Annotated in this window: 57 protein-coding genes and 1 pseudogene (1 of these 58 cut by a window edge); 34 read left to right on the top strand and 24 right to left on the bottom strand. The window is 65.7% G+C overall.

What is annotated here, in order from left to right; translation table 11 throughout:
- The 3 genes from CSR00_RS08675 to CSR00_RS08665 form a co-directional block, all read right to left on the bottom strand.
- A protein-coding gene (locus CSR00_RS08675) for a serine hydrolase domain-containing protein (RefSeq protein ID WP_099021984.1) crosses the window boundary here: on the bottom strand, positions 1-308 show its beginning. Its footprint begins 901 nt before the window's first position; the window shows 308 of its 1,209 coding nt (coding positions 1-308); its start codon is at positions 306-308; its stop codon lies off the left edge, out of view.
- Positions 305-1,777 (bottom strand): biotin carboxylase, encoded by a 1,473-nt coding sequence (locus CSR00_RS08670; protein ID WP_099022012.1) that lies wholly within the window; start codon positions 1,775-1,777, stop codon positions 305-307. The genes CSR00_RS08675 and CSR00_RS08670 overlap by 4 nt, the downstream gene beginning before the upstream one ends.
- Before the next feature lie 294 nt (positions 1,778-2,071).
- Complete coding sequence (locus CSR00_RS08665) at positions 2,072-2,671, bottom strand: TetR/AcrR family transcriptional regulator (RefSeq protein ID WP_099021983.1); 600 nt, start codon at positions 2,669-2,671, stop codon at positions 2,072-2,074.
- Positions 2,672-2,754: 83 nt separating this feature from the next.
- Here CSR00_RS08665 and CSR00_RS08660 point away from each other — a divergent pair, with 83 nt between their 5' ends.
- Positions 2,755-3,510 carry an SDR family NAD(P)-dependent oxidoreductase gene (locus CSR00_RS08660; RefSeq protein ID WP_099021982.1) on the top strand — a complete coding sequence of 252 codons (756 nt, stop codon included), beginning with the start codon at positions 2,755-2,757 and terminating at the stop codon, positions 3,508-3,510.
- A 54-nt stretch (positions 3,511-3,564) separates the two neighbouring features.
- Here CSR00_RS08660 and CSR00_RS08655 read toward each other — a convergent pair whose 3' ends face one another.
- From CSR00_RS08655 to CSR00_RS08645, 3 genes are all read right to left on the bottom strand, one after another.
- Positions 3,565-4,863: an NtaA/DmoA family FMN-dependent monooxygenase gene (locus tag CSR00_RS08655; RefSeq protein WP_099021981.1), complete on the bottom strand. Its 1,299-nt coding sequence runs from the start codon at positions 4,861-4,863 to the stop codon at positions 3,565-3,567.
- Between the two features lie 69 nt (positions 4,864-4,932).
- Positions 4,933-5,520, bottom strand: coding sequence for a TetR/AcrR family transcriptional regulator (locus CSR00_RS08650; RefSeq protein WP_099021980.1), 588 nt, complete (start codon positions 5,518-5,520; stop codon positions 4,933-4,935).
- Position 5,521: 1 nt separating this feature from the next.
- On the bottom strand, positions 5,522-7,348 hold the full coding sequence (locus tag CSR00_RS08645) for a flavin-containing monooxygenase (protein WP_099021979.1): 1,827 nt from the start codon (positions 7,346-7,348) through the stop codon (positions 5,522-5,524).
- A gap of 133 nt (positions 7,349-7,481) precedes the next feature.
- Here CSR00_RS08645 and CSR00_RS08640 point away from each other — a divergent pair, with 133 nt between their 5' ends.
- The 3 genes from CSR00_RS08640 to CSR00_RS08630 all read left to right on the top strand — a co-directional run bounded on the left by CSR00_RS08640 (position 7,482) and on the right by CSR00_RS08630 (position 12,158).
- Entirely contained in the window at positions 7,482-8,438 is a 957-nt protein-coding gene (locus CSR00_RS08640; RefSeq protein WP_099021978.1) for an enoyl-CoA hydratase/isomerase family protein, read from the top strand.
- Between the two features lie 409 nt (positions 8,439-8,847).
- On the top strand, positions 8,848-9,282 hold the full coding sequence (locus CSR00_RS08635) for an MmpS family transport accessory protein (RefSeq protein WP_099021977.1): 435 nt from the start codon (positions 8,848-8,850) through the stop codon (positions 9,280-9,282).
- Positions 9,279-12,158 carry an MMPL/RND family transporter gene (locus CSR00_RS08630; protein ID WP_099021976.1) on the top strand — a complete coding sequence of 960 codons (2,880 nt, stop codon included), beginning with the start codon at positions 9,279-9,281 and terminating at the stop codon, positions 12,156-12,158. Before CSR00_RS08635 ends, CSR00_RS08630 begins: the two co-directional genes overlap by 4 nt.
- Positions 12,159-12,161: 3 nt before the next feature.
- Here the strand turns inward: CSR00_RS08630 and CSR00_RS08625 are convergent, their stop codons facing one another.
- Positions 12,162-12,902, bottom strand: a complete 741-nt coding sequence (locus tag CSR00_RS08625; RefSeq protein WP_099021975.1) for a 3-oxoacyl-ACP reductase family protein — start codon at positions 12,900-12,902, stop codon at positions 12,162-12,164.
- A 107-nt stretch (positions 12,903-13,009) separates the two neighbouring features.
- Between CSR00_RS08625 and CSR00_RS08620 the strand changes: the two genes are divergently transcribed.
- Positions 13,010-13,648 carry a TetR/AcrR family transcriptional regulator gene (locus CSR00_RS08620; RefSeq protein WP_099021974.1) on the top strand — a complete coding sequence of 213 codons (639 nt, stop codon included), beginning with the start codon at positions 13,010-13,012 and terminating at the stop codon, positions 13,646-13,648.
- A gap of 72 nt (positions 13,649-13,720) precedes the next feature.
- Positions 13,721-14,644, top strand: a complete 924-nt coding sequence (locus CSR00_RS08615) for a TIGR03564 family F420-dependent LLM class oxidoreductase (protein ID WP_099022011.1) — start codon at positions 13,721-13,723, stop codon at positions 14,642-14,644.
- A gap of 29 nt (positions 14,645-14,673) precedes the next feature.
- On the opposite strand, the gene CSR00_RS08610 is transcribed toward CSR00_RS08615, so the two are convergent.
- Genes CSR00_RS08610 through CSR00_RS08600 form a run of 3 tightly spaced genes read right to left on the bottom strand, consistent with a single transcriptional unit; the run spans position 14,674 to position 16,625 of the window.
- Entirely contained in the window at positions 14,674-15,135 is a 462-nt protein-coding gene (locus CSR00_RS08610; protein ID WP_099021973.1) for a nuclear transport factor 2 family protein, read from the bottom strand.
- Positions 15,128-16,069, bottom strand: a complete 942-nt coding sequence (locus CSR00_RS08605; RefSeq protein WP_099021972.1) for a pyridoxamine 5'-phosphate oxidase family protein — start codon at positions 16,067-16,069, stop codon at positions 15,128-15,130. Before CSR00_RS08605 ends, CSR00_RS08610 begins: the two co-directional genes overlap by 8 nt.
- Before the next feature lie 19 nt (positions 16,070-16,088).
- Positions 16,089-16,625: a carboxymuconolactone decarboxylase family protein gene (locus tag CSR00_RS08600; protein WP_099021971.1), complete on the bottom strand. Its 537-nt coding sequence runs from the start codon at positions 16,623-16,625 to the stop codon at positions 16,089-16,091.
- Between the two features lie 107 nt (positions 16,626-16,732).
- On the opposite strand from CSR00_RS08600, the gene CSR00_RS08595 reads away from it, so the two are divergent.
- Entirely contained in the window at positions 16,733-17,335 is a 603-nt protein-coding gene (locus CSR00_RS08595) for a CGNR zinc finger domain-containing protein (protein WP_245905905.1), read from the top strand.
- A gap of 17 nt (positions 17,336-17,352) precedes the next feature.
- Here the strand turns inward: CSR00_RS08595 and CSR00_RS08590 are convergent, their stop codons facing one another.
- The gene (locus tag CSR00_RS08590) at positions 17,353-18,195 is read right to left on the bottom strand and encodes an AraC family transcriptional regulator (protein ID WP_099021970.1); all 843 of its coding nucleotides are present in this window, start codon (positions 18,193-18,195) and stop codon (positions 17,353-17,355) included.
- A gap of 55 nt (positions 18,196-18,250) precedes the next feature.
- Between CSR00_RS08590 and CSR00_RS08585 the strand changes: the two genes are divergently transcribed.
- Complete coding sequence (locus CSR00_RS08585) at positions 18,251-18,847, top strand: class I SAM-dependent methyltransferase (RefSeq protein WP_099021969.1); 597 nt, start codon at positions 18,251-18,253, stop codon at positions 18,845-18,847.
- Positions 18,848-18,864: 17 nt separating this feature from the next.
- On the opposite strand, the gene CSR00_RS08580 is transcribed toward CSR00_RS08585, so the two are convergent.
- The 4 genes from CSR00_RS08580 to CSR00_RS08565 form a co-directional block, all read right to left on the bottom strand.
- Positions 18,865-19,584, bottom strand: a complete 720-nt coding sequence (locus CSR00_RS08580) for a type II toxin-antitoxin system VapC family toxin (RefSeq protein WP_099021968.1) — start codon at positions 19,582-19,584, stop codon at positions 18,865-18,867.
- Positions 19,585-19,631: 47 nt separating this feature from the next.
- Complete coding sequence (locus CSR00_RS08575; RefSeq protein WP_099021967.1) at positions 19,632-20,300, bottom strand: sterol desaturase family protein; 669 nt, start codon at positions 20,298-20,300, stop codon at positions 19,632-19,634.
- Positions 20,297-21,049, bottom strand: coding sequence for a FadR/GntR family transcriptional regulator (locus CSR00_RS08570; protein ID WP_099021966.1), 753 nt, complete (start codon positions 21,047-21,049; stop codon positions 20,297-20,299). Before CSR00_RS08570 ends, CSR00_RS08575 begins: the two co-directional genes overlap by 4 nt.
- 98 nt (positions 21,050-21,147) lie before the next feature.
- A complete protein-coding gene (locus CSR00_RS08565) occupies positions 21,148-21,756 on the bottom strand; it encodes a TetR/AcrR family transcriptional regulator (protein ID WP_099021965.1) in 609 nt (202 codons plus the stop codon).
- 117 nt (positions 21,757-21,873) lie between these two features.
- Between CSR00_RS08565 and CSR00_RS08560 the strand changes: the two genes are divergently transcribed.
- The gene (locus CSR00_RS08560; protein ID WP_099021964.1) at positions 21,874-22,788 is read left to right on the top strand and encodes an NAD-dependent epimerase/dehydratase family protein; all 915 of its coding nucleotides are present in this window, start codon (positions 21,874-21,876) and stop codon (positions 22,786-22,788) included.
- Positions 22,789-22,838: 50 nt separating this feature from the next.
- Here the strand turns inward: CSR00_RS08560 and CSR00_RS08555 are convergent, their stop codons facing one another.
- The 3 genes from CSR00_RS08555 to CSR00_RS08545 all read right to left on the bottom strand — a co-directional run bounded on the left by CSR00_RS08555 (position 22,839) and on the right by CSR00_RS08545 (position 27,532).
- Positions 22,839-24,524 (bottom strand): GMC family oxidoreductase, encoded by a 1,686-nt coding sequence (locus CSR00_RS08555; protein ID WP_099021963.1) that lies wholly within the window; start codon positions 24,522-24,524, stop codon positions 22,839-22,841.
- 426 nt (positions 24,525-24,950) lie between these two features.
- Positions 24,951-26,069, bottom strand: coding sequence for an NDMA-dependent alcohol dehydrogenase (locus CSR00_RS08550; RefSeq protein ID WP_099021962.1), 1,119 nt, complete (start codon positions 26,067-26,069; stop codon positions 24,951-24,953).
- 173 nt (positions 26,070-26,242) lie between these two features.
- Positions 26,243-27,532: a cytochrome P450 gene (locus tag CSR00_RS08545; protein ID WP_099021961.1), complete on the bottom strand. Its 1,290-nt coding sequence runs from the start codon at positions 27,530-27,532 to the stop codon at positions 26,243-26,245.
- A 324-nt stretch (positions 27,533-27,856) separates the two neighbouring features.
- Between CSR00_RS08545 and CSR00_RS08540 the strand changes: the two genes are divergently transcribed.
- The gene (locus tag CSR00_RS08540; RefSeq protein ID WP_099021960.1) at positions 27,857-28,327 is read left to right on the top strand and encodes a DUF3237 domain-containing protein; all 471 of its coding nucleotides are present in this window, start codon (positions 27,857-27,859) and stop codon (positions 28,325-28,327) included.
- A gap of 253 nt (positions 28,328-28,580) precedes the next feature.
- Here CSR00_RS08540 and CSR00_RS08535 read toward each other — a convergent pair whose 3' ends face one another.
- A complete protein-coding gene (locus CSR00_RS08535) occupies positions 28,581-29,189 on the bottom strand; it encodes a TetR/AcrR family transcriptional regulator (RefSeq protein WP_099021959.1) in 609 nt (202 codons plus the stop codon).
- Positions 29,190-29,267: 78 nt separating this feature from the next.
- Here CSR00_RS08535 and CSR00_RS08530 point away from each other — a divergent pair, with 78 nt between their 5' ends.
- From CSR00_RS08530 to CSR00_RS08515, 4 genes are all read left to right on the top strand, one after another.
- The gene (locus tag CSR00_RS08530; RefSeq protein ID WP_141564317.1) at positions 29,268-30,233 is read left to right on the top strand and encodes an SMP-30/gluconolactonase/LRE family protein; all 966 of its coding nucleotides are present in this window, start codon (positions 29,268-29,270) and stop codon (positions 30,231-30,233) included.
- Positions 30,234-30,311: 78 nt separating this feature from the next.
- On the top strand, positions 30,312-31,256 hold the full coding sequence (locus tag CSR00_RS08525) for a S66 peptidase family protein (RefSeq protein WP_218014448.1): 945 nt from the start codon (positions 30,312-30,314) through the stop codon (positions 31,254-31,256).
- A gap of 207 nt (positions 31,257-31,463) precedes the next feature.
- Positions 31,464-32,267, top strand: a complete 804-nt coding sequence (locus CSR00_RS08520) for a maleylpyruvate isomerase N-terminal domain-containing protein (protein ID WP_245905904.1) — start codon at positions 31,464-31,466, stop codon at positions 32,265-32,267.
- Positions 32,268-32,312: 45 nt separating this feature from the next.
- Positions 32,313-33,824, top strand: a complete 1,512-nt coding sequence (locus tag CSR00_RS08515) for a GMC family oxidoreductase (RefSeq protein ID WP_099021956.1) — start codon at positions 32,313-32,315, stop codon at positions 33,822-33,824.
- A gap of 64 nt (positions 33,825-33,888) precedes the next feature.
- Here CSR00_RS08515 and CSR00_RS08510 read toward each other — a convergent pair whose 3' ends face one another.
- From CSR00_RS08510 to CSR00_RS08495, 3 genes are all read right to left on the bottom strand, one after another.
- Positions 33,889-34,737: a mycofactocin-coupled SDR family oxidoreductase gene (locus CSR00_RS08510; protein ID WP_099021955.1), complete on the bottom strand. Its 849-nt coding sequence runs from the start codon at positions 34,735-34,737 to the stop codon at positions 33,889-33,891.
- 294 nt (positions 34,738-35,031) lie between these two features.
- Positions 35,032-35,241, bottom strand: coding sequence for a hypothetical protein (locus CSR00_RS08505; protein ID WP_099021954.1), 210 nt, complete (start codon positions 35,239-35,241; stop codon positions 35,032-35,034).
- Positions 35,242-35,575: 334 nt separating this feature from the next.
- Entirely contained in the window at positions 35,576-36,232 is a 657-nt protein-coding gene (locus CSR00_RS08495) for a TetR/AcrR family transcriptional regulator (protein WP_099022008.1), read from the bottom strand.
- Between the two features lie 104 nt (positions 36,233-36,336).
- Between CSR00_RS08495 and CSR00_RS08490 the strand changes: the two genes are divergently transcribed.
- The 9 genes from CSR00_RS08490 (at position 36,337) to CSR00_RS08460 (ending at position 41,897) form a co-directional block, all read left to right on the top strand.
- Positions 36,337-37,221: an SDR family NAD(P)-dependent oxidoreductase gene (locus CSR00_RS08490; protein WP_099021953.1), complete on the top strand. Its 885-nt coding sequence runs from the start codon at positions 36,337-36,339 to the stop codon at positions 37,219-37,221.
- Positions 37,222-37,508: 287 nt separating this feature from the next.
- Entirely contained in the window at positions 37,509-37,754 is a 246-nt protein-coding gene (locus CSR00_RS31775) for a FitA-like ribbon-helix-helix domain-containing protein (protein ID WP_099021952.1), read from the top strand.
- On the top strand, positions 37,751-38,176 hold the full coding sequence (locus CSR00_RS08480; RefSeq protein ID WP_099021951.1) for a type II toxin-antitoxin system VapC family toxin: 426 nt from the start codon (positions 37,751-37,753) through the stop codon (positions 38,174-38,176). The genes CSR00_RS31775 and CSR00_RS08480 overlap by 4 nt, the downstream gene beginning before the upstream one ends.
- Before the next feature lie 279 nt (positions 38,177-38,455).
- Entirely contained in the window at positions 38,456-38,662 is a 207-nt protein-coding gene (locus CSR00_RS08475; RefSeq protein ID WP_099021950.1) for an antitoxin MazE-like protein, read from the top strand.
- Positions 38,659-38,991: a type II toxin-antitoxin system PemK/MazF family toxin gene (locus tag CSR00_RS08470; protein WP_099021949.1), complete on the top strand. Its 333-nt coding sequence runs from the start codon at positions 38,659-38,661 to the stop codon at positions 38,989-38,991. The genes CSR00_RS08475 and CSR00_RS08470 overlap by 4 nt, the downstream gene beginning before the upstream one ends.
- A gap of 267 nt (positions 38,992-39,258) precedes the next feature.
- Entirely contained in the window at positions 39,259-39,387 is a 129-nt protein-coding gene (locus CSR00_RS31545; RefSeq protein WP_281259690.1) for a hypothetical protein, read from the top strand.
- A complete protein-coding gene (locus CSR00_RS08465; protein ID WP_245905903.1) occupies positions 39,384-39,770 on the top strand; it encodes a type II toxin-antitoxin system VapC family toxin in 387 nt (128 codons plus the stop codon). Before CSR00_RS31545 ends, CSR00_RS08465 begins: the two co-directional genes overlap by 4 nt.
- 459 nt (positions 39,771-40,229) lie before the next feature.
- Positions 40,230-40,424, top strand: coding sequence for a hypothetical protein (locus CSR00_RS30075; protein WP_141564316.1), 195 nt, complete (start codon positions 40,230-40,232; stop codon positions 40,422-40,424).
- Positions 40,425-41,291: 867 nt separating this feature from the next.
- Positions 41,292-41,897, top strand: coding sequence for a hypothetical protein (locus CSR00_RS08460; RefSeq protein ID WP_099021947.1), 606 nt, complete (start codon positions 41,292-41,294; stop codon positions 41,895-41,897).
- Between the two features lie 51 nt (positions 41,898-41,948).
- On the opposite strand, the gene CSR00_RS08455 is transcribed toward CSR00_RS08460, so the two are convergent.
- Positions 41,949-42,800, bottom strand: a complete 852-nt coding sequence (locus CSR00_RS08455) for a GIY-YIG nuclease family protein (protein ID WP_245905902.1) — start codon at positions 42,798-42,800, stop codon at positions 41,949-41,951.
- A 398-nt stretch (positions 42,801-43,198) separates the two neighbouring features.
- On the opposite strand from CSR00_RS08455, the gene CSR00_RS08450 reads away from it, so the two are divergent.
- The 7 genes from CSR00_RS08450 (at position 43,199) to CSR00_RS08430 (ending at position 51,905) form a co-directional block, all read left to right on the top strand.
- Entirely contained in the window at positions 43,199-46,921 is a 3,723-nt protein-coding gene (locus CSR00_RS08450; protein WP_099021946.1) for a P-loop NTPase family protein, read from the top strand.
- 342 nt (positions 46,922-47,263) lie between these two features.
- Complete coding sequence (locus tag CSR00_RS31540; RefSeq protein WP_281259689.1) at positions 47,264-47,392, top strand: hypothetical protein; 129 nt, start codon at positions 47,264-47,266, stop codon at positions 47,390-47,392.
- A gap of 42 nt (positions 47,393-47,434) precedes the next feature.
- Positions 47,435-48,337, top strand: coding sequence for a nucleotidyltransferase family protein (locus CSR00_RS08445; RefSeq protein ID WP_218014447.1), 903 nt, complete (start codon positions 47,435-47,437; stop codon positions 48,335-48,337).
- 8 nt (positions 48,338-48,345) lie between these two features.
- On the top strand, positions 48,346-48,612 hold the full coding sequence (locus CSR00_RS31005; RefSeq protein WP_218014445.1) for a hypothetical protein: 267 nt from the start codon (positions 48,346-48,348) through the stop codon (positions 48,610-48,612).
- Positions 48,613-48,891: 279 nt separating this feature from the next.
- The gene (locus CSR00_RS08440; RefSeq protein WP_218014443.1) at positions 48,892-49,917 is read left to right on the top strand and encodes a HesA/MoeB/ThiF family protein; all 1,026 of its coding nucleotides are present in this window, start codon (positions 48,892-48,894) and stop codon (positions 49,915-49,917) included.
- Positions 49,918-49,920: 3 nt separating this feature from the next.
- On the top strand, positions 49,921-50,466 hold the full coding sequence (locus tag CSR00_RS08435; RefSeq protein ID WP_099021945.1) for a Mov34/MPN/PAD-1 family protein: 546 nt from the start codon (positions 49,921-49,923) through the stop codon (positions 50,464-50,466).
- Positions 50,463-51,905 carry an SAVED domain-containing protein gene (locus CSR00_RS08430; RefSeq protein ID WP_099021944.1) on the top strand — a complete coding sequence of 481 codons (1,443 nt, stop codon included), beginning with the start codon at positions 50,463-50,465 and terminating at the stop codon, positions 51,903-51,905. The genes CSR00_RS08435 and CSR00_RS08430 overlap by 4 nt, the downstream gene beginning before the upstream one ends.
- A 168-nt stretch (positions 51,906-52,073) precedes the next feature.
- Here CSR00_RS08430 and CSR00_RS08425 read toward each other — a convergent pair whose 3' ends face one another.
- Complete coding sequence (locus CSR00_RS08425) at positions 52,074-52,568, bottom strand: GNAT family N-acetyltransferase (RefSeq protein WP_176561965.1); 495 nt, start codon at positions 52,566-52,568, stop codon at positions 52,074-52,076.
- A gap of 420 nt (positions 52,569-52,988) precedes the next feature.
- On the opposite strand from CSR00_RS08425, the gene CSR00_RS08420 reads away from it, so the two are divergent.
- The 4 genes and pseudogenes from CSR00_RS08420 to CSR00_RS30620 form a co-directional block, all read left to right on the top strand.
- Positions 52,989-53,582, top strand: coding sequence for a KwaA family protein (locus CSR00_RS08420; protein WP_141564314.1), 594 nt, complete (start codon positions 52,989-52,991; stop codon positions 53,580-53,582).
- Positions 53,583-53,626: 44 nt separating this feature from the next.
- Positions 53,627-54,520: a Kiwa anti-phage protein KwaB-like domain-containing protein gene (locus CSR00_RS08415; protein ID WP_176561964.1), complete on the top strand. Its 894-nt coding sequence runs from the start codon at positions 53,627-53,629 to the stop codon at positions 54,518-54,520.
- 27 nt (positions 54,521-54,547) lie between these two features.
- Positions 54,548-55,081, top strand: coding sequence for a hypothetical protein (locus CSR00_RS08410; RefSeq protein WP_141564313.1), 534 nt, complete (start codon positions 54,548-54,550; stop codon positions 55,079-55,081).
- A 773-nt stretch (positions 55,082-55,854) separates the two neighbouring features.
- Positions 55,855-56,752, top strand: a pseudogene (locus tag CSR00_RS30620) (hypothetical protein); the annotation flags it as partial.

Here is a 56,752-nt window from a genome sequence, read left to right as displayed (position 1 = left end):
GCGCCCATGCCGTCGCGGTAGTGTTCGGCCACCATCGACCCGCGGTGGGCCACGGCCCACCCGTCGGTGCCGGTGGCGGTCATCACCGCGCCGACGGAGGTGGGCACTCCGCCGACGGTGGTCAGGGCGATCCCGGCGATCGGGACAGCGGCGGCGGGCAGGGCCGCGACCGGCCCGCTCCCGCGGGAGATCACCGCGGTCGGCACGAAGTCCTCGACGTGCTGGAACGACCAGTGCGCATACGGCGCCGACTGCCAGTTGCCCAGCGAGATGCCGGGCGGAACGCGGTCGCGTTCGCCGCCGCTCACGCTCGTGCGACGAGCCGCGAGACGATCGGGGTGGCCGGCGCCAAGGGGGTGGAGGCGAACTTCGCCTTGATGCCGTTGACCCAGCGCCGACAGTGCTCGGTGAGCTGGTAGTCGGCGGTCTGCAGATGACCGCGGGTGACGAGTACGCCGAGTTGCGCTCCCTCACAGCGGATGTCGCCCGGCGCGGCGACCCGCATGAAGAAGGCCTCCGATTCGTCGATCACCGAATCCCAGTCGTTGGCGGGGCGCGCAAAGCTGATGTGCCCGGCCTCGTCGAGGCGCCACACGCCCGTCTCGGGCGCCGAGGTGAAGAGCTCGATGTCCGGTGAGGTCTCGCTGATGACCACCTGACCCCAGACCTCATCCTCGCCGTAGCCCCGCTCCCAGCGGGAATTGACCTCGGCGATGTCGAGCTCGTACTCCACGTCCATGTACTCCAGCAGGTGGAACAGGAACAGCGGCATGTCGGCGTAGGCCTCGGTGGTCAGGTTCGTCATGGGGCTGGCGCCGCTCAACCGTGGGTTCACCTCGCCGAGGTAGAGCTCGTCGGAGTCCAGGTCGTGGAGGAGGTCCACCTCGAAGTAGCCGCGGTACCCCTCGCGGCCCATGATGTCGCCCAGCTTTCGCACCATCTCCCGCGCAGTGTGCGTCTGCGCGGGCGGCAGCACCTCGCGCCAGATGTCGTTACCGCACCAGCTGCCCCTGCCCGGTGTCAGCTCGGGGTACCCGACCAGACTCGTCATGGCGGGGCCGATGACCGTGCCGTGGCGGGTCACCACACCCTCCAGGCACACCTCGACATTGCGGATGCGCTTCATGACCTTGACCTCGGGCTGCCTGACGAGGTCGGCGCCGCACAGGTCCCAGTCACGCTCGCCGCGCACGAAGAACGTCCCGCTTCCGGCATCGCCGTAGGCGTCCTGGATCACCAGGTCGTCTCCCAGCCCGGCGCCCTGCGCCAGCGCCATCAGCTCCTCGTAGGATCCGGCGCGCCCCATCACGTGCGGCACGCTCGGCACGCCCGCCTCGTCGGCCAGGCGCGTCATGACGGTCTTGGAGTCCAGGCGGCGGAGCAGTTCGGGCGGGGGATGCATGACCTGAAGGCCCGCCTGGTCGGCCAGGGCGTGGGTCTGCTCGTCGCACATCACGAAGCAGGCCTTACCGCCCGGCCCCCGGTCCGCGATGAACTCGAGTGTCTCGGGATCGCACAGCAGGTGGTTGCACACGTCCTTCATGGACGTGAAATCCCTCTGGTCGCGCCGCCGGGGTACGAACACCCGTGGATGGACGCCCTCGAAGGAGTCAAAGTAGTTCAGGTAGAAGAAATTCCGCACCCACTGATCGGTGCCCAGCAGGTTGAACGGGGTCGGCGAGATGAAGTACAGCGGCACGGCGTTGGTGTGAAAGAACGCGCGCGCATCCGAGAGTCCGTTGAGCGGGCGGCGCGGATCGGGGCCCTGCCCCGGCATGCGGGGGGTCACGCCGGCCACCGCGACATCGACCTCGTGGTCCAACCCGGGAACGACCTCGCGACGGCGGTGACATGACATGCCTGCATTCCATGATTGTCTACGCTGCGCGCGGCCGTGTCCAAGGATTGCGCTCCGGCGGGCCACGGAGAACCACGGCGACGCCGGTGGGATCACCCCAGCGGAGCACCCGGAGCGGTGACGGGCCACCGAGGCGATCGTCACCGCTTCTTCCGCGAAACCCCTTGCAGCACTGCATGAGAGCAGTGGTAGCCGCGTTCGTGGCCGAACCGATCAGGGCCCTGGACTCAGCGTCAGCTGCGCGATGCTCTCGGCCGCGTCGGCGAGGACGGCCCGGTCGACCCCCGCGGCGGCCAGTGCCTCCATTCCGCGCAGGCCGACGAGGATGTGACGGGCCGTCGAGCGGCAATCGCGCGAGGCCGACACGGCGCCCGCGCGCTGGGCGGCGGACAGGGTCGACGCCAGAACGTCTTCGATCTGCCGGAAGGCCCGTTGGGCGATGCCCGCCACTTCCGGGTCACGCGCGGCGAGTTCGGCCGTCGCCTTCGACAGGAAGCACGACACCGGCGGCTCCGCGGCCGTGCCGGTCGTGTCGGCCATGTGCCGTATGAGGTGCCGCAGGCGTTCCGCTGCAGTCTCGTCGGGCCCGCCGAGTTCGGCGCCCAGCGCCTCGACCGCCTCGGTGCAGTAGTTGTCGAACGCGCGGATGTAGAGCGCGTGTTTGTCACCGAAGGCGTTGTAGATGCTGGCCTTGGCCAGTCCGGTCACCTTGACCAGGTCGTCGAGGCTGGTGCCCGAGTAGCCGCACCTGCGGAACTGGTCGCGGGCAGCCCTGACCACCGTGTCCTCGTCGAAGGTTCTCGGTCGCGCCATGCCGTCAGGATACCCGTTTTAGACCGAATGGTGTATAACTAGTTTTTGACCGTTCAGACTACAATTGGCACAAGGAGAAGATCATGGGACAACTTGAGGGCAAAACCGCACTGATCACCGGCGCGAGCACGGGAATCGGACTGGCCTCGGCACGGCGCTTCATCGCCGAGGGGGCCCGGGTGTACCTCACCGGACGCCGTCAGGCCGAACTGGATGCCGCGGCTCGCGAGCTGGGCCCGGCAGCGGTCCCGGTGCGCAGCGACGTCTCCGACCCGCAGGATCTGGATCGGCTGTTCGAGGCCGTGGCGGCCGGGGGCGCCGGCCTGGACGTGGTGTTCGCGAACGCCGGGGGCGGCGATCTGGCCACCCTCGACGAGCTCACGCCGGAGGGATTCGACCGTACGTTCGGGATCAACGTGCGGGGAACGGTGTTCACCGTGCAGAAGGCGCTGCCGCTGCTCAATCCCGGCGCGGCCGTCGTGGTGACCGGGTCGACGTCGGCACATCGCGGAAATCCCGGATTCGGCGTGTACTCCGCGTCGAAGGCCGCACTGCGCCAGTTCGCCCGGGTGTGGGCGGCCGAGCTGGCACCGCGGGGGATCAGGGTCAACACCATCGTTCCCGGTCCGGTCGACACCCCGGGGCTACGCGGCATCGCGACCGACGAGGCGTCGGTGCCGGCACTCCTCGAGCAGATGGCCGGCAGCACCACGCTGGCACGCGTGGCGAACCCGGACGAGATCGCCGCCGCGGTGCTGTTTCTGGCCACCGGCCAGTCCAGTTTCGTGACCGGCAGCGAGCTCTTCGCCGACGGCGGGGAGGTCCAGACATACCCGTGAGACCGACGCCGGCAACCCACGGACAGGGAAGCGGGACCATGCCGCCGTGGATCCTCAGAAGCGCTCGCGCAGCGGACGGTCCTCGGCCGTGCCGCGGTAGATCCCGCGGTCGATCAACCGGGGAACGACCTCGTCGATGAACTCCCGAATGGACGTGGCCCCCGCGGAGAACATCAGGTTGAAGCCGCCGACATTGCCGTCGGCGAACCAGGCGGCGAAGTCGTCGGCGATGTCGTCGTAGGAACCCACGAACTTGCGGTGGGTCGCACCACCGCGGCCGACGGCCTGGGCGACGACGTCGCGCATCGTCACACCCGGGTGCTGACGAATCCAGGTGTAGAGGCTGACGTAGTTGGAGAACGCGCTCGAGATCGTCGCCTCGACGTCCTCGGGACGGGGGAGTAGATCGCTCGGGAACGGATCGTTGATGTCGTCATAGGCAACGTCGATACCGAACTGGCCCAGGGCAAACGGCGCGATCTGCTCCCACTGCACGTAATTGTCCAGGTCGCGCATGGTGTCCTCGGCCTCCTTGGCGGTGCGGCCGAGGTAGGGGATGAGGCCGGGTATCGCCGGGACCGAGCCGGGCGCGCGGCCGGCCTCCACGAGCGCCTTGTCCAGCATGTCCCGGTACTCGGCCGCCCCTTCGCGGGTGGAGCTGTTGGTGAACACCATCTCGGCATATTTCGCGGCGAGCCTGATTCCCGGGCCCGACCCGCCGGCCTGCGCGATGAGTGGCCGACCCTGCCGGCTGGGAGCCACGTTGAGCGGCCCGGTGACCTGAAAGAGTGCGCCGCGGTGGTCGATCGGGTCGGCGTAGAACCGCGTCAGGCCATCGGGGTCTTGACGCAGTTCCCGGTTCTCCCAGAGCGCGCGCACGACATGGAGGAATTCGTCGGCCCGCTGATAGCGCGCCTCACGGTCCAGATGCTGGGTGAGGCTGTAGTTCAGCGCGAACTTGTCGCCGACGGAGGTGACCGCGTTGAACCCGGCACGTCCATCACAGACCTGGTCGAGCGAGGCGAGCAGCCGGGCCAGATTGTAGGGGTCGTAGAACGTCGTCGACGCCGTGGCGATGAGTCCGACATGGCGGGTGTGCTGTGCCATCGCCGCCAGCGCCGTGATGGGCTCGGCGGGCCCGCCGTCGAATCCCGGGGAACTCTGCATGCCCGGGATGTCGCCGATGAACAGCGCGGTGAACAAACCCTCGTCGCCGAACCTCGCGTACTCCAGGAGGCGCTCGAACGCGCCACGATCCGGGATGGCGTGCGCCTGCTCGTAGCCGCGCGCGCCCTGGTGCAGGTTGATGTCGTTGGCTACCAGGTTCAGATGCAGATACCGTCTCTCGGGCATCTGTCCTCCTTGTCCTCAGGTGTGGGGTCCTCAGGTGGGGTCCTCAGGTGGGCCCTCGGGGGTGCACAGCTAGCGCATCGTGGCGTACAGGGCGTCGGTCATCGCGTCGATCGCGGCATCGCGTTCCAGCGGCCAGCCGTCGATCAGCCACAGGTGCATGAAGGAGTCGACCATGGTGTACATCATGGCGATGGCCAGGCGGAGTTCGGCATCGCCGGCGCCCTCCATGACGCCTCGTTGCCTCCACTCTTCGAGGTCGGCTTCCATCGTCTCCCGGTGCGCGGCGGCGAATTCCGGATCGACCGCGCGCGCCTGGTGCAGAACCTTGTAGAGCTCGGGAGCCGATGTGTAGAAGTCGACCACCTTCTCGAAAAAGGCTCGGACCGAGGGTCTTCCGTGCCTGCCGCCCCGTGGGGCGTCCTGCTCGGACCATGTCATCATCCGGGTGTTGCGGAGCTCGCGCAGGACCGCGGCCTTGCTTTCGAAATGCAGGTAGAACGTCGCCCTGCCGATTCCGGCGCGCCGCGCGATGTCGTCGATGGTCACCGCAACGTAGCCGCGCTCGGCGAACACCTCCAGCGAGGCCGCCAGGATGTGTTCGCGGGTGAGGATCCGGTGACGGTCCCGCATGGTGAGTTTGGGGGCGGTGTCGACCATGTCAGGTGATCGTCACCCCCTCCAGCCGGCCGTCGGCGCGCCACTGACTCAGCATGTCGAAGAACTCGACGGGTTTGCCACCGAAGTTGGTCGACAGCATGCCGTGCGGGTTGTCGCGGTCGCCCTCGGAGCTCAGGTAGCTCGGTGTGCAGTCGTCGAAGAACGCCTTCGCGTCCACCGAGGCTTCGTTCATCTTGCACAGCCACTCTTCCTCGGCCTCCTGGGTCGCCTCGATCGTCGTGGCGTGCCGCTGGGCCCATTGGCCGATCAGGTAGGCCAGATGGTCTGCGCGCTCCTCGGCGGTGTGGGTGTAGTTCGGTGAGACACCGGACTGGGTGTAGCCGAGGAAGAAGCAGTTGGGGAAGCCGTGGGTCTGCAGCCCGTGCAGGGTGCGCATCCCCTTGGCCCATTTGTCGCTGAGGCGCACGCCCTCCCTGCCGACGATCTCGAATCCGAGGCGTCGGGTGTAGGAGGTGCCGACCTCGAAACCCGTCGCGAAGACCAGCGCGTCCAGCTCATAGTGCACGCCGTTGACGACCGCGCCGTTGTCGGTGAAGCGTTCCACCCCGCGACCGTCGGTGTCGACGAGCTCGACGTTGTCACGGTTGAACGTCTCCAGGTACTCGTCGTGAAAGCCGGTCCGCTTGCAGTTCAGCTTGTACCAGGGCTTCAGCGATTCCGCGGTCCTGGGATCGGTGACGGTGTCGTCGATGCGCGCGCGCAGCCGTTCCATCACCTCGTAGTCGGTCTCGTAGAGGAACTCCTCGATCTCCTCGGGCGTCATCTCCCGACCGCGACGAGCCGTTTCGCGGGCCACCGCGGGATCGTTCAACGCCAGGGCGTTGTGGGTCCAACCGTCGTCGACCAGGTCGAGTTCGGTCTCGACGCCCGCGGTGACCCGGGTGAAGTTCTCCATGCGCTCGCGCTGCCATCCCGGCTTCAGGCCGGCCGCCCACGCGGGGTCGGTGGGCCGATTGCCGCGTTCACCGACGGTGCTCGGGGTGCGCTGGAAGACGTAGAGTTTCTGCGCCCAGCGGCCCAGGTGCGGGACGCACTGCAGGCTCGTGGCGCCGGTGCCGATGATGCCGACCCGCTTGTCCGCGAGCCGGGTCAGTCCGCCGGTCTCGTCCCCACCGGTGTAGTCGTAGTCCCACCTGCTGGTGTGGAAGGTGTGCCCGCGGAAGTCGTTGATGCCCGGGATCCCGGGGAGCTTGGGCCGGGTCAGTGAGCCGGGGGAGACCGCGACGAGGTTCGCGGTGATCGAGTCACCGCGGTCGGTGGTCACCGTCCACTGCTTGGCGTCCTCGTCCCAGGTCATGCCCGTGACGGTGGTCTGCAGCAACGCGTTGCGGTAGAGCCCGAAATGGCGTGCGGCGGCCTGCAGGTGCTCGCGGATCTCCTTGCCGTGGGCGTAGCGCTCGGTGGGCATGTAGTTCAGTTCTTCGAGCAGCGGCATGTAGATGTAGGACTCGATATCGCACTGCACGCCCGGATAGCGGTTCCAGTACCAGGTGCCGCCGAAATCGCCGGCGGTGTCGACGATTCTGATGTCGTCGACACCGATCTGCTGAAGGCGCACCGCGGCGATCAGGCTGCCCAGCCCGGCGCCGATGATCAGCACCTGGACGTGATCGTCGACGGGGTCGCGCTCGACCCGCTCGACGTAGGGGTCGTCGGCGTAGTGCGAGAAGTCGGCGGTCACCTCGACGAACTGCTCGACCGCCTCGGGGCGGATGCGCTTGTCGCGTTCCAGCCGGTACTTGGCTCGTACCCACTCGGCGTCGTACGTCGGCGGCTTCGGGCCCAGGGTTCCTGCCGTGTCAGACACCTCGGTCGCGCTCCTCCGTCATGCCATTTCGCTAGACAGTGTGTCTGTCGAGAAGATACTGCGTCATCTTGCCAGACACACGGTATGTTGTGCCAGTCACATTTCCACCGGATGCAGCGGCCGAAGGAGAAGCATGTCGGAGCCACCCCCAGCGGAAGAGATCGTCCGCTACGACAAGGATCCGAAGACGAAGATCGCGACCATCACGCTGGCGCGGCCCGACCGGCTCAATGCTCCGACCGTCGCCGCGCGGCTGCGGTACGCCGAGCTTCTCCATCGCGCGAACATCGACGACGACGTGAAGGTCCTGATCGTGCGGGGGATCGGCGACGACTTCGGCAGCGGGGTCGATCTGCCGGACTTCATGGCCGGCCTCCAGGGGTCACCCGAAGACCGGTTGCGCGAGTTCAAGCTCGAGGACGCCGCCGACGAGATCACCTACCCGCCGAAGGGGACGTTCCGTCACGGCGGATCCCTGGGCCCCTGGTTCGCCAACGCACAGTCGGGTTGTCGCAGCCTGCGGGAGTTCCAGAAGATCAGCATCCTCGAGGTCAAGGGCTACTGCTACGGGTGGCACTTCTACCAGGCCGCCGACGCCGACCTGGTCATCGCCTCCGACGACGCGCTGTTCGGACACGCGGCGTTTCGCTACGCCGGATGGGGACCGCGGATGTGGTCCTGGGCGCTGACGATGGGAACCCGCCGGTTCAAGGAGATGCTGTTCACCGGCCGGCCGTTCACCGCGCAGGAGATGTACGAGTGCGACTTCGTCAACAAGGTGGTCCCACGCGACCAGCTCGAAGCCGAGGTGGCCACCTACGCCGCGGTGTGCGCGCGCACCCGACCGACCGATTCGGTGCACATCCAGAAGACGTTCTTCCACGTCCTCGAACAGTTTCAGGGTGAATACATGGGGTCGCTGATCACCGGCCTGATCGAGTCGCTCGGAGCCCAGGTGCGGCCCGATCCGGAGGATTTCGAACTCGACGCGTCCGTGCTCGACAAGGGTCTCACCGATTCGGTCAAGAGCAATGACGAGCAGTTCCCACCCGCCTTCCGGCTCAGCAAGAAGGGCCGGGCGCAGCCGTGAGGCACCGGCCCGCACCGCGTCCGGCATAGCCGTCGGCCGCCCGAGCCCAGCACCTCGGGCGGCGCCGGCCACTGCCCAACTCTCCGACGGGCGAACCGTGCGCCCGTGCCGTCTCCACGAATTGCTTTGGAAAAAACGGTAGTTCGTCCTGTCGTCGACCCTCAAACCAATATCCGCCCCGCCGTATTCCCGGCTCGGGTGGGTCGTCGATCACTCGCCGTGGGGCGTCGTGATAACCGCCATAACCGGATTGTTTTTGTCCGCTTAAGTCGTTTAGGTTGTCTAGCCAGACTGAGTCGTTCGGCGGCCGGTGTGAAAATCTCGTGGAGAGGCCTGGTTTGACTTCCGCATCCGCGTGCCCGCTTCTGGGCTCCGAACCGACTGCCCGCCAACACTGTTCGATTCCACGATGACCGTCTTCATCTCGGTGCTCAAACGCGCATGGGTGCCCGTCCTGGTGGTGGCGGCCGTCACGGTGGGCGCGTTCACCGTGGCACACCTGCGCTCGGTGTTCGGTTCCAACGGGGCCATCGTGACACCGATCGGCACCGACACCGCGGAGAACTTCAACCCCAAGGTCGTCACCTACGAGGTTTTCGGGACGGGTAGCACCGCGATCATCAACTACACCGACCTCGACGGTCTGCCGCAACGAACCGGCGAGGTGAATCTGCCGTGGTCGCTGACCCTGGAGACCACCATTCCGTCGGTCATGCCGAATCTCGTCGCCCAGGGGGACGGGCAGTCGATCGGCTGCCGGGTCACCGTCGACGACGAAGTGAAGGACGAAAGGACGGCCCACGGCGTGGACCCTGCGACCTACTGTCTGGTGAAGGCGGCATGAGCACTTCCGTCGAGGACGCCCCGACCGCCCCGGTGCCGCCCACCCATCACGCCGTCCGCCCCCTGCTGCCGCGTTTCATCCGCACCTTCGCGGTCCCGATCGTGTTGGCCTGGATAGCGATCATCGCGATCCTCAACGTCTCGGTTCCCCAGCTCGAAGTGGTCAGCAAGACCCGCGCTGTGTCGATGAGCCCCAACGATGCTCCGTCGATGATCGCGACCAAGCGCGTCGGCGAGGTGTTCCAGGAGTACGACACCAGCAGCTCGGTGATGATCGTGCTTGAGGGTCAGCAGGAGCTGGGTGCCGACGCGCACGCGTTCTACGACGACATGGTCCGTGAGCTGGAAGCGGACACCGCCCATGTGCAGCATGTGCAGGACTTCTGGGGCGACACGCTGACTGCGGCCGGCGCCCAGAGCATGGACGGCAAGGCGGCCTACGTCCAGGTCTACATCGCCGGCGACCAGGGCGAGGCCCTGGCCAACGAGTCGGTGCAGGCCGTTCGAGACATCATCGCCGGCATCGAGCCGCCCGCGGGTGTGAAGGCCTACGTCACCGGCCCGGCGGCCACCACGACCGACCAGAACGAGGTCGGCGATGCCAGCATGAAGACCATCGAGGCGTTGACCTTCGGGGTCATCACGGTGATGCTTCTGCTGGTCTACCGGTCCATCGTCACCACGGTGATCACGCTGTTCATGGTGATCATCGGGCTGCTCTCGGCTCGCGGGATCGTCGCTTTCCTCGGCTATCACGAGGTGATCGGACTCACCACCTTCGCGACCAACATGGTGGTGACGTTGGCGATCGCCGCGGCAACCGACTACGCGATCTTCCTGATAGGCCGCTACCAGGAAGCTCGACGGTCGGGTAAGAGCCGGGAACTGGCGTACTACGACATGTTTCACGGCACGGCGCACGTCGTGCTGGCCTCGGGGATGACCATCGCCGGCGCAACGCTCTGCCTGTATTTCACCCGGCTGCCGTACTTCCAGACCATGGGTGTGCCATTGGCGATCGGCATGACCATCGTCGTGCTCGCCGCGCTCACGCTTGGCCCTGCGGTCATCTCGATCGTCACCCGCTTCGGCCGCGTGCTCGAACCCAAGCGGATGGGACGCTCGCGCGGGTGGCGGCGCATCGGCGCGGCGACCGTGCGGTGGCCCGGGGCGGTGCTGGTCATGGCGGTCGTGCTGGCCCTGGTCGGGTTGCTGACGCTGCCCGGCTATCACACCACCTACAACGACCGCATCTATCTTCCTGCCGACGTTCCCGCCAACGTCGGCTATGAGGCCGCCGACCGGCACTTCTCGGACGCCAAGATGAACCCCGAGCTGATCATGGTCGAAGCCGATCATGATCTGCGCAACCCGGCGGACTTCCTGGTCATCGACAAGATCGCCAAGGCACTGGTTCGCGTCCACGGCATCGCACAGGTGCAGACCATCACCCGCCCGGACGGCAAGCCGGTCAAGCACGCCTCGCTCGCCTACACGATCGGCCAGAGCGGCACCGGGTCGCTGATGAACAACGACTACCAGCAGAAGGTGCTGGAGAACACGCTCAAGCAGGCCGACGAGATGCAGGTGACCATCGACTCCATGGAGAAGATGCACGGCATCACGCTCCAGTTGGCCGACGTCACCCGGCGCATGGCCGACAAGATGGACACGACCTCGGTGCACATCTCCGAGGTTCGTGACAGTCTGGCCGACTTCGACGATTTCTTCCGGCCGCTTCGGAACTACTTCTACTGGGAGCCGCACTGTTTCGACATTCCGGTGTGCTGGTCGCTGCGCTCGATCTTCGAGAGCCTCGACGGCATCAGCACGATGTCCGACGACTTCCAGGACATCGTGCCCGACCTCAAGGAGATGGCCGAGCTGACGCCGCAGATGGCGGCGCTGATGCCGGCGATGATCCAGACGATGAAGAACCAGAAGCAGATGATGCTCAACCAGTATCAGGCGCAGAAGGCGCAGCAGGATCAGAGCATGGCGATGCAGGAGGACGCCACGGCGATGGGCGAGGCGTTCGACGCGGCCCGCAACGACGATTCGTTCTACCTGCCGCCGGAGGCCTTCGAGACCGCCGACTTCCAGCGGGGGATCAAACTGTTCCTCTCGCCCGACGGCCATGCCGTGCGGATCACCGTGTTCCATCAGGGCGATCCGTTGACCGAGGAGGGCACATCGCACATCGAGCCACTGCGCATCGCCGCAGCCGACGCGATCAAGGGAACGCCGCTGGAGGGCTCCACGATCTATGTCGGCGGTAGCGCGGCGCTGTACAAGGACATGCAACAGGGTGCGGACTACGACCTGCTCATCGCGGCGGTCGCCGCGCTGATCCTGATCTTCCTCGTCATGGTGGTGCTCACCAGGGCCGTGGCCGCCGCGGCGGTGATCGTCGGAACCGTGGTGCTGAGTCTGGGGGCGTCCTTCGGCCTGTCGGTCCTGATCTGGCAGCACCTGATCGGGATCCCACTGCACTGGATGGTGTTGCCGATGGCGGTCATCGTTCTGCTGGCCGTCGGCGCCGACTACAACCTGCTGCTGGTGTCTCGGATGAAAGAGGAGATGCACGCGGGCCTGAAGACCGGCATCATCCGGTCGATGGCCGGAACCGGCTCGGTCGTCACGGCGGCGGGCCTGGTGTTCGCCTTCACCATGATCGGGATGGCCGTCAGCGACATGGTCACGATCGGCCAGGTCGGCACCACGATCGGGCTCGGCCTGCTGTTCGACACGTTGGTCGTCCGGTCGCTGATGACACCGTCGCTGGCGGCGCTGCTGGGCAGGTGGTTCTGGTGGCCGCAGCACGTGCGCCCGCGCCCGGTTCCCCGGCCGTGGCCGAGCCCGAACCACACGGGCTGAACGCTAGACCGTGATGCCGCCGTCGACGTTGACGCTCGCTCCGGTGACGAAGCCGGACTCGGGGCCCGCCAGAAAACTCACCATGGCGGCGATGTCACTGGTGTGGCCGTAGCGACCCAGTGCGACAAGCTGTTTGAGACTGTCGGCGAACTCCCCGTCGTCGGGGTTCATCTCGGTGTCGATCGGACCGGGCTGGACGTTGTTGACGGTGATGCCGCGCGGGCCCAGTTCCCGGGCCAGTGCGCGGGTGAAGGAGGACACCGCTCCCTTGGTCATCGCATAGACCGTCGCGCCGGGACCGGGCACCCGGTCGGCATTGATGCTGCCGATGTTGATGATCCGCGCGCCTTCACCCAGATGCGCGATCGCGGTGCGAGTGGCCCAGTACACGCCGCCGATGTTGATCGCCACCAGCCGGTCGAACTGCTCGGCGGCGAAGTCGTCGATCGGTTCGAGGTGAGCGGCTCCGGCATTGTTCACCAGCACGTCCAGCCCGCCCAGTTCGGCGACGGCCTCGCCGACCGCACTCGCGGTTCGTACCGGGTCGGCCGCGTCGGCCTGGATCGCCACCGCCTTGGCGCCGCGGGCCGTCACCTCGGCCACGAGCTCGTCGGCCCGGGCGGCCGAGTTGGCGTAGGTGAAGGCCACGGCGGCGCCGTCGGCGGCGAGCCGCCGCACGATTCCCGCGCCGATTCCGCGCGACCCTCCGGTGACCAGGGCTCTTTTTCCGTCGAGTACCGCCATGCCAGCTCCATTTCTGTAACGATCACTGCAAATATATGTGGGGCCCGTTCCGGCCGTCAAGGGATTTCTGTAGCATTCGATGCATAACCCCCGGAGGAAGGGCCCCGATGGCAGCGCGTGGCCGGCCACGGCAGTTCGACAGGACCAGCGCACTCGAGCGGGCCATGGCGGTCTTCTGGGAGCGGGGCTACGAGGGCGCCTCGATGACCGACCTGACGGCGGCGATGGGGATCGGGCCGACGAGCCTCTACGCCGCGTTCGGCTCCAAGGACGAACTCTTCCGGGAGGCCGTCGACCACTACGCCACGTGCGCGGGCACCGAGATCTGGGACGCCGTCGCTGCCGCCGACACCGCCCACGGCGCGGTCGAGGCCTTCCTGATGACGACGGCACACGCCTTCGCCCGCGCGGACCGCCCGACGGGGTGCCTGGTGGTGCTGTCGGCGTTGCACGCCAACGCCGCGACGGCGCCACTGCGCGCCGAGCTCACCGGCAAACGGGAGCAGAGCACCACCACCCTCGTCGAGGTGCTGGCACGTGGGGTGGACACGGGCGAGATACCCGCCGGCGCAGACCTCGACGCCATTGCCCGGTTCTACGTGACGGTGCAGCAGGGGATGTCGATCCAGGCGCGTGACGGGGCCGACCGTGCGACGCTCGAAGGCATTGCGCACTCGGCCATGGGGGCGTGGGCCTCGCTGACCGCCGTCGGGCCGACGCCCGACCACCGCCCAGCAGCGTTTTAGGAAGGATCCGGCCGGGCAGAGAATAATGGCAACCGTCCACCCCCGGGGGCTACGCAAAGGAGCGTGTTGGTCATGCAGGTCAGTATGTTCGGGCAACTCAGTGGACTGGGCGGTGATTCACCGATCGACGCGACGATCGCGAACCTGGCGACGCTGCGCGACGAAGGTTTCGAACGCGTGTGGATGAGCCAATTGCCTTATGAGCCAGACCTTCTCATGATTCTGGCAATCGCGCTGCGCGAGGTCGACACCATCGCTGCGGCCAGCGGTGTGGTGCCCATCCAGAATCAGCATCCGATGCAGATGGCCCAGCGCGCCCTCACGCTGAGCCTCGCCTCCGGTGGCCGGTTCACCCTCGGGCTCGGGATGACCCATCAGACGGTCACCGAGGGCATGTGGGGCATCCCGTGGGACAGGCCGGTGCGCAGGCTCAACGAATACCTCGACGGGCTGCTGCCGCTGTTGGCCGGTGAGCCCGCCGATGCGACGGGGGAGACCGTCAGCACCCGCGGTGCGCTGATGATCTCCGGGGCCCCGCGGCCCGACGTCTACGTCGCGGCGCTGGGTCCGCAGATGCTGAAGCTGGCGGGGCGCCGTACGTCGGGCACCTGTACCTGGATGACGGGACCCACGACGCTGGCCGAGCATGTGGGGCCGACGCTGCGGCAGGCGGCCGCCGACGCCGGACGCGAGGGCGCGGTGCGCGTCGTCGCGGCGCTGCCGGTCAGCGTCACCGACGACATCGAGGCCGCACGCAGGCTCGCCGCCGAACAGTTCGCCATCTACGGCCAGCTGCCCTCGTACCGCGCGATGCTCGACCGGGAGGGCTATGCCGGGCCGCAGGACGCGGCCATCATCGGCGACGAGGACACCGTCCGGGGCCGGCTCGACGAACTGCGGGCGGCAGGCGTCGACGAGTACGTCGCCGCGACGTTCGATCCGTCGCCGGAGGGGCGGGCCCGTACCCGGGCGCTGTTGCGGACGTACGCACGCTGACCCAGGGGAGCGGAGATCGGGGCTCGCGCCTACCGGAGCGGGATATCGACGCCGCGTTCGGCGGCCGGCCGGGGCCCGAAGTAGCGCCGCTGCCCCTCGGCGATGGTGACGTCGTTGATGCTGGCCTCGCGGCGGCGCATCAGGCCGCTCTCGTCGAATTCCCACAGCTCGTTGCCGTAGCTGCGGTACCACTGACCGGTGGCATCGTGCCATTCGTACTGGAAGCGCACGGCGATGCGATTGCCACGGAATCCCCACAGGCTCTTGCGCAGTGCGTAGTCGAGTTCGCGTTCCCATTTCGCGGTGAGGAATTCGACGATCGCTGCGCGCCCGGTGAGGAACTGGTCACGGTTACGCCAGGCGGAGTCGGGTGTGTAGGCCCGGCTGACGTGGTGGGGATCGCGGGTGTTCCAGGCGTCCTCGGCCGCCTGCACCTTCTGCAACGCGCTGTCCAGGTCGAAGGGCGGGACCGGCGGTCGGCGCTCAGACATGGTGTCTCCATCCGTTGTTGGTGATATTCGGTCGGTCATGAGTCGTTGGTCGGTCGGGCCGTTCGGGCACGGCGGTGGCCACGACCAGGTGGGGCGTGAACCGCACCCACCGTCCGGCGGGGGTGTCGTCGGCGATGTCGGCGTTCCAGCACACGGTGGCCTCCCCGGAAAGCTGCAGCGCGGCACCGGCCTCGAAGTCGAGGAACAGCAGGGCCGCGGTGGGGTCGACGGCGAGGTTGCCGAGGCTGTTGAACATGTTGTTGCCCGGATAGTCCGGCCACCACAGGTGTGCGGGACCGGTGCGGACGAACCCGGCGGGGCCGCCGCGGTGCGAGGCGTCGTTGCCCGATTCGGGGTGGGTGGTCCCCAGGATGAAGGTGTCGGCACTCTCCACGAATCGGGTGTCGCCGGGCCGCAACGCCTCGCCGCGATGGGTCCGCGCACGGGCGGTCCCGGATGTTGCGGTGGCGCGAACCTGGCGACGCCGGATGTACTGCGGGCAGTTGCCGTAGGCCTGCTCGACCTCCACGGTCAGCCCCTCGGGTGTCGCCCCGGTCAGCACACCGTTGATGCGCACCCGGCGTCGGGTAACGAAGTCGACGACGACGATGCCGGCCGGCTGCCCGGCAGGCAGCGCATGCAGCGGGTCCCCTTCGGGAAGGGCCGCACCCAGACCCAACGTGGTCGGCCCCACCGCGTGCAGGAATCCCGGAGGCCCCAGCAGTGGTGATGTCCACAACCGTCCCGCCCGGTCTCGGGCGGTGATCGCCGCGAACATCGCGCCGGCCACGAAAGCGGCTATCCCGGAACGCAATTGACCGGCGGCCACCATCGGGGCCAGCCTCGCGGCCTGAGCCTGAACCCCGGCACGTTGTTGGACGGTCAGCTCGCCGCCGTGGAATCCCCCGGCGGCGCGCCGGCCATCGTCGTTCATCGTCGGCACCGTCCGTGGCTCACAGGGACACGACGGGCCAGTCGTTGTCGACCCGGGCCATCACGTTGAAGTAGTTGGTCATCACGTTCAGCGCGAGGTTGGCCACGACCTCGCCGATCTCCTCCTCGGTGACCCCGGCCGCGCGGGCGGTCTTCAGTTCGACCTCGGTCACGTCGCCGGCGTTCTCGGCGATGGTGTTGGACAGCGTGAGCAGCGCCGCGACGTGTTCGTCCTCGGATCCGCCCCGGCGGGCGCCCGCGAGTTCGGCGTCGGTCACCTTGGCGATGTTGGCCCCGATGTAGGTGTGCGCCGACAGGCAGTACTCGCAACCGTTGAGCTGGGCGGTGGCGATCGCCAGGCGCTCCCGCACCGCGGGTCGCAGAACGCCGCCGGCCACCGCACCGGACAGGGCCAGGTAGCTCTGCAACAGAGCTGGGCTGTTGGCCATCACCTTGGTCATGTTGGGCGTCAGCCCCAACGATGCCTGCACCTGGGCGAGCAGCTCGGCGGCCTTGCCGGTCGCGGACTCGGGTTCGACGGGGGCGAAGTCGGTCATCGGAGGATCCTCTCGGTTCTAATGGTTGCAACACGACGTTGCCGTTAGAAGATGTACCACCTCTGCCTAACGGATGCAAGAGGATCTATCCGTGATAGTGTTGTGGTGTGACCACGGGAACACCCGCGTGGCTCCTGCCCGACGAGCCCGCCCCGGTACGGCTGATGAACACCATCTGGGCCGACACCGGCGGCGTGCACGACGAACTGACCAGCCCGGCCGCCCTGCGCGACTGGCTTTCCGACGTCACCGACTACGACCCCACCGAACTGGGCGAATCGACCGATGACGAATTCACCGACGCCCTGCTGCTGCGGGACAGCCTCCGCCGGCTGGCGGCCCACATCACCGACGACGCCCGCACCGCCGCGCACTCCGCCGTCGGCGAGGTCGACGAGGCCGTCGCCGCCGTGAACCGTCTGGTCGCCAGCCGCCCACACGCCGAACTCGCCCTCCGCGACGGACATCTGCACACCGTGACCAGCCGGCACGCCTCACCGACCCGCAGCGCACTGGCCGACCTCGGCAACGAGGCCATCGACCTGTTCACCGGTGCGCAGGCGGTCGACCTGCGCACCTGCAACGCACCCGGCTGTGTGCTCTACTTCGTCAAGTCACACCCGCGACGTCAGTGGTGTTCGGAAGCCTGCGGCAACCGCGTACGGGCGGCCCGCCACTACCACCGAACCCACCCCTCCAAGCAGTCCTGACGAGAGTCGATCGACCTCTACGAACTCATCGACCATCCGATGGCTTCTCGTCGGTGGAGGCCGGCTTCACCGTTGCGTTCACCGTTGCGTTCGCCGTTGCTGCGGAGGTACTGACCCGGCGTCTGGCCGACGATGAAGCTGAACGCCTCGATGAAACTTGTCGGGTTCGACCATCCACACCGCAGAGCGGTGTCGGTGACCGACCGGCCGTTGGCGAGGTGAACCAGTGCGTGATGGATGCGCAGCATGGTTCGCCAGCGGTGAAAGCTCATGTCGAACTCGGTCTGGAACAACCGGCTCAGGGTTCGGCCGCTCGCGCCCGCCGCCCGCCCGAGCTCGGCCAGCGTCGTGGTCTGGCCGGGATCGGCGTGCAGCGCGGCGGTGACGGCCCGCAACCGGTCGTCACGCGCTTCGGGCAGGTGCAGGTCCTGTTCGGGCGCCTCGACCAGTTCATCGATGACCACGGCCCGCAGGTGGTCGTGGGCCCCGCTGCGCTTCTCGCGCTCCGTCAGCGCCAAGAGAGCTTCCCGCAGCAGGGGGCTCACCGCGAAGACCGTGGGGTGTGCGGCAAGTGCGTCGCACATGTGTGCCGGAATGACGACCATGCGGACATCGGTCCTGCCGTAGAAGCGGTGGGAGTGGTCGAATCCCGGCGGCGTCCATGTCACGCGGTTGGCCGGGGCGACCCACGTGCCGCGCACGGTCGTCGTGGCCAGGGCGCCGCTGGCCGGATACACCAACTGCCCCTCGGAGTGGGAGTGGTCGCCGATGTGGAATCCATGCTCGAGCCAGCCCGCGCCATGAAACGCCGGCAGGTACGACGGTTCCAGCGGCCCGGCGGGTTGGCGGTTTTTCGGCATCAGCAGTCAATTTACCGGTAGCGCACCCGCCTCGGATTGGCCGAGGCTGAGCAGCATGAAACTCAACGCCGTCGAGCGCGCCGCGATGAACAATCCGATGCGTGCCGCACTTCAGCATCATGTCGAATCGAGCTGGTTCCGCAGGCTCGCGGGCGGGGCACTGACCGGCCAGCACGTGCTCGAGGTCGGCTGCGGCCGCGGTGTCGGGTCCGAGGTGCTTCTGGACCGTCTGGGCGCCGAGCAGGTGAGCGCGTTCGACCTCGACGAGTCCATGGTCGAACTCGCTCGACGACGATTGCACGGCCGGCCGGTGACGCTCTCGGTGGGCGACGTGTGTGCGATCGACCAGCCTTCGGGGAAGATGGACGCCGTCGTGGACTTCGGGATCATTCACCACGTCCCGGACTGGCAGAGCGGGATCGCCGAGATCGCCCGGGTGCTGCGCCCCGGGGGACTACTGCTGTTCGAGGAGCTTCCGCGCCACACACTGAACACCTGGCCGATGCGGCTGCTTACCGACCACCCCCGGGAAAACCGCTTCGAGGCAGACGAATTCGCTGCCGAACTGGCGCGGCACGGCCTGCACGGCACCGGCGAGATCGAGCACCGCTTCGGCGGGTCGCTGTTCGTCGGCGCGGCCAGGAAGTCCTAGAACGGCCCACCGCTGATTCAGGTCCGCAGAATATCGGCCATGGACGCGGTTCTGACGAATGCACGTGCCGCGGCTGCGAGTTCGTCGTCCACGGTGACCAGCGCGTCGGCTTGCAGCTGGGTCAGCGCAATCAACTCGACTTGATGGATGTCCGGCCAGTTCAGTTCGGTGGCCAGCCGCCACGCGTGGTCCTGCAGTGAGCGGTCGCCGAGAAACCGGATCCGGAGCCCCCGGATGTCGTCGAGAACCTTCCGACCCGCCCGCTCGTCGATCTCGCCGCGGCGCACCGATTCGTACACCAGCGCCAGGGCCTGTGAGCGCAGCAGCGTGGGAGCCACCAGGCTGTGCTGCGGCGGGATCGTCGCTCCACCGGAGGCGAGCTGGATGGCCACCGGTGCGTCGATGACGAACGTGGTCATCGCGTCGCCTCCGGACGGACCACCGGCATCCTGCCGGCCGACGTGCAGACGCATCCGCACGATGTCGCCGTCATCGATGCCCTCGGGTCGGCGCAGCGCCACCTTCAGCGGCACCAGATACACGTCGCCCCTGGGGATCAGTGACGTCGTCACCTCGGTGGCGCCCACTCCCACCCGTGCGGGGATGACCCCCCAGCCGTAGGTCAGCTCACCGAGGTGAGCATGCAGGAAGTCGTCGACATGGGCGGGCGTGGCGGCGAAGAAGTACGGTGCGGGGCCACGCCACTGGAACACCTCGGCCTCGAACTCCCAGTCCACGCCTCTACGCTAAGGCCACGGGATCGTGGGCGCCGGTGGAACCGCGGTCAGCGCGCCTGCCCGTGCAGGTTCTTCGCCGTCGGCGAGGTGGGGACCGTGGCCGGATCGGGGTAGGTACCCAGCACCCGGTCGGCCGTGCCCGCGCTGGTGACCGTGAACCAGTAGTGCTCGTTCTTGAAGTGGTGCTGACGGTGATTGCGCCAGACCGCCCGGTAGACAACGGTCTTGGGCTTGTAGTCGGTGTGGACGAGGTAGTGGCACCATTCGTAGCACAGGCCCAGCACCGTCAGGAAGGTCAGGAACGTCAGGCCGAGCGCCGTGCGCGGGAACGCCAGCAACGCGATCCCCAGCGCCACGGGCAGCACCCACAGCAGGGCCTGCCACGGGATGAAGATCAGGGCGACGTCCCGCGGCTCGACGTGGTGTTCCCGATGTTTGCGCGCCAGCAGCGGGTCGATGCGCAGCGGGCCGACCCGCCTGGGCCGCCAATGCAGGATGCACACGTGCACAAGCCATTCGAAGAACGGAAACAGCGCGAGCATGATCGCCGGCACGAGGGCGTCGGTGATCTGCCAGTCGCCGTAGGCGATCCGCGCGGTCGACGCCATGACGAACGTCGTGGCGATCATCCAGGGGGAGGGGTGTCGCCAGAACTCGCGTGCCGCGTCGATCAACGTGAACTGTCTGCGGGTGGGTCGGGACGGGGTGGTGGTCACCGGGGTTCCTCCAGGGCGTGCAGTGCATCCAGCAATGCGGTCGTCGCGGGTTCCAGAAGGCGGTGGGCGTTGTCGTGAGCCGCGGCCGAGTCGCCGGCCACCACCGCCTCGGCGATCGCACGGTAGGCATCCACACGTCCCACCTCGGCGGCCATCATCGTGGCCAGGGCGGGCAGCGCGGGCTCGTAGGTGGCGCGCAGCGTGTTGAACATGAGCCGGAACGCGATGGAGTCGGCGCCGTCGACGATGTGATCCCAGAAGTCCAGCGCATGTCGTTGCGCGGCAACAGGGTCGATGTCCTGCGCCTCGATGTCCTGCGCCTCGATGTCCTCGGCGAGGGCCGCGACGGCGGCGTCCAATTCGTTCGACAGTTCGGGGCCCCGGCGCAGCGCGGCGAGCTCGGCCACCTTGGGTCCGTTGTGCAGCCGGGTTTCGAGGATGCTGCGGACGACGCCGAGGTCGAGTTCGCCGTCCCGGATCAGCAGCCGGGGGAGCAGGTCGAGCCCGGCGGTGCGCCGGAAGTCGCGCACCGTGGTGGCATCGCCCTGACGAACCTCGATCAGACCGGCGGCGGCCAGCCGCTTGAGGGCCTCGCGGATCGCGGGCCGCGATACCCCCAGCACCTCGGCGAGCCGGCGCTCGCTCGGCAGCGCCTCGCCCGGGGCCATCTCACCGCTGAGGACATCGGTGATGATCTGCTCGAAGACGTCCTCGGGTACCGAGCGACGGTTCACCGGTCGTAGTGCCACACCTCCAGCATGCCAACCCACTGGTCATAGGTCAAGTGGTAAGACCACTGAATGGAGTTCGTCGCGCCGGCGGCGAACCAGGGCCCAGTAGCCGCGCCTCAGCCGCGCAGCGCGGCTTGGATCGCCTCCTCCACCTGGGCGTCGAAGCGCGCCTGCCGGTTGGTGATCGTGTAGCCGAGGGTCAGTTCGAGATGGACGTCGCCGAGCACGAGACTGATGAACGTCGCCGCGCGAACGGCCGCCGTGGCCTCGTCGTATACCGTCGCCAGAATACGGGCGGCGAGCACCCGTACCAGCTTGGCGCCGCTGTCGTAGAACAGCCGCCCCAGATCGGGGCGGCGTCCGGCTTCGGCGACCACCGCCCGGTAGAGCCGGATACTGCGGGCGGACCCCAGATTTCGTACCAGCTGCCCACCGAGTTCGCGCAGCCGCTCCTCCGGGGAGCGGGCATCGTCGCCGACGGTGGTGTCGACGTCGATGTCCGCGCCCTGCACGCACATCGACCTGATGAGGCTTTCGAACAGCACCTCCTTCGAGGCAAAGTGCCGGTAGACGGTCTGCTTACCCACCCCGGCCACGGCGGCAACGTCATCCATGGTCGTCGACCCGTAGCCGCGGTCGAGGAACACCTCCTCGGCGCCGGACAGGATCGCCGCCCGTTTGCGACGCTGCAGCGGGCTCAACTCGGGTTGCGCTGGCGAACTCATACCCGAAGACATAGCACCGGGAGCACACCTTCGACAAGACTGCCCAGTCTCGTTACAGTAACGGCATGACGAGACTGAATGGTCTTGTTTTCGTCGACAACGCGGAGGTCATCGATCATGCAGCTACTGCTCACCGGCGCGACGGGATTCATCGGCGGTGGAGTCGCCCGTGCCGCGGTCACCGCCGGCCACCAGGTGACCGCACTGGTGCGGTCGGCATCGACGGACGCCGCGGCGCGACTGGCCGACCTCGGCGTACACCTACGCGAAGGCGACCTCGCCGACACACCCCTGCTGGCCGAACTTGCCGGCTCGGCCGCGGGGGTCGTACATACCGCCTCCAGCAACGACGAGCACGCCGAATCGCTCGACGAGAACCTGGTCACCGCCACGCTGTCGGCGATGGCACCCGGTTCGGGATTCGTCTACACCTCCGGGGCATGGGTCTACGGCGACACCGGCGAACTCCCCGTCACCGAGGATGCGGAACTGCATCCGACACGACTGGTGGCCTGGCGCCCCGCCATGGAACGCCGGGCGCTGGCCCTGGCCGCACAGCGTTCGGTCGCCGCGGTGGTGCTGCGTCCGGCAATGGTGCACGGGCACGGCGGGGGAGTGTTCGCCATGCTGGCCCAGATGGGACGCCATTCCGGGGCCGTCAGGATCGTCGGCGAGGGCCGGAACCGTTGGCCCACCGTGCACGTCGATGACCTCGCCGTGGCATACCTCAGGGCTCTCGACGCCGCCGTCGCACGCAAGCCCGACGTCGATGGCCAGATCCTCAACGTCGTCGCCGAACAGGCCGTGAGCGTGGCCGAGATGGCCGAGGCCATCCGGCGCGCGATCGGCGCCGAGGCGGTGACACCGTGGCCGATCCGGGACGCACGCCAGGACCTGGGTCCGTTCGCCGACGCCCTGGCGCTGGACCAGTGCGTCGACGGTGACCGCGCGAAACACGCGCTGGGGTGGGCTCCGCGGCAACCCGACGTCATCACCGATCTTGCCGCCGCAATCGCGGCAGCCGCCTACTGAGTCGAGGCGAATAACCGGACGACGAGGTCCGCGGCCGACGGCCCCCCGAACTATCCCAGGATGGCCCGCGCTGCGCGCTCCGCGATGAGCATGACCGGCGCGTTGGTGTTGCCGGACGTGATGGTCGGCATCGCCGAAGCGTCGGCAACTCGAAGGCCGGCGACACCGTATACGCGGCAGTCGGTGTCGAGCACCGTGGCCGGCGACCGCGGGAGACCGCGCGCATCGAAGGCCCCCATCGTGCAGGTACCCACGGGGTGGAAGATGGTTGTTCCCAGTTCACCGGCCGCCCTCTGCAGCTGTTCATCGCTGTCCAGTTGTGGGCCGGGAAGCAGCTCCTGGGGTTTGTGGCGGGCCAGAGCCGGCGCGGCCATGATCTGACGGGTCATCCGCAGGCCGCGCACGGCGGCGCGAAGATCGGCCTCGGTCGACAGATAGTTGCAGGAAATCTTGGGGCTGGCCAGGGGGTCTGCACTGGCTATGCGCACATGGCCACGCGAGCTGGGGCGCAGGTTGCACACCGAGGGAGTGATCGCCCCGAAACGATGCAGCGGTTCGCCGAACTTCGGCAAGGACAGGGGCTGCACATGCCACTCCAGATCGGCGGTGGTCAACGCCGGGTTGCTCTTGGCGAACGCGCCCAGCGTGGACGGCGGCATGGTCAGGGGTCCGGATCGCAACAGCAGGTACTGGACTCCCATGCCCGCACGGGTGATCCAGTTCCGGTACAGTGTGTTGACGGTCGGGGCACCCGTGATCCGGTAGATCGTTCGCAGCTGCAGGTGATCCTGAAGGTTTTCGCCGACCCCCGGCAGATCGACGGCCACCGGCACGCCGTGGTGGGTCAGCAATTCGCCCGGGCCCAGGCCCGAAACCTGCATCAGATGCGGCGATCCGATCGCCCCGGCGCTCAGGATCACCTCGCGCCGGGCCCGGACGTCGACGATCCGGCCGCCCTTGAGCACACGCAGGCCGGTGACGCGGTGTTGTGCGCTGGTCCAGGCACCGCGGCGCTGGTCATCGTGGACCTGGTCGTCCATCAGAATCTGCAGGGCCTGGGTCCGGGTGTAGACGGTGAGATTGGGCCGCTGTGCCACGGGGTGCAGGAAAGCGTCGGCCATCGACCAGCGGCGCCCGCGCCGTTGGTTGACGTGAAAGTACGCGCTGCCGGCGTTGTCGCCCCGGTTGAACTCGTCGATCGGGGCAATGCCCACCTGGGCAGCGGCTTCCTGCCACGCGTCCAGGATCTTCCAGCGCACGCGCGGCCGCTCGACGCGGATCTCACCGCCGGCGCCGTGCCACTCGTCGGGCCCGCCGAAGTAGTCCTCCAGCTCCTTGTAGACCGTCAGGGTCTCGCCTGGACGATCCGGGCCACCCCAGAGCCATCGCTCGTCGCCGGTGGCCTGCGCCCACGACTCGTAATCGCTGGCCTGACCGCGCATGTGGATCATGGCGTTGATCGATGAGCTGCCCCCGATCACGCGGCCCCGCGCGTAGTGGATGCTGCGGCCGGCCAGACCCGGGTCGGCCTCGGTGGTGAAACACCAGTCGGTGCGCGGATTGGCGATGGTGTAGAGATAGCCCACCGGCACCTTGATCCAGAACCAATCATCTGCGCCGCCGGCCTCGATCAGGAGCACACGACAATCGGGGTCGGCGCTGAGGCGATTGGCGAGCAGGCAGCCTGCACTGCCCGCCCCGACGATGATGAAATCGAACTCGGCGGCCGGGCTCATTCCCGTGTCGGTCCGCCACGTCATCGGGTGCGTGCCCCCGTGTCTCGCGACGACGGCCCGCTACGCGCCGCGAGTCGGGTATGGCTGTCCGGTCTCCGTCCTGTTGTCATCCAGCGGCTGTAGAACGCCATCTTCAGTGCCTGGATCATCGGGCGGTTCGTCGCCACGATGTTGGCATCTCCGTTGCCGCGGGGCAGGGGGCACTCAGACGCTGACGCCGCGATCCATGCATTCAAACAGGCTAGGTGAGAACCCGGGCAGTCCGATAGGCCGCCACCCCGGCCGCCGGAATCGCCAGCTTGATCGAGACGCGGCAAGGCCAGCTCGTCTCACCTCGTGTGCGTCTGTGCCTCGCGGGGTTGATTGCCGCGCAACGGCGTGCGCTGGACTTCTGGGCCGTCAGCGTGGGCCGGGACGCTCGAACGATCAGTCGAAGAGTACGACGCCACGAATGTTCTTGCCGGCGTGCATGTCCTCATAGCCTTGAGCGACATCGTCCAGCTTGTAGGTGGCCGTTATCAACTCGTCCAGCTTGAGCATGCCTTCCCGGTAGAGACCCAGCTGCGTCGGGATATCGATCGTCGGCGAGCACGACCCATACATCGAGCCTTGTATCCGCTTCTGGAACAGTGTCAGTTCGCCCAGGGGCACCGGAATGCCCACTTCGGTGAGATCGCCAATACCCGTGACAACCACGGTGCCGCCCTTGCGAATCGCGGCAAAGGCGGCCCCGACATGCTCGCCCTTGGTGACACCGACGGTGACGATCGCCGAGTCTGCGCCTTGGCCATTCGTCACGCTCTTGGCGAATTCAGTGGCCTCGGCGACATCGGCGAACGCGTGTGTGGCGCCCAACCGCAGGGCAGATTCGCGCTTGAACTCGACAGGGTCGACCGCGACCACATGGAGTGCGCCGGAATGTTTCGCCCCCTGCACGGCATTGATCCCGATGCCGCCGATGCCCATCACGATCACGGTATGGCCGACTTCGATCTCCGCCGAGTTGGTCGCCGAACCCCAACCGGTCGCCACGCCACAGCCAACCAGGCACGCGACGTCGAAGGGAATATCGTCGGCGATCTTGACGCAGCTTCGTTCGTCGACGGTCGTGTATTGGGAGAACGTCGAAATGGCGGCCATCTGCGCCACCGGATGACCGTCCAAGCTCATGCGCAGGCTGCCGTCCTGGTCGAACCGCGAGCCGATCAGCGCGTAGGCGCCCAAATCGCACAGGTTCTGCAGCCCTCTTGCACACCACCGACACCGACCGCATGCCGGCAGGAAGGAGAAGACGACACGATCGCCCTCCTTGACCCCCCGCACACCCGCGCCGACCTGCCGCACTATTCCCGCACCTTCGTGACCTCCGGCGATCGGGTAGTGGGGAACCGGCATATCCCCGGTCGCGATGTGATCGTCGGAGTGGCAGAGCCCGGCGGCTTTGAGCTCGACGAGCACCTCGCCATCCCGTGGCTCATCCAACTCCAGCTCGACAATCTCGAATTTCCCCGGAACCTGCCGTACAACAGCCGCGCGGGTCTTCATTGCGATACGCCTCTCTCATGCCGGATCTGTCATCCGGGATCGCCTCGCGACGCCCGGAAGCACATTTCTAATAGATATTCAAGACGATCCGAGGGGGCTGGGATTGCCGCTCCGGACCATCGCCCGTCGGGCGCAATCTGCCGCTGCCCGCCCGGCCACCTTCGCCCGATGGTTCAGTGTTTGACCGGGCATCCCGTCGATGCGTCCATGTGCTTGACCGCTGCGGCGAAGTTGCTTACGAGCAGCGCGGGCTGACCAAGCCGAAGATCGGGCATGCGGTGCAGGATCTGGTCGAGCATGTGCTTGATCTGCATCTTCGCCAGAAACGCACCGAGGCAGAAGTGCGGGCCGCCCCCACCAAAGGCGACGTGAGCGTTGGGCTTTCGCGTGATGTCGAACCGCCAGGGGTCGGCGAACACCGTTTCGTCACGGTTGCCCGATGAGTAGATCATCACCACCCAGTCGCCCTTGCGGACCTGTCGGCCGCCCAGCATCGTGTCTTGCGTAGCAGTACGCCGGAAAGTCATCACCGGCGTAACCCATCGCAACACCTCGTCAACGGCGGCATCGATCCGACCGTCGAAATCCTCCAGCAGATAGGTGATCTGGTCGGGGTTGTCGACGAACGCCTTCGTCCCCAACGACAGTGTGGTCCGCGTCGTATCGTTTCCGGCGAAGGACATCAGCACGAACATCGAGGCCAGCTCGTCGTCGGTCAGTTTGTGGCCGTCGACTTCGGCGGCCACGAGGTTGGTCCAGATGTCGTTGCGCGGGCAGGCTCGAGTCATTTCGGCGAATTCCAGACCGATGCCAAGGTTCCCGATGATCGCGTCGTTGATCACCTCCGCCGCGGTGCGCCCGTGAGCGATGTCCGGATCGTTCCAGCCGGCCAGTTCGTCGGCGAAGTGCGCGGCCTGATCGCGGGACTCCTGCGGAAGCCCGGCCATATCGTAGAACGTGTTCATCGGCATCTGTTTGGCCACCGACTCGACCCAGTCACCCTCGCCCCGGGCGATGAACCCCTCCACGATGTCGATCGCACGGAGACGTATCTGCTCCTCGATCTTCTTGACCCGCTTCGGAGTGAACGACGAACTCATCAACCGGCGATAGGTGAGGTGACGATCGCCGTCCATGGCCAGGAACGACGAAGCGGCCTCGAGAAACTCCTCTGGGACCTCTTCGAGCATCGTGCCCTGACCCGAACAGAACAGCTCCGGGTGAACGCTGACCTCGCGAATCAAGTCATGTGTGGTGACTGCCCAGAAGCCCGGGATCCCGGGCGGAGCCATGTCGGTCTCGATCGGCCGCTGCCAGCTCACCGGCGCGTGCCGCCGCAGCTCGGCAAACGACACCTCTCGCTGTTCGGGAGCCTGCGCCCAAAAGGCTTTCGTCGATATGTCAACGAGGTCGAACTCGCGACCGCCGGCGGTCGTCTCCGAGCTGGGCTGACTGCTCGTCATCGCGGACTCCTTCGAAAGACCCAGGGGGTAGCTTTTTCTACGCTATATTAAATACTATTAACCACGACGAACCCGCCGATGTCAATGCCCCGAAACGGCCACGAAGAAGCGCAGACGGCTCAACGACTCGGCACACCGGTTGTGCCGTCGATAGGCACTGTTACGGAGCGGGCGCAACCCACGGGCGACTCATGCCAACCAGCCGCGACCACTGCGGGCGGTCGCACTGAAGCCGGACAGGCTCCGGCGCGGCCTGCATTCGCAGGATCGAGGCCGCACCGGTGACGGACCAACCTCAATGACACTCGACGACGGAGAGGCACTGTGGAAGAACTGAAATCAACCTTGCTGTTCGACATGACGCTGGACATCCCGCCTGGGTACCAGTTGCCCGATGGACCGCTAGGCACACGGGTGATCGCGCCCATCGCCGGCGGCACCTTCGATGGGCCCCGGATCGCGGGCAAGGTGCTTCCCGGCGGCGGCGATTGGCTGATCATCCGCTCCGACGGAGTGATGGCAGTCGATGTGCGGGTGATGCTTGAGCCGAACGAAGGCGGCGTGATCTATGCCAGCTACGGGGGGCGGATCGCGATCCCCGCCGAGGTGATGCCGCAGGCATTGAATCCCGAAACCGTCGAGAACGTCGCCCCATCCGAATACTACTTCCGCAGCACGCCGCTGTTCGAGACCGCGAACAGTTCGCCGCACGCCTGGCTGAACGGCATCGTCGCGGTTGGCGTCGGAAGGCTCCTCAGCGGCGGTGTCAGCTACCGCGTGTACGCGATCGAATGATGACGAGATCGCGACGCTCGCTGGAACGAACACCGCTGACACAAGCGATTCGCTGACCTTGCCGAAGGTCCACGCGTCGGGTAATCGCGGTGATTGCGCCCTCGCCACGGGTGTGCGAATCCGTTGCAGGGGCGATGGTCCCGGTGCGGCCGACCGTGGGAGCGGGGCAGAGGGGCGTGTACATGTTGACGCGGCGATCCAGACATTGAACCGCTGGGCCGCCACACCGATCGCAGGAACCGCCAGCGTCGGTTCATCTCAGGTGACCACCGTCGCCGGACGGGGTCTGCAGAATCGCGATGGCGATCTCGGTTGCCTCCTCGACGGCCCGTCTCAGCTCGCCGCCGTCCTCGACCGTCTGCGCGGCGAGCTCGCGTAGGCCGCCGAGCAGGATCACCATCTTGACGCGGTTGACGGGTGGCACGCCGCCTCGCCGGAATCCGGGGTTGGTGGTCATGTCTCGGACGACGTCGGTAAGCGCGGTGTAGTTGGTGCGCTGTGTCGGCCGGGCTGACAATCCCAGCGCCGGAAGGTCGCGAATCCAGCTCAACGAGACCAACGGCCGGCTGCTCAGATGCGCTGCGTAGGCCTCGATCATCTGCCGGACCTGATCGTGCCAATGCGCCTCCTGGTCGACCTCGCTGCGGATCCGATCGATCAGTACCGCGGTTCGCGATTGCAGAAGCGCCAGGTAGCACTGCTGCTTGTTGTCGAAGTGCTGATAGAAGGTGCGTTTGGACGCCGAGGCGACACGCACGATGTCGACAACCGTCGTCGCGGAATAGCCGCGGTCCTCGATCAGGGTGGCCAGTGCCTCGATCAACCGCTGCTGCTCGTTGCTGACCGAGCCCGACTCGCGCATAGGGGTACGGTACCGTACCCTTCCCTGACGTGCGGGTACGCTCTCGTACCCGGAGGTCCACCGATCAGGAGTACGCCGATGCGCCGCACTGTCAGCTCAGCCCTGGGGACCGTCACGCGGTCGGCGATCGCCGCTCTGCCCATTCCGGCTGCGCTTGCGATGGCCCTCGTCATGGCCATGGCCGCCAGCCCACTGAGCGCCCCTGCCGCGGCGGTCATCCCCACCCGCTGTCCATGGGATGGTTCGGTCGTGATCTCGGGGCTGGGTTCGCTGGAGAACCTCGAGTTCGACGGCACCGGCGGAATGCTGCTGTCGCGCACCGACCAGCGAAGCGGACAGATCTACCGGCTCACCCCGGACGGGACGGGCTCGACCGTCGTCCCCGCTGTCCCCGCGCCGGGCAGCATCACCGTCGACGGCTCGACGGCCTACTTCACCACCGGAAACAGCTTCCTGTCCGGGATCATCGGGCGCCGCGACGGCACCATCACCGAGGTCGATCTGAGCACCGGCGATCCCACCGTGGTGGCCGAGAACCTGACCATGCCCAACGGCATGGCCCGGCTACCCGACGGATCGTTCGTCGTCTCCCGCAACCTCGGCCTGATCACCGGACTCACGCGCGTCAGCGCCGACGGCACGGACACCGACCGGTTCGCCCCGTGGCTGACGACGACCAACGGGGTGACCTACGACAGGGCCCGCAACGCGATCATCACCTCGCTGGACCTGCACCCGGTGGCCACGCTGGCCGTCATCGATGTCTCCAACCCCAAACGCATCAGCAAGTTCAACCTCGGGTTGTTCGGGCTGTTCGGCTTCCCCGACGATCTCACCGTGGGCGCCGATGGCGCGGTCTATCTGGCCATGGACGGCGGCAGCATCGTTCGCATCGACCTCGACGCCAACACGGCGTGCACCGTCGCCTCGCGACTGTTCGGCAGCACATCGGTGCGCTTCGGTTCGGGCCCGGGATGGGACACCGGCTCGCTCTACAGCGTCGACCTCGGGGGCGCCGTGCACAGACTCACCCCGCCGGACTGAGCCGGCGGCGGCGGAAGCATTCGGCGCGACACGACGCGTACGCACCTCGGCCGCGACCTATCCGCCACAATCTTGGCTGTGACGTCACGGAACGCCAGCGAGGACATCGACCCGGAGTCGGTGCTTCGACCGACCAGGGTGCAGGTTGGCGACAAGGTCCGGCTGGTATCGCCAGGCAGTCCGCCCAATCACGACGACGTTCTTCATGACCAACGAGAATTCGAAAGCTGGGGTCTCGAAGTCGAACTGGGCGACAACGTCTTCAACAAGTACGGCTACCTCGCCGGAACGGATGGCGAGCGCCTCAGCGACCTGAATCACGCGCTGCGCGACCCGTCGGTCCGGGCGATCGTGGCAACACGCGGAGGCAAGGGCTCCTATCGCATCGCCGACCAGCTGGACTTCGCCGCGGCCCGCAACGATCCGAAGTTCCTCGTTGGCTTCAGCGACATCACCATCCTGCACATGAGCATGTGGAAGCACAGCAGAATCGTCGGGCTTCACGGAGCCCTCTACGTTGACGAAACGACCGGCGAGATCCCGCATCTGCGCAGCCAGTCCCTGCGTGCGGCCCTGATGTCTGGTGGACCGACCATCGTCGCGTCGCGCGCGGAGGAATCGACCTCCCAGCTCACCACGAACGGGACGGCATGCGGCCCCCTTCTCGGCGGCAACCTTGACATGATCGCCGCCGGGGCGGGCTGGGCACTTCCCGACCTGCACGGGGCAATCCTGTTCATCGAAGCCGTCGATCTCCACCTCGGACAGGTTGACCGACAACTCACCATGCTGCGCAATGCCGGTCATCTCGACGGCATCGCGGGCATAGCAGTTGGCCAGTTCACCAAGTTCAGCCCCAGCAAGGGCATAACGATTATCGGACTACTTCGGGATCACCTGTCACGGCTGGGTGTTCCGATTCTGGGAGGACTTCCCTTGGGCCATGGTGATCGCCCAGCGACTGTGCCGCTAGGAGCAGTGGCTGTTCTCGATGCGGAGGCCGGCACACTGGTAGTCGAGTGACGGCGTAGCCCGCTCCGGGCTTGCGCGCCGTTGGCCGTAGAGATCCTGCGCCTCGGCCTGGACGTCCGCGCAGCGGGGGGTGGTGACTTCACCGCCATGGATCGGCATGAGAACGGACCCTTGGTACGTTTTATAGTCTGTGTTAAATTCCTGTCACGCGGACCCGGTGAGCCGAGCCGCACCGAGGCGCTGGTTTGGAGGGAGTTGTTGAACCCGTCCGACGCCGCGTTCGACCGGATCGACTGGACGGCGGCACTGGAGGCCGAACGCCGGCAGATGCTGATGTTCTGCGAGTCGCTCGACGCGGCCGACTGGGCCCAGCCGAGCCTTGCGGCGGGATGGTCGATCAAGGACGTCGTGGCCCACATCGGCTCGGGGTGTCACGCCATGTTCACCCCCGCCGTCGTCCGGATGCTGACGAGCCCGAACATCGAAGGCACCAATGACGTGTTCGTCGAGGAGCGACGTCATTGGCCGCCGGCGCGGGTTCTCGCGGAGTACCGGTCGTGGAGCCGGCGCATCCTGCCCGCGGCGAAGATTGTCTCTCGGTCGCCGATCCGGCACCTACCGCTGAGACTGGCCGAACTGGGGACGTTCGACGCCCGGTTGCTCCTGTGTGGGGCGCTGACGTTCGACCATCACACCCATCTGCGGCACGACATGGCGCCGGCGCTCGACCGGCCGGTTCCCGTCACCGACGGGAACCGGATGGCAGTGGTCCTGGCGTGGATGTTCGCCGTGCTCGGCCATCAGCTGCGCACGGCCAGCCCGCCGTGGTTGGACACCGCGGTGGGAGTCGTTCTGTCCGGTCCGGGTGGGGGAGCGTGGATGGTGGACCGCACCGGGGCCCGTCGCGGCCAAGCCGGTGGTGACGGTACATGGGTGGAGGCGCTGGCGGTGGAATTCCCCGAATGGGGTACCCGCCGCGCTCACTGGCGCGACCGCGCGGTGCGAATCCACGGTGACGAGGCTTACGGAGCGGCCTTCCTGGACTCACTGAACATCGTGTGATGAGGGTCGCGACATGACAGCCGACCGGAGGAGGATCCACCCGACATGAGAATCGACCAGTCCGCCGACTACATCGTCGTCGGCGCCGGCTCCGCGGGGGCCCTCGTCGCGACCCGCCTCGCGGCGGCGGGTGTCGACGTGATTCTCATCGAGGCGGGCGGGACCGATCGCCGCCCCGATGTAGCCGTACCGGCGGGGGTGGCGTCGCTGTTCACCACCGCCAACTGGAAGTACCCCTGCGCACCCGACCCGTCGAGGGGAGGTGCCCGAGAGACGTTCGCGAGCGGCAGGATCGTCGGGGGTAGCGGTTCGATCAATGCGATGGTCTACGTGCGGGGGCGGCGGTCGGACTACGACGGGTGGGCCGCGGACGGATGTCCGGGCTGGGGCTTCGACGACGTCCTCCCACACTTCAAGGCGATGGAGAGCTGGGTCGGCGGCGCCGACGAGTACCGCGGCGGCGCCGGGCCCATCACCGTGTCTTGGTGCGGGCACCACCACCGCATCGACGATGCATTCATCGAAGCCGCGGTTGAGGCGGGCCATCGAAGGAATCCGGACCCGAACGGGCGTAGCCAACTCGGTGTCGCACGGACACAGGTGAACCAGCGTCGCGGATTGCGGGCCTCGTCCGCACGCGCGTACCTGCGCGGCGCACCGTCCGGGCTACGTCCACGGTTGCTGAAGCGAACGACGGCGTCCCGGATCGTCTTCGACCGAGGGCGCGCCGTCGGCGTTGAGTGCAACGGACGTGTCATACGGGCGCGGCGGGAGGTCATTCTGAGTGCCGGCGCGATCGGGTCGCCGACACTGCTGCTGCGCTCCGGCATTGGACCGGCCGGTGAGGTCCTCGACCTTCCCGGGGTCGGCGAGAACCTCCAGGACCATCTCGTGACCGAGCAGAGCTGGACATCGCGGGTCCCGACCATCAACACACTGGGGCCGATCGGCGCCGCGAAGGCGGTCGGCTCGATGATCGGCAGCGGCACCGGCCCTCTGACGACCACTCCGTTCGAAGCACAGCTTTTCACCGAGGACTACCAAATCGCCGTGACGCCGGTGCATTACAGCCTGGACAGAGTGACGGGACGGGCGCGGATCCGGCGCGCCGACGCCTTCACCGTCTACACGGTGCTCATGCATCCGGCGACCAGGGGCCGTGTCCGGCTTGATCGACATCGTCCCGTTGTGGAACTGCACCGCCTCGGGGATGCTGAGGACGTGCGGAAACTGATCGAGGGGTCGGCGCTGGCGCGCGATCTCGTGCAATCTCAGCCCGCCATGCGCGCGGTCGCCGGCGCGAACCTGAGCGGCGAGGTGACCGGTAGGTCGTGGCTCGAGCAGAACGAGGGGAGCATCTACCACGCCGTGGGAACGTGCCGGATGGGCGGCGACGGACTGGCCGTTGTCGACCCCGAGCTTCGGGTGCACGGAGTCACGGGTCTGCGCGTCGTCGACGCATCGGTCATCCCCGCCCTGCCGTCGGGCAACACGAACGCACCCACCATGGTGATCGCACACCGGGCGGCCGATCTCATACTGCGCGCTACGGTCTAGCGGACGGAGGAGGCGGCCCGGGCGCGAAATCGCACGGGCCCCGGCCCACCGCGTCGCATCAGAATCACGACTGATGTGGGATTTTGGCCGCGTGAGTGGCACCGGCGTCGACGAGCAGAGTTGTGCCGGTGACATATCTGGCCTCGTCTGAGGCCAGATAGAGTACGCCGTTGCTGACGTCGACCGGGTCGACAAAGGGAATTGGCATTGCGTTTACGCTTTTGAATGCGGGCATCGCCTGCTCGCGAGTGGCGCCCTCTACGCCGGTGAACAACTCGTAGATCGCCTGGTTGCCGATCATGGGCGTATCGACAGTGGTCGGGTTTATCGAATTCACGCGGATCGCATGTGGTGCCAACTCGATGGAAAGGGTACGCATCAATCCGACGACGCCGTGCTTGGCAGCACTGTAGTGACCCATGTTTGGCAGTCCGGTCAGTCCGGCGGCTGACGAAACCAGGATGACCGAGCCACCGCGACCGCCGTTGAGCATGGCAGGAACGGTCGCAACCAGTGTCTTCCACACACCTGTGAGGTTGATGTCGATGAGTTCCTGCCACTGCTGCTCGCCGAGCTCCAACACAGACCCCGTACTACCAACGCCTGCGTTAGCCACAACGATGTCGATACTTCCGAGCTCGGAAAGGCCCTTCTGTGCAACGTCTCTCATCGCCGGCAGGTCGCGTACATCAACCTTCTCGGCAATGATTCGCCTACCCAGGCTCTCGACTTCCTTAGCGGTCTGAGCTAGGTCGTCCTCCGTGGCAAGGGGATAAGGCACGGTGCCGAAATCGCGGCAGGCGTCAATGGCGACAATGTCCGCACCCTCGGCCGCGAGAAGAGTCGCGTGCGAGCGGCCTTGACCGCGTGCTGCGCCGGTAATGAAAGCCACCTTGCCCTCGAGCCGGCCCATGAGCTTCTTCCTCCCGTGGTTGGTTCAAACGAGGGTTTCCCACCGCCGAAGATTTCGTGCTGCCCTTCCGATTTCACCGCCGACCATGCATCGCCCCCTCGGAGCATGGACACGGCATGACACACACCAGGACATCACAAACCATCGAATATTTCAAACGTTTGGCAGCATCACCTTGGCATCGCGCCACCCGGCCGCACGACGAACACCAGGACCGCGATCGAGATCATCGACGGCGGCCTGACGGCGCGGTTGTCTCCCGCAAGCTGCGAGTGCTGCGGTCGTTGGGACGGTTCACGCGATACTGCTCACGATCGCGATAACCAGCCCGCCCAGGGTCAGCACCCCGACCATCACCGCGGCGGCGATCGCCCTGCCCCGTCGGCGCCGACGTACGTCGTAGATCGCCACTGCGATACCGGCGAAGATCAACGCTGCATAAGCCGCCAGCCCAACCGTCAGCGCCGCCGTTGACGCGGCGCTCGCCAGGGTCACGTTGTGCACGCCGTGAGCCTACGGCGCCAACCGACCTGCGGAACTGATTCGTCGCCGCAAGAATCTTCCGCCGGTGAACCCGGATGCCCTCCGACGCGACATCGACAACCTCATCGACCCGTCTAACCCGCCATACTCTTGCCCATGCTGTGGCCGTCGAACCGCGTCTGGGGCTGACCGGGGGAGTGCGATGCGGTGCAGGGCGGCGTTGAGTTGACAATTCCCCGTGTGCGGCAATCGATGCCGCTGTTTGTGAGGCTTCGGACAAGCCACTTCCCGGACCTACCAGCAGCTACCCCACAACCGACCTCGATGCTGGGCATTTGACGTAGAGGGGCGCTGTCTAGCCCTGTCGAACCGCGCCGACGGCGACCGTGGTGAGCAGGGTGGAGAGCTGGTCGTGGAATCGCAGTGCATCGTGGGCCCATCGTGGCTCGTCTTCATAGAGGCGGCGGAGCGTCGCCGAGGGGCGGGAGAGTTGGAAGAGGTAGGCGGCGGAGCTCATGGCGGCGGTCAGTAAAACCCGGGCGCCCTCGACGCCAAGGCCCGCGCCCGCACCGGCCAGCGCCTGGGTCATCGCATCGTAGGCCGCCGTGGCCGCGACCTTGTAGCGGCGGGCCCGTTCCAGGCGTACAGCACCCTCCAGGCTGAGGACCACGTGAGTGAGCAGGTCGCAGAACAGCGGCAGCTGTTCGAGAGAGTCGCTGACGATGTTCGCGATGCTCGCTGGGGGAAGGCCACGGGCGTCACCGAGCGCACCCACCAGGCGTTCGCGCCACTGTCCCCACCCCTCTTCGGCAAGTTCGAGCAGTAACTCCTCGCGCGATTCGAAGTAGCGCCGCAACGCCGAGGGGTGCAGTCCGACCTGGGCGGTCACCGCGGCGAGAGTCACCTCCCGCACACCGTGTGCGCTCGCCAGTTCACGAGCGGCGTCGAGCAAAGCGACCTTGCGCAGCTGTTTGTCGTGCACGGAGCGGGCACGTTGCCTGGGCGGGCTCACCTCCGCAAGATAACGCATCGCCGTTGACTTAAGTATCGGAACGCCGTATCGTGGCGTTAGCGCATGCTACGTGCGTTATCTTGGGAGAGTGAGGATCTCCAGCTATGAGTTCTGTGTTCTTCGTGACGGGCTCCTCTCGGGGTCTCGGCCGGCAGATCGTCGAGCAGGCGCTGGACGCGGATCACCGCGTCGTGGCGACCGCCCGTGATCCGCGCACACTCGACGATCTCGTCACTCGTTACCGCGACCGCATCCATGTCGAGCAACTCGACGTCACGGATGCCGACGCGGCACAGGCCGCCGTCACGAACGGCCGCGAGGCGTTCGGACGGCTCGACGTGGTAGTCAACAACGCAGGTCAAGGTGACCGGGTATCGCTGGAGGACACCACGCTCGAGGTTTTCCGCCGACAGGTCGAGACGAATTTTCTCGGGACGGTCTACGTGACCAAAGCGGCCGTGCCCGTGCTGCGTGAACAAGGTGGTGGCCGCATCATTCAGGTCTCGTCCCTCGGCGGTCGGATCGGCAGCCCGGGCATGACCGCCTACCAGTCGGCGAAGTGGGCCGTCGGCGGTTTCAGCGAGGCACTCGCCGCCGAGGTCGCACCACTAGGAATCAAGATCACGGTCATCGAGCCCGGTGGGATGCGCACGGACTGGGCCGGGTCGTCGATGACCACGCCCTCGGTCAGCGAGCCCTACCAGGCCACGGTGGGCGAGTCCGTCCGGACGATGGCGGACTTCGAGCATGCCGCCAACAGCGACCCCCGAAAGGTCGCCCGCCTTGTGCTCACCGTAGCCGAACTGGACGACCCGCCGCTGCGCCTGCTGGCCGGAAGCGACGCCTATGAATACGGCCGCGAGGCCTGGCGTCACCGCCTCAAGGTCGATGAGAACTGGGAGCAGCTGAGCCGATCCACCGACCACGACCAGGCCGGAGACGCCTGGCAGCGACAACGCGGCAGCAGCCTGCCCGCCCATCCCGCATGATCCGAACCGGCCACCCAACCGGCCGGCACATCATGCTGCTGTAGCCCTCTGTTGGCACAGCCAACAACAACTCGTCGATTCGGTCGCATGTGTTGCCTCAGCAACCCGGCGGATCTCCACCGCGCTTGATCCGGAGTCCTGGTGCCAATTAATCCAAGGTGGTTCGGATAGGGGTTCGGACCTACTCCAGCGTTCGGCGGACAGTCCGTTTGCTTGACGTCACCACGAACGCGCGACACCTTTCAGGTGCTAGCATTGAAAGCAATGACAGCAAGCTGGGAGTGGCAATGGCGACCCTTACGATTCGTAATTTCGACGATGACCTCAAGGCAGCACTGCGTGTGCGCGCCGCGGAGCATGGCCGGTCCATGGAGTCCGAGGTCCGGGAGATCCTTCGCGCAGTATTGGAGCGCCCAGCACATGGCCCAGGTATGGGCACACGGATTCGGCAGCGGTTCTCCGGAGTAGGGGACACCCAGCTCGACTTGCCGAGCCGCACCGAACGCCCACGCGCCGCAGAGCTTGAAGAGTGATTGTGCTGGACACCAATGTGGTGTCGGAATTGATGCGTCCCGCACCGGAACCCGAGGTCCTTCGCTGGGTCGACGGGTTTTATGTAGTGGACGTATTCGTCACTGCCGTGACGGCTGCGGAGTTGATGTGCGGCGTCGCGCGGTTGCCGGATGGGCGCCGCAAGCGCGAGCTTCACGTGAAGCTCGAAGCCCTGCTGGAGGAAGATTTTCGAGACCAGATCCTGCCGTTCGATGCGCGGGCCGCCACACACTACGCAGACATCGTTGCCGCGCGAGAAGGCGCCGGCCAGCCGATCAGCATGGCCGACGCACAGATAGCGGCAATCTGTCGCAACTCAAGCGCCGGACTGGCAACACGCAACGTCGCCGACTTCATCAATACCGGTGTCGACTCGATCAATCCGTGGGATCCCGAGCCCTAACGGCGGTAGCAACGGCGAAATTCGCCACATCCATTGCGGCTCTGTGCAATACGGCGTACTTTCCTGGTAAGCCGCCATATTCGATCTCGTCGTATTCCCGTCTGGGTGCACGCAGTGCACCAACACATCGGATCAACCATGTGATGCCCGTGCTGTTGCCAGCTTCAGGCGGCACACGCGAAGCGGCGAGCACGAGTAGGAGCCGGGCCGCTTGTTTGCTGGTGCGGCCGATTCTGAATGTCCGGCGCCAACGTCGCATGTTACATGTAACATTGGGGCATGGCAGTGAGGGAAAGAGTCGGCGAGTACCGACGACGGATGCGGGAGCGGGGCCTGCGGCCGCTACAGGTCTGGGTCCCCGACATGCGCACCGAGGCTTTTGCCGCTGAGGCGCATCGCCAGGCCTCACTGATCGCACGGGCGGACGAAAGCAGCGATGACCAGGACTTCGTTGAGGCTGTCTCGGCGCCATGGGACGAGGAGTGAACCGAGGGGAGATCTGGACCATAGCGGGGGGTGTCTACGCGACAAAGCCGTGTCCCGCCGTGATCGTTCAGGATGATCTTTTTGACGCCACCAACTCGGTGACAGTCGCGCCGATGACGAGCACACTCGTGGACGCTCCGCTGATGCGCATTCGGATAGCCGGTGGAGATGGTCGACTATCTGGTCTCGACCACGATAGTGACGTGATGATCGACAAACTCACCACCGTCAGAAGGTCGAACGTCGACGCCCGAGTCGGCCGGCTCACAGCCGAGCAAGCCGTCGAGGTGGAGCGCGCGATGATGGCATTCCTCGGGCTAGCCCGATAGGCGAGACACGTCGGGCAGCAGGGCAATACGGCGTACTTTACTGGTAACCCTGCATATTCGATTCCTGCATATTCCCACCTCCGCCGACCAACTAGGTGTATCACCTAGCTCTGAGGTGGTACACTTGCGCCCGTGCCAACGACACGGCCCCGATATCAGGTAACAGAGACACCGGCAGTTGCCCGCGCCTTGGACAGGGCAGCGAAACGATGGCCCGGCGAGCCTCGATCAAGACTGCTCGTACGGCTTGTCGAGGCGGGAGGCCACATGCTCGAGAATGACGAGCACGCCGACAAACGCAGCCATCGATCTGCCGTTCTGGCCAGCGCGGGCCGTTACGCCGAAGCATTCGGCCCTGACTATCTCGCCGAGCTGAGAGCAGACTGGCCGGCGTGATTGCATTGGACGCAAGTGTGCTCATCGCTCATCTGAATCCAGCCGATCCGCACCATCGAGCGGCCACCGAAGTCCTCCTGGCCGGCACGCCCGGGGAGATGCTGGTGCACATGATCACCATGGCGGAAGTGTTGGTGGGCGGTGTCCGGATAGGCCGAGGCGCTTCGATGCGCGACGACATCCACGCCGCCGGAATCACGGTCGCGCCTCACGACAACGGGGAGCCACTACGGCTCGCCGAACTGCGCGCGAGCAGTGGGCTCAAGTTGCCCGACTGTTGCGTTCTTGACGTCGCAATACGGCACCAAACAGGCCTCGCAACCTTCGACCACGCACTGGCCACAGAAGCTGCCAAACGTGGCATACCCGCTACCACTGTCTGAATGCGAAACCCTTTGGGCGACAACCCAATATCCAGTGGTTTACTTGACATAATGTGGCTTATCGGTACTTAACTAGTGCGAGTTGCATCAGGCTGCAAGGACTGGCACCTCCTGTCCGATCCGGAACTAGTTGAGAGTAATCCGGCAACACCTGAGAGCTGTCCGACTTCTCGACTGCATTCCAGAACTACCTGAGAGCGCCACCCCGCCCAGGCCTCCGCCCATGGACCTGCGATTCTTCGGCCGGCGAACCCATGGCGCCCGCGACTGAATCCGCGACTACCCGACAGCGCCGGACAGGGAACTTCTTGGTCCAGAACTACCTGACAGCGGCGGACACCCGCAGCCACGGAACCCTGCGCGCCTCTTGCCCAATTCGTCACAGTGACGTTTCCTCCGCGACGCAGCCACTTCCCGTTCGCCCAGCCCACAGCCCCGCAGGTACCAGAAAGATGGATAATGTTGATTATCCATCTTTTTATCTGCGAGGCTGAACGTGTGCCGCACGAGACCGATCCCGGCTACTCCGTCACCGAAGGCGTTGTTGAAGCTGCTGCCGTCGTGCCGGCCGTCGGTGAGATCCCCGAGTGGTTCCAGCAATTCTTGGATCACCGGCAGGCAAGTAAACCCTCCCCGACCGGTAGTGATACCTAAAAGCCTAAGGACGTGGGTAGACAGTGGACGGAGGGCGCGCCGGGGTGACGCGGGACCCCATGCTTCTCTTGCCGGCCGGCCAGGTGCTTTGAGTTCTGCGATGACGAACGCGCGATCGGCGGCCGGTGTCTCACCGCTCCCGCGACCAAGCGCTTCTGAGATCAGGTCGTCTCGACGGTTACCTAGCATCGAACCCGCCGCTGACCGCTCCGCAACGGGCCTCTCTATAGATGCCAGACGCCGGCGGCCGGCAAACTACTGTGAGTCCGTGACTCAGGGTTGGCCGGCCGGTGCTCATCACATCGCACACAACAAGCTGCCGGACGTGCTGTGGGACGGCTCTTCTCACCATGCGCGCCTTGTGCATGAGCTGTATCCCGGCGGGGCGGCTTGGGACGCGCAGCGGGTGGCGATCTCGATCGGAACCGCTGTAGAGCTTCTCCTCAAGCATGCACTGGCACGTCAGAGTTTCCATCTGTTGCCCGACAAGTACGCGGTCGAAACGGCGCTCACGCTAGATGACAAGGGAACCATGCAGGATCACTTGCCACAGCTGACGACGGTTACGGGACTGGTTGCCTTCGACCGGGCGAACGCTCAGTGCGCGCTACAGCTGAACAAGAAGGACTTCGAACCGATCTTCCAAGTTCGTAATGCCGCTATTCATCTCGGAGTCGCGTCGACGAGGGCCAACGAGGCGGCGTTCAAGAAGATGGTGTTGCTCACCGACCGGGTGTTCGCGCACCTGGGCACCGAACCCTCGGAACGGGTTCGGTACTGGGGTGGCGAGGAGGCGGAGAAGTTCGTAATGCCGCTATTCATCTCGGAGTCGCGTCGACGAGGGCCAACGAGGCGGCGTTCAAGAAGATGGTGTTGCTCACCGACCGGGTGTTCGCGCACCTGGGCACCGAACCCTCGGAACGGGTTCGGTACTGGGGTGGCGAGGAGGCGGAGAAGTTCGTCCGCGCGATCGTTGACGAAGCGGTCACGGAGGCAAAGGCCCGGTACGAGCAGTTGTTGCGCAGAGCGAGGGAGGACTACCAGAGGCTGGCGCGGAGCCTGGCTGATGCAGGCAGAGCTGACGTCATCAAGCAGTTCGCGGAGGTAACGCCGACGATTGATTCGGCCACCGAGGAGGCGTCGCCGCATCAGTGCCCTGCCTGCCAGAATATGGGGTGGGTGGTCTACGAGGTGCGTCGTAGCCATCCGATGGTCGAGTACTCGGATGCCGGGGAGTACGGCTACGAACCCGCGGGCGCTGCGTATGTCGAACGGGATGGCTCTGCCGACCGGTTTGAGTGCGGAGTGTGCCGACTGAAGCTGGACCGCCGCGACTATCTGGTCGAGGCTTCTGTACCGCTGGAGGTAGAGCTGGAACCGGATGATGCAACGGAAGAGGAGATAAGCGACTACGAAGAGGCTCAGGTCGATTCGTATATCCAGTCGATGATCGACGAGAGGCGTGGTAAGTAGGCTCCTGCCGGCCGGCTGCTCAGTTTCGATTGAGGCCGAACTCGCGAGTCATCAGCGCCCGCTTGTAGTGGGACTCGGCGTCGTCGACCTCCGAGGGAGACGTGCTGGGACTGAACACCGCAGGATGCTGAACCTGAAATGCCGGGCGTGGTCGGTCTTACCGCCTCCAGCTCCGATGCTGATCTTGGCGAGTTCCTTCAGCGCATGGTTGCCACCGTGGCCATCCTGCGCGTACGACTTCCAGCGTTGCAGAATCCGTTCGGCGCCATCGGCCTTCCCGACGTACTGTCTTCCGTTGGAGGAATCGGTGATCAGGTAGACGCCCTGCACCTGTGAGAGCGCGACCTGCCAGTCGGCGTAGCGGCGATCCGACACCATCTCGCCGAGTTCATGAAAGGTCAGCAACACTTTGTCGAATCCAGGGAACGGCACCTGATCGCGGTCGGCTATCTCGAGGACGGGCATGTCCGCCACGCGGGCAGCGCGGCGGTGCCAGACTCGTGGAGTATCCCACTCGACGACGAGGCGGTTGGCGAGCGGCTTCAGGAAGTCGCTGCGGCGCAGATCGAAGAATCGGATCTCCGCGGTGCGCTCGGCGGTGATCTCGCCGTGATTCTCGAACACTCCCCACAGCCACGACCGTCGCTGGCCGTCAGCGACGAGGACCACCCAGAATCGCTCCGCTTCGGCAGGGAACTGCCGGGGTGAGGCGCCTTGGAACCGTGTGTACTGCCGGACCTTGTCCTCGGTCAGATCCTCCGGCCCCCGCAGACTCAACTCTTCACCGGTGTTGAAGCTGTGCCGGATCACTCGCATGTCGTCCAGTCCGATAGGCGGGTCGTGCTCGGCGCCCATCGCTGCAAGCACGTGGCCGAGTGTCAGGAAAGCCCTGGTGACGAGCATCGTCCTCGTCGTACGCGTGATTTACACGTTGAATGCTACCTGGCACGAGATTACGGCCACGGTTGAGTCCAAGGGTTAAGAGCCAGCGCCGAGACTCTATCCTCTAGGGATCTCACGTTAGACGGTGACCGAGGACGCGAGGCCCCCGTCTGCTCACCGCTGAAATAGCGCGGTGGCGCTCCATGAACCCCACAGCACCAACGGCCCCTCCGACACTCTCAAGCCTTCCTGGTTTCGCTCGCGGCATGCGGGCCACCCGAGGTGGCCGGCGTGCCCGAGCTGCCGCCAGCTGCTGGAGCCGGGGACTGCCACGTTGGAGGCCGGCGCGCCGTTGTTTTGCGGCGGCGCGATCCTCCGACAGTACCGGGCGTCGCCGGTGGGCGTGTCACACTGGATGGATGGAGGGGGGTCGACTGCTCGGCAGGGTCGGCGTTGGCGCCGTCAAGAAGCTGATCGAACCTTCTATCCGCGACCGGTTGCTCGCGGCGATCAAGGACCATCCCGAGGCTGTGCCGATTACCGGTGGCCAGCGACGCAAGTTGCTCAGGCTGCTCGCTTCCAGGGAGGCTCTGGATGCCCTTTATGACCAGGATGACGCCGGCACAGCGCGACTGTCCACCCTTATCGCGACGCGGGTGATGCCCGCAGCGCCCGCCGACGACGCCTACAAGCTCGCGTCCCTTCTGGTCGCTGAGTTCATCGGTGCTCTCGGCGAGCGCGAGTCCGCTAACGCGCTGAGCTACAAGCTCAGGCTGATCGGTGATGCCGTCGAACAGAGCCGAGACGAAGTCCGCGCGCTGGGCGATGTCATCGGCACCGCCAATGAGGCGGGGCAGGCAGTCGGCGACGTGGACGTCGACGCGACCGTCGCAGAATTGGTGGAGGCGTCGAAGTCGGCGAGCGAGGTCATCGCCCCAGAAGTTCTGCCCAACGTCGATCGCGTTGCGCGACTGGCGCGTGCCGGCGGCGGATCACTCAACGACGTTGCGACACCTGTGGCGGTGATCGGAGAGGGTGGGCTCGGGAAGAGTGTGCTGCTGCGTCAGCTCTACGACAGCTTTGTGGGCATCGGCGGCGGCCCAGCGGTTCCCTTCCTGGTGTTGTGCTCACGCATTCCGACCTCTGCTGCCTTGACGAGCCCTGCTGACATCGACAGGGCGTTGGGCGCGGCAGCGATCGGCGCTCGCGCCGACGGCGTCGATGCGAAGCCCTCTTGGCCCCTCACGAGGTTGATCGACGAGATCGTGCGAGACGACACGCCGGTCGCGATTCTCCTCGACACGGTGGATCTCATCCTCAACGACACGAACGCCGACAGTGTCGCGAGCGTGCTGAGGTCTCTCGCCGGCCGTTGCAGCTTGTGGTTCTCCTGCCGGGAGCAGGAGTATCTGAATTTTCTTGATTCTGAGCGCGATCTGATCAGAACCCGCTATCAGTTGCCCGGTCTGACCGCACCGGATATCCAAGACTGGGCGCGTAGGTACACCGATGCTGTAGGCATCGACGTTGATCGCCGCGATGCTTTCCTCGCCAGCCTGGGGCGCCCGGAGGCGTCAGCGGTGTGCGCCACACCGCTGCGTCTCGCGATGACATGCGACATCTACGCATCTGTCGGCGCCATTCCCGAAGACCTGACGGTGACCGAACTGTACGACGAATACTGGAACCGACGCATCGGACGTGACCGCCACGGCAGGGTTACTGCCGCAGCGCGCTCACAGGAGACGACGGTCGAAGCCATCGCCAAGGAGATGTGGCAGTCCAGCACAGACCATCTCGTCTTCTCTGCTGCGGGAACCCTGGCAACCGACGACATGGCGTTGGAACGGCTCCGAAGTGACGGTGTACTCAAACAGGTCGGAGGTCGGTATCAATTCTTCCACCAGACCTACGGCGAGTACGCCATCGCACGCTTACTGGGTCGTGCAGGCAGCGACGGCGACCTTCGGCGGCTTTTTGATCTCCTCGACGGAGGAGTTGCGACCGGATTATGGCCGGTTGCACGATATCTGGTAACGCTGACGATGTCGGATGAACGGTATGGCTCGGTCGTCGACGCGATTCCGGTGACGCGGACTGAGGGTGTGCGTTTGCACTTCCTCGGCGCTTTCCAGCGGCATGACGCCGAACGTGTTGTGCGACTTGGGCAGGAGGTCGATAAGACACTGTTGAGCGCCGGCATAGCCGTAGTGGCCGACGCACCTCGGGAGTGCCTGAAGTCCGCGTCGGACATCGCTATCGGTTGCTTGGGCGCGGCCACGACATCCGATATTGGACCTATTGCCGCGACATGCGTGCGGCTCTACCACGAGATGCCGGACACCGACCGCCCGGCCTTCGTTCGGAGTTTCCTGAGTGCGGTCCTCAGTCGCCACCCGTACGTCACTAAGGAGACTCTTCCGTCGGTGGTGACTCGCTTCATCGCCAATACCGTGGCGACGAAGTTCGACGAAGCGGTCATCACCGTCTTCATCGACTTCTACAGCGGTGACTGCGCCGATTCGACTCCCCTCGAGCTTCCTGCTGCTGCCCGCGGAGCACTGCTGAAGGTGGTGGAGGATGGCCCCGCAGGTACTGAACTCCGAACCCGCTTGCTGCTGAAAGCAGCCGACTGTGAGTGTCCGTCGGGTGCCGTGGACGCTGTGGCGGGGCTGTTGATACGCAATTGGGAGGACGCCGACTTCCGCAAAGCGATGGGATGGATAGACATCGTGGAGATGCTCGAGGCCACACTCCCGGTGCGTTGGGACGCCTGTCAGGTACGGCTCGCCGACGCGCTCTGCGAAGATGAGTCGACCGCCAGGGGTGTGCTTCTCACGGCATTCAGCGATGCGCCGCTCAAGCGGGATCGTTGGGCGAATGTCGCGATGTTCATCGCTGATCGTCACCGAGGGCTCGTTCTCGACACGGTGCTCGCCCTGCCGGATGATCTAGCCAAGCCCGCGGTCGGCACGGCCTGCAGCGTGGTCAATCATGTCGCCGATGCACTGACGGCGTCCCAGCGCGAAGCGCTCGCCAGACGCCTGCCGGCATGGATCGGCGCCGACCCGCGCCGGGTGTGGCCCTCGCTGATCAAGGTGTCGACTGATGATCCCGAACGGCTTCGGGATTGCGCGCGTCAGGTAGCGCGCGTGTCGGGGCTTTCGCCGGCGCAACAGGCAGCGACGATTCGTAGTTCGTACGATACGTTCCTCAACGCTTGTAGCCCAACGCAACTCGCTGATATCGAGGTGGAGTTGCGAGCGCTGCTGACGGACGCAAAGGACGATCGGGAAAGGCTCGCCGAGCTCGACGGGCTGGTAATCGAGCAGAACAGGGCGGCGCGTGAACGCGTCACTCGTCATCTGGACGGCGACGCCACCAATGCCGCGTTCGCTGCCACCCGCGGCGTGACGGCCGCACTGCGCGCTTGGCGCGGGGGTGATGTCGGTGCCGATGTCTCGGCGTGGCTGTACAGCCTGCTCGACTGCCGCCACTCGAACTGCGTACGCCTGCTCGCCACGGCCCTCGATGAGATGGCGTCGCAGATTGTGCCGCCGTCAGGTTCAGTTGCCGAGCAGATTGCAGCCCGACTCTTGAAATCGCTGGCGGCCAATGATGATCCGCAGACGCCGGCGTCGCTGATCGTGCTGCTGATCATGCTCGGCAAGCGCGACCGGCTTGGTGATGAGCTTCGTTTCACTGTTGTCGAAGCGCTTAGAGGCGCGGTGATTGAGCGACTACCGGCAGAAACACCCGAGGCGCAACGACGGCATCTCCCGGCGCTTTTCGGTCTGTACAAGCAAGCGTTGGCGGCGTTGAGGATTCCGTACTGCACACTGGACGAGGTTCAGCGCGTGGTGCGTGCGGTTCTGACCGAGTTCGACGCTGCCGATATCGCGAACCGGTCGCGACGCCCGATGGCTCATCTGCTGATCACCGCGGCGAACCGGGATGCGTCCGTTCTGCCTCTGGTGGTGGAGCTGTGGCCGACGGTGTCGGATACCAATAAGGGCGCCATCGCCGAATGCGTCATGTACTTCGACGCGAATACTGACGGAGCGAGGAGCAAGCAACTGGCCGGCAGGGACGATTGCCCCATCGATATCAAGAACAACATCTATACCCAGTTCCCTCTCTAGTTCGGCGCGCAGCGGTGCTCCATGGCACGGAGTGCGCCGCCGCGGCGCTATCGTGCCCCTGGCCCCGGTCCGAGTCCGGAGCCCGGGTCACCCGGCCCGAGCGGGACGACCAGGCCACCGATTGACACAACAGTCAGTCCTGTCGGACCCCGCCGGTAGAATCGGCGTTCGAACATCTTGGCGGATGGAGCGACCGCAGCCCAGCTCAAACCTCACCCGCGTCACCCACCGCCGCGGCGTCGACGCGCGCAGCGACCGGGTGTTCGCGACGTGGCGCATCCAAGGGTGCTCGCGCCGGCAACGCCTTTGAACCATCGAATCTTCGAACGTGCAGGAGCAATCATGGAGGCACTCGACACCGAGTTCGCCCAAGCGGTACGCAACGTGAGCATCCACGGCGACAAGCGCGACCGCGCCATCGACGCACACACCGAGGTGCGCAGCTTACTCGAGGCCGATCCCGAGCTGTAAAGCTGGGGCATCGACACCCGGCTCATCGGCTCCTACGCGCGATTGACCGCCCGGTATCCCGGCAAGGACGTCGATGTCTTCGTGCGCTGCACCAAACTCTCGGTGCGCCACAGCCCCGAGAAGATCTACAACACTGTCGAGCGCGTGCTCGTCGAGAAGTACGGCGTGAAAGGTGAAGTTCCCGGCGGCCGCATCACCCCGCAGGCCCGGTCGCTCAAGATCGAGTTCCCCGAGCCCGAAGGCCATTTCAGCGATGACGCGTTCGCCATCGACGCAGTGCCGGCGGTGCCCTGGGGTGAGCACTGGGCCATCCCCAACCGCGACCGCGACGAATGGAACAACGACGAGGGCCGCTGGATCAAGACCAACCCGGTGCAGTTCGCCAAGGACACCGATGCCCTGGCCACGGCCGCGTGGAGTCCGACGGTCGGCGGCGAGAACGCCTACCGGCACATCGTGCGGCTGCTCCGTCAGGTCCGTCACGTCCATCTCGGCGGCCAGCGCCCGGGCGGGCTGTTCGTCGAGATAGCCGCGTACTACGTGTGGAACGAACAGCTGGTCACAGGAAGCACCTACGCCGAGCTGCTGGCCGCCACGATGGAACACGTCGGCGCCAGGTTGATCGACTGTGCCGACGGCGGTCTGCCGGACCCGGTACTGGGTACGCCGCTCAAACCCGCCCTGGATCCGTGGCAGTGGAGATCGGCCGGGCAGACCTTCGAGCGTCTGGCCGGTGAGGCCCGCACGGCGCTCAACTCGGAACGGTGCCGCGCAGCGAAGCGGTGGCGCGACATCCTGGGCAGCAACGACCGCGGGCAAGTCCTTCCGCTGCCCGACGGCTGTGATGCGGCCGGATTCCCGATCGGGGCCGTCACCGCGGTGGGTGCGCTGGGCAGCGATCAGCCGCGTGGCTTCGCCACGCCGCGTCTGAATACTCGCCGCTGAGCAGGCTGTTGGATACCCACGACGACGCCGCATTCGATCGGTTCTGCTCCGACCTGGTCAATGCCGGATTTTCTCCCAACGGCGACCACGACGCGCCGTGCTGGACGGGGCCCATTCGGCCGAGTCTGCGCGCCCATACCGACGCAACCCGCATGCGGATCCAGTTCTACCCCGGGTGGCCACTGCGTTATGCCCACGTCGTTGTCCCCGGCCTGCGCACCGGCCATGCCTCGCAGGGCACCATCTGCCTGTGGTCCGAAGACGACCCGGCCTAAATCAACGGCCGAGAACTACAAGGACTCTGGGACCGCCTCGACCAATGGGCCGCCGCAGCCCAGGACGGATTCAACCCCGAGGACCGCGCGCTCGACGGGTACTGCCTCTACGACGCGCTAAGCTACTACCGCGCCGAACTGCCGCTGCACGACCTGATCGCCGGCGGCACACCCGGGTACACCGCCGAGGTATTCGGCATTGTCCAGGGCAACTCGCTGCTCATCGGCACCGGCAACCCACCAGACCCTCGGAACATCGGCAAACCGGTCCTCACGGGAGTGTTCTACCTGCTCGGCCAGCTGGCCGACCCTCCGCGCACCCTCGACGACGTGCGGGCGGCACTCAAGCGCCGCCAACGCAGAAACCTCGCACGTGGACTCGCCGCACGTTCGGACACCGTGTTCCCCCAGCCCAGCAGCGGACACGATTTCATCGCCTTGGCCTGGCCCCGCCACGATGCTGACCACGACGCCGTCGTAGTCGGCATCACCGGCGCCGGTGACACCCTGCGCACGGCGGCGCTGGCTGCGACCCCCAACGACGCGCAGGCGCTGCGTCAACGCGCAGGGCCCGATGCCGACCTGCTCGCCGACAAGACGGTACTGATCGCTGGCGCCGGATCCGTCGGCGGACACGTCGCCGTCGCCGTCGCCTCCAGCGGCGTACGCACCCTTCACGTGTACGACCGCGACTTCCTCACCAGCACCAACGTTGTTCGCCACGTCAGCACCCGCCACTTCGTGGGATGCTCCAAAACCGTCGCCGTAGCGGCCGCCGTCGAGCAGCACGCCCCCTGGACCGGGGTGACCGGCCACGACGACCTGCCCTACGACCCAGCCCGGCTGCGCGCCCAGGTCGCCGATGTCGATCTAGTCATCGATTGCACCGGGGTGTTGCCGCTGACAGCCGCGCTTGCTGAGACATGTCGGCGCCGGGGCGTACCGCTCATCGTGGGAGCCCTGTTCCACCACGGCGCGCTGGTGCGGGTGCAGCGGCAAACCGCCGGCGACACCCCGATCGCGGCACGGCTGACCGACCCACGCTTTGTCGCACTACCACCTGATACCGACGCCAACGGTCGGGCTCACGCCGGTTTCCTCGAACTCGGATGCACCGCACCGGTGAACAACGCCCCGCCCAGCGCGGTGCTCACCGCAGCAGCCGATACCGCCGCCGCCGCCATCGACGAGCTGACCGCTCGGCGGCAGCGACCCGAAGAACGCATCACCGTGCTCAGCCCGATGAACCCACCTTTTCATCGCATCGGCATCGTGGATCCCGCCGACACAACAACCTCGGAGTGACACGTGAACACCAGTACACAACTGTGGCTCACCGAGGCCGCCCACACCACCATGACAACCGCTGCCGCGCAGGCACACCCCGACGAAACGGGCGGCATCCTGGTCGGCGTCTACCTGGACGGGCATCCATGGGTGATCACCGCCATCGAAATCCCCACCGCCGATCGGGGCCGATCTCACTACCGCATCCCCGGCGGCACCGACCACCCCGCCGTGCTCGCCGCACGCACGGCCGATCACCGACTCGGATACCTCGGCGACTGGCACAGTCACCCCCACGACGTCGGCCACAGCCCCACCGATCTCGCATCGCTTGCCCTCATCTCGATCACAACGCCACGACAACCCAATCCAACCCAGATCGTGGTCCGCAGAACCGAACACGGATACACCCTCGATGCCCGACGCATCGTCACCCTGATCCCCCGCGCCTGCACCTTCACACTGACGGGCGGACTTCCCGGGCACACACCACGCACCGACCACCGCGATCACGCAACGAACGGCCCTCACGCACCCACCACCGACCTGCCAGGAGCCTCCGCATGACCGGCAACGACATGCCCAGCGCCACCGGCGTCCGCATCACCGGCGACGAATACCAGTGGCTGCACGTCTGGCGGGCGTGCATGGAAGCGCTGCACCACAACCTGACGGGAAACACCGACAACCCCACGATCGCCGTCGGTGTCGAAGAACCCGGCGTGGGCAACGGCGACGACGTCGTACGCCACCGGCAGCACCCCCCGCACGTGTACACACAGACCAAACACGCCGTCGACAACCGCATGCCGGTCGGACTGACCTACCTAGACGAAGAGGGCATTCTCAAGAAACTCGCGACGACACACAAAATCCTCACCGCCAATGGCGATCCCGTCGAAATGCGGCTCGCCACTAACCGTCCGCCCGATCCCACCGACGTCCTGCTCAAGGATCGAGATGGACGCGATAGCAGACTGGTCCCCCGCGCCGCCCAAGGTGGACTGAACTCAGGGCGCGGGAAAGCACGGGCAGCATGGGCAACGGCCGCGGGCACCGACGAGCCCGCGCTGATGGCCCTGCTCGACGACCTCCACTTCGACATCGCCTATGACTATCCACGTCTACGCGAGGAGGTCGCCCTTCTGATGACCGCCAACGGTTTGCGATCGGACGACAATGCCATCGACCAGGGCACGAAGTGGGTATCCCAGCAAGTCATCGCCGGGCATCGCCGACTGACCCTGGCAGACATCAACGAAGCCGTCACCACGCGGGATCTTCAGGCCGGCTCACCATGGACCACCGTGTCGATCGCGACCATCAAGCACGACGAGCTCGCCGACCAAGCTGCCGTCAGCATCGACTGGGTAGAGCGCATCTCCGGAGAAAAGCCGCGGGAACGGGCCGCCCCCGCACCGCCGTATACGTGGGCGGATCTTGCGGCTGAAATTGCCGATTTGCCAGTGCAACTCGGTAGTTCCCGTCGCATCTTGGCGACGGGGCACATGCGTCAAGCAACGGGCTTCTTGCTCGGCACTGAACTGCTGCGGGTCATGCGTTATGAGGTCGGCATTCGGCAAAACGACCAACTGTGGACGAGTGAAGTCGCCACCATGCCCTTCGGCCTCGCCGTGACCGAGAATCACATCGGGCAAGGCTCTGACAGCGCACTGATCGTCAACGTTGCCGCCAACGCGGCCAGTCAGGCGACCGACTGGATTGTTCAGAACGCGCTGCCAGTCGAGACGATTCTGACCGCCACCCCCGCGGCAGGATGGGGTCCGAGCGCGGTGACGACACCCGTGGCAGCCAACAGCCTCGCCGTCGCCATCCGCGATCTCGCACGCAACCACGGCGGCTCCGGAGCACTGCATCTTTTCCTCATCGGCCCGCTCGGCCTGGCTGTACTCCTCGGACACCACTGGAACCGCGTAACGACGACACTCGTCTACGAACATCTCGGCCCACAAGGCTACGAGCATGCCTTCACTGTGGACGTCTAGGTTCGCCCGTACGGCCCAACACCCGCATGCAAATTTTGGTAGCCATCCGGGCGAGGCAACAAACCTCGATCAGCCCTGCCGGGGATCGCCATCCCGGTTGTGCCGTCGACCGCCAAGTGCAATGTGAAAAAACCATGTTGGTGGGAGCAGCAGTACCAAGATCGTCGGCTATGCGCGACGTGTATAGCCAACCTCCGGTGACGTGAGCACTCCCGCAGGCACCGGGTAATCTTGCCTGCGACCGTCAAGGCGAAAGTGGTGCTTTTCGTAGAACTTGCGTGCGTCGTTGTTGCCTGCGAGCACCCAGAGAGTTGCGTCAGCTCCGGGCTGCGATTGCAGCGCAAGCGATAGCAAATGGCTACCAATCCCCTTGCGCTGCTCGCTGACGTAGATCGAGTCTATTTCCACTCTGTCAGGGTGCAGGGGGTCTGGTCCAAAAATAATCAAGCCAACTATTTCGCCCTCGTTGTCGGCAACGTGCAGCTTCCAGCCGGCGCGTGCGAGTAATCTGCGGTACTCGCCGGGAAACATCGCCTCGTCCGCAGAGTCGATTATGAAAGGCTTGAGAACACCCTGATGCGTCTTCTTCCACAGCTTGTAGTGCATCGCCGCAATCGTTTCGTATTCTGCAGCACGCGCTTCCCTGTACGTCAGGGCGACCATTCCTTGCCTCCTCGTTGAATAAGTGCCGGACAGTCGTGGCTGGACCCGGCCAATGACGCCTGCCGTGGACTCGAGTAACCGTACCTCTGCCGGCCGGCCGGATCGGCCAGCGCTCATTACTGCATAAGGCCAACCAGATGAACTCGCTTTTTTCGGCGCTGTCACGTTCGTCCGGATTGAACCCGACGATTGCATGTTTTCGCGTTCAGCCGAGCGTGTTGGCCTGGCACCGGTGGGGTCGTCGTAGAGCTTCAGGGGCGTCGGCGGCGGCCTGGCGGTCGTGTTGATAGTGGGACTCTGCGTCGAGTTTTATTACTCTCGGGCGGCGCACTATGCGGGTCCGAACCGGTGCAGACGATGCTTGAACACCCACTTTGCACTGGACATAGCCCACGCGTGTCGGTATCCGAGGGTACGTTCATGACACCCGAAAAGGCGCTCCAACACCACTGCGCAGCGGGCCGCAGCGATATCACGGCAATGAATTCAGGTGGCAATATGGCGGACGGCATGGGCGTGCTCACGAAGCCGCTGATGTTCCTGTCTTCGTATGCACCGTTGTTCGGCATGCTCGCGATTCGTTTCGAAGACAGCCAGCTGAGGATCCTCTTCGGCGTACTCGCCTTCGCGGGGTTGATGTTGCTTCCGCTGATCCTGGCTATCTATAAGACCAGCGCGCCTGCTGACTACACGATCTGCGCCATCGACCCGGCCGGCAATGGTGCCTCGGCGTATTTGGCGGGCTATCTGCTTCCGTTCCTCACTACCAGCAACCCGACCACTCCAGATCTGGCTGCCTACGGTTTGTTCCTCGTCGTCGCCTACCTAGTGCATATCCGAACGGATATGATCCAGGTAAATCCGACCCTATTCGTATTTGGGTGGCGCGTGTATGCATTCACGGATACCAATGGCCTACGAGGGCACCTGGTCTGCCGCACCCGAGTTCTTGTCGGAGACGATATCGTGGCGTATAGAATCAGCGACGATCTCCTGCTCATGGCAAAGCCGTAACCGGACGCGAAGATAACATCGCCCAAGTTGGGATGGCACCAACCTTGACCAACCACACGCCGCCGACCACCGCCGGAAACCTGCAACTCGTTGTCGCGTGGACAGCCGGCAAGAAGGCAATCGGGCGTGCGATCAAAGTGACTGACGCCGTCGGCAATACGCTTAGGAAGCACGCAGATGCGGCAGTAGCATCGCTGATCAACCCGGCGAGCTATGCTCCGGACGCCGATTTGGAAGACAATTCTCACTTCGAGGCCGATCGCGATACATTGTTCGATGAAGTGCTGCTCCAAGAATTGTCGAAAGGAGCTTCTCTGCCACTTGCCACCAAAGACGAGCTGAAAGACAAAAACCTTACGTGCCACGCGGTATTGTTTGGCCACGGCAAGAACCGCAGCATCTTCGTCAGGAAACGCTCCCCCATACAACTCGCTCGCAAGTCAGTGGTGGCCACATTATTCGATGGCAGCCTGGACTGGATTCAGACACCAATATTCGCGTTCGATGACCGCTATGACGCCATCATCACCGCCGATAGAATATATATTTTGAACAAAAATGCATTCGAGGGGATGTTCAAAGACTCCGCGGCGGTGCTCGCCAAGACCGGCGACTGGGTCAACGACGTCGCCCAGACAATTCCGATGGTCGACGGAAGCTCCGATACCCTCGTTTCAGCCCTCAATAGAAATCAATTCTATCGGCGAAAGTTCCTCGCTGTCAGGGAACGTCCACACATCAAGGCGATGACACCGCAGACTCTCAAAGATGAGATCGCCCGGCACGGCTACGACCTCGACGATCTCATGGTCGGTGACAAATTGAAGGTGACGGAGAGCAACGTCAAACTGGTGCTCCAACTGCTCAACGAAGATCTTTTCACCGGAGGCTTTTCCCGCGATCGATACGCCGCTGGCAGCAAGCGTACGCGGCCGTAGGACCATCATTTTCCGGCCATGAACCTAATGAGACTCACCCTGTGGCGTCGCACACGCAATTTCGTGGCGATTGGGAACCTCGGCGAACAAGTAACCGCCCGGCTCCTGCTGGCCAAAGGATACGGACTGCTCGCATGCCAGGATGACCTCGTCGGCATGGTGCCCGACGTCCTAGGCAAACCTACCCGCGACAACCCTGAAGATTTCATCGCTGAAGACCCGCTGGGGCGCCTGGTGACTATCAACAGCAAGGCTTCAATCAGCAGTCGCGCGTGCCGAATCACCCGTAACGCGAACCTCTCGAGACCCCGCCTCGCACGCAGCCAGAACACCGTCGAGTATTCAACGGAGCGCGCGCAGCTGATCTCCCCGTTTGATGGCGAATCGTTCTCCCAGGCGGTCAAAGTGGACCTCGTCCACATGCTGGCCCAGGTCTTCGACATCGACGGATCCGCGGTGCTCCCGCTTGATCGGCCCGTAGGCATCGCCGCCGAGGTCGAGGCGGTGATGCGCTTGTTCCCTGACCGCATGCCGCCGCCGAACGTCGGGGACTTCGTCTGAAGCTGCGCCGACGCGACATCTGAATCCGCAGCCGGGGTGCCGTGCAGATTACGGCGGCAGCAACGAGAATACGAACGGACTGCTGCGCGACTACTTCCCCAGGGCGTGCCCGCACCAATCATCGCCAGTGCACCCTCGTGCCATCCCTGAAAAGTCCGTCGGTGTTGCGACGTTGGCTTGAACCCACCCCGCCGACACGGGGTTAGCTTTCAGGCGACGCCGACAATTGGTGTCGCTTGCGACCGCAGATCAGCCAGGAGTTGATCGACGTCGTTCGCGTGCCAGCGCCACGGATAGTCGTTGGTGAACTCGACGAAACGCGCGATCACACGGCATCCGAAGGTCGGCAGTTGTTTGCGACCGCCGACCGCTCCCCTGCGCTATGGCCCTGCAATGCTCAGGCAGGCTGTCGTTGGGCGCCCTGGGACGCTCGTCCACCTCGTTTCGGCGGCGCGCCGGGCTGCCCCCGGAACTGAGCCTGCACGCTTTGCGCCAACCCCGCGTGCGCCCCGGGCGGCCCCGACTTTCATGCCCGCGCAGCAGGCAGCAAGTGCGATTCCGAGGGTGGCATGCAAGGGTCTTCCCTCTATACACAGGCCGGGGTCGACAGCTACGTTTCCTACATTCCCCTGATCCGGCAGGTTTGCCAGGTCTGCCCAGTTTCGCTTTATGGATGGCTTGGTGAGGCCGCGCGCTGCTGGTTCAGTGCTATAACGCGTTCTCGCCGGTCGCTGCGGGTCGCATCCGAATCAATTTGCTAGGGGAGTTTGTTGATGGGTAGGCACAGCGCGGTTCGATACACCCCCGGCCGCGACGAGACAGCCGCTGGCGGGCTGGGCGCCCATGTGGGCCGCATCGGCGCGCTGGCGGTCGCACTCGGTGTCGGCTGCGCCATCGCCGGCCCGGTCGCACCCGCCTGGGCCACCACAGGGCAGTCCGAGGGCGGCTCTTCCGAATCGAACACCGGCAACAGCGACGCCGACACCACCGCCGCCGACACCGCCGCCGACACCGACACAGGCCCCGGTTCGGGATCGGGTGGCGGTACGGACACGGATCCTGACGGCGACAGTGAGGCCGAGGGCGACGAGGACAGCGACGAGATCGACCTCGACGAGGATACCGACGCCGACACCGGCCTCGACGACACCGAGGACGACACCGACAGCGACAGCGACAGCGACACCGAGGAAGCCGCCGCCACCGACCTCGAGGCCGACCTCGATGACGACGAGGGCGCCGAGCATGGCTCAGCTGTCGGACAAGGCGACGAATCTTCGAGCTCGAACGGCGCCGCCGGCGACGGGTCGGATTCAGATCACGCCCCGGCCCCGGTGACACAGCCCGTCACCGAGCAGGCCCCAGCCGTGCAACGCACCGCCCTGGAGGGCAGCGATACCTTCGAGATCAGCGTCGAGGATACCCCTCAGCCGCAGCAGAGTGCTGCCCGGGCATCGGCCCTCCTGCCGACCATCCCCACCACGACGCCGGAGCCCGCCGCGGCGGCGGTCACGCTCGATCAGCAGCAACCGGCTCCGGCGTTGCAGGCCCAACCCGGTGCGTTCATCACGCTGGCCACCAACCTGATCTCGGCGGTGTTCGCCCCCTTCAGCGCCAACACCACCACCCCGGCCCCCGCCACACCCTCGCCCCTGGCGTTGGCGGTGCTGG

Source organism: Mycolicibacterium palauense (assembly GCF_002592005.1).
GTDB lineage: Bacteria > Actinomycetota > Actinomycetes > Mycobacteriales > Mycobacteriaceae > Mycobacterium > Mycobacterium palauense.
The sequence above is the reverse complement of the archived record's forward strand: the minus strand, read 5'-3'. Positions and strand labels throughout refer to the sequence as shown.

Coding starts and splice junctions, on each gene's coding strand:
- CSR00_RS30075 (WP_141564316.1), top strand. CDS start 40,230: ATGTTGATTATCCATCTTTTTATCTGCGAGGCTGAACGTGTGCCGCAC.
- CSR00_RS08600 (WP_099021971.1), bottom strand. CDS start 16,625: ATGACCGACTTCGCCCCCGTCGAACCCGAGTCCGCGACCGGCAAGGCC.
- CSR00_RS08640 (WP_099021978.1), top strand. CDS start 7,482: ATGTCGGAGCCACCCCCAGCGGAAGAGATCGTCCGCTACGACAAGGAT.
- CSR00_RS08650 (WP_099021980.1), bottom strand. CDS start 5,520: ATGGTCGACACCGCCCCCAAACTCACCATGCGGGACCGTCACCGGATC.
- CSR00_RS08665 (WP_099021983.1), bottom strand. CDS start 2,671: ATGGCGCGACCGAGAACCTTCGACGAGGACACGGTGGTCAGGGCTGCC.
- CSR00_RS08475 (WP_099021950.1), top strand. CDS start 38,456: ATGGCAGTGAGGGAAAGAGTCGGCGAGTACCGACGACGGATGCGGGAG.
- CSR00_RS08425 (WP_176561965.1), bottom strand. CDS start 52,568: ATGGTCGCCCTGACGTACAGGGAAGCGCGTGCTGCAGAATACGAAACG.
- CSR00_RS08605 (WP_099021972.1), bottom strand. CDS start 16,069: ATGAACGACGATGGCCGGCGCGCCGCCGGGGGATTCCACGGCGGCGAG.
- CSR00_RS08555 (WP_099021963.1), bottom strand. CDS start 24,524: ATGAGCCCGGCCGCCGAGTTCGATTTCATCATCGTCGGGGCGGGCAGT.
- CSR00_RS08610 (WP_099021973.1), bottom strand. CDS start 15,135: ATGTCTGAGCGCCGACCGCCGGTCCCGCCCTTCGACCTGGACAGCGCG.
- CSR00_RS08615 (WP_099022011.1), top strand. CDS start 13,721: ATGCAGGTCAGTATGTTCGGGCAACTCAGTGGACTGGGCGGTGATTCA.
- CSR00_RS08455 (WP_245905902.1), bottom strand. CDS start 42,800: ATGCTCGTCACCAGGGCTTTCCTGACACTCGGCCACGTGCTTGCAGCG.
- CSR00_RS08530 (WP_141564317.1), top strand. CDS start 29,268: ATGCGCCGCACTGTCAGCTCAGCCCTGGGGACCGTCACGCGGTCGGCG.
- CSR00_RS08460 (WP_099021947.1), top strand. CDS start 41,292: ATGGTGTTGCTCACCGACCGGGTGTTCGCGCACCTGGGCACCGAACCC.
- CSR00_RS08430 (WP_099021944.1), top strand. CDS start 50,463: ATGACCGGCAACGACATGCCCAGCGCCACCGGCGTCCGCATCACCGGC.
- CSR00_RS08510 (WP_099021955.1), bottom strand. CDS start 34,737: ATGGGCCGGCTCGAGGGCAAGGTGGCTTTCATTACCGGCGCAGCACGC.
- CSR00_RS08450 (WP_099021946.1), top strand. CDS start 43,199: ATGGAGGGGGGTCGACTGCTCGGCAGGGTCGGCGTTGGCGCCGTCAAG.
- CSR00_RS08660 (WP_099021982.1), top strand. CDS start 2,755: ATGGGACAACTTGAGGGCAAAACCGCACTGATCACCGGCGCGAGCACG.
- CSR00_RS08565 (WP_099021965.1), bottom strand. CDS start 21,756: ATGAGTTCGCCAGCGCAACCCGAGTTGAGCCCGCTGCAGCGTCGCAAA.
- CSR00_RS08515 (WP_099021956.1), top strand. CDS start 32,313: ATGAGAATCGACCAGTCCGCCGACTACATCGTCGTCGGCGCCGGCTCC.
- CSR00_RS08655 (WP_099021981.1), bottom strand. CDS start 4,863: ATGCCCGAGAGACGGTATCTGCATCTGAACCTGGTAGCCAACGACATC.
- CSR00_RS08630 (WP_099021976.1), top strand. CDS start 9,279: ATGAGCACTTCCGTCGAGGACGCCCCGACCGCCCCGGTGCCGCCCACC.
- CSR00_RS31545 (WP_281259690.1), top strand. CDS start 39,259: ATGCTCGAGAATGACGAGCACGCCGACAAACGCAGCCATCGATCTGCC.
- CSR00_RS08550 (WP_099021962.1), bottom strand. CDS start 26,069: ATGAAGACCCGCGCGGCTGTTGTACGGCAGGTTCCGGGGAAATTCGAG.
- CSR00_RS08560 (WP_099021964.1), top strand. CDS start 21,874: ATGCAGCTACTGCTCACCGGCGCGACGGGATTCATCGGCGGTGGAGTC.
- CSR00_RS08635 (WP_099021977.1), top strand. CDS start 8,848: ATGACCGTCTTCATCTCGGTGCTCAAACGCGCATGGGTGCCCGTCCTG.
- CSR00_RS08625 (WP_099021975.1), bottom strand. CDS start 12,902: ATGGCGGTACTCGACGGAAAAAGAGCCCTGGTCACCGGAGGGTCGCGC.
- CSR00_RS08585 (WP_099021969.1), top strand. CDS start 18,251: ATGAAACTCAACGCCGTCGAGCGCGCCGCGATGAACAATCCGATGCGT.
- CSR00_RS08535 (WP_099021959.1), bottom strand. CDS start 29,189: ATGCGCGAGTCGGGCTCGGTCAGCAACGAGCAGCAGCGGTTGATCGAG.
- CSR00_RS08590 (WP_099021970.1), bottom strand. CDS start 18,195: ATGCCGAAAAACCGCCAACCCGCCGGGCCGCTGGAACCGTCGTACCTG.
- CSR00_RS08620 (WP_099021974.1), top strand. CDS start 13,010: ATGGCAGCGCGTGGCCGGCCACGGCAGTTCGACAGGACCAGCGCACTC.
- CSR00_RS08420 (WP_141564314.1), top strand. CDS start 52,989: ATGACACCCGAAAAGGCGCTCCAACACCACTGCGCAGCGGGCCGCAGC.
- CSR00_RS08670 (WP_099022012.1), bottom strand. CDS start 1,777: ATGCCGGGGCAGGGCCCCGATCCGCGCCGCCCGCTCAACGGACTCTCG.
- CSR00_RS31540 (WP_281259689.1), top strand. CDS start 47,264: ATGGAGGCACTCGACACCGAGTTCGCCCAAGCGGTACGCAACGTGAGC.
- CSR00_RS08490 (WP_099021953.1), top strand. CDS start 36,337: ATGAGTTCTGTGTTCTTCGTGACGGGCTCCTCTCGGGGTCTCGGCCGG.
- CSR00_RS31775 (WP_099021952.1), top strand. CDS start 37,509: ATGGCGACCCTTACGATTCGTAATTTCGACGATGACCTCAAGGCAGCA.
- CSR00_RS08545 (WP_099021961.1), bottom strand. CDS start 27,532: ATGACGAGCAGTCAGCCCAGCTCGGAGACGACCGCCGGCGGTCGCGAG.
- CSR00_RS08410 (WP_141564313.1), top strand. CDS start 54,548: ATGAGACTCACCCTGTGGCGTCGCACACGCAATTTCGTGGCGATTGGG.